Origin of the sequence: Kitasatospora sp. NPDC058046 (assembly GCF_042885595.1) — a bacterium.
Taxonomy (GTDB): domain Bacteria; phylum Actinomycetota; class Actinomycetes; order Streptomycetales; family Streptomycetaceae; genus Kitasatospora.
The window spans coordinates 56,110-111,192 of record NZ_JBHVRS010000007.1 but is presented as its reverse complement, the minus strand read 5'-3'; the positions used below and the strand labels follow the sequence as shown (position 1 = coordinate 111,192).

The window sequence follows — 55,083 nt, the reverse complement described above, 5'->3', positions numbered from 1 at the left end:
GGCCGGCCACGCGCCCAGCTCGAAAAGGGCATCAACCCCATGGCCAAGGTCAAGACGGTGGCCGGGCTGCGGCGACCGGCTGTGATGATCCGGTCGAGCCCTTGGAAGGCGGGCTCGGAACAGACTCCGTGGCACGACGTGTTCGACGTGGACAACGGACATGTCCGCTACTTCGGTGACCACAAGCCCGAAACGATGAAGCCGGTCGGTGGCACCACGGGTAACGCGGCGCTCCTGGAGGCCTTCGACAGCCACCAGGCACCCACGCCCGAGGGAAGGGCTGCTGCCGCGCCGCTGCTGCTCTTCCGTTCCGTCCCGCACAACGGCAGGGACAAGGGCCAGGTCCAGTTCTGCGGCGCGGCCTTGATCGAACGGGCAGAACGTGTCGTCCAGTGGGGAGGCGCGACGAAGACGACGTTCACCAACTACGTGTTCGATCTCGCGGTCATCGACCTCACCGAGGAGGACGACAAACTGTCCTGGGACTGGATCACCGCCCGTCGGGACCCTGGCCGGTCCGATGCCGAGATCCTGAAGCTGGCACCCGCAGCATGGCGAGGTTGGGTCAAGCACGGTCACTCGGTCCTGCCGAAGGTGCGTCGGCGGGTGGCCCGCAGCCAGGTGGTCAAGGTGCGTGACCAGCGCCCGACGGCCGGCAGTTCCATCGAGGCGGACCTTCAGGCGGTCTACCAGCGGTTCGACGACGACAAGCACGCCTTCGAGATTCTGGCAGCGGTCGTCGCCGAGAAGGTGATGCGCGGCTCCGGTCACAGCTACAAGGAGGGTTGGCTCACCCGTCGTTCCGGCGACGGTGGTGCCGACTTCGTCGGGCGGCTCGATCTTGGCAGCGGCCTGGCCGGCACGAAGCTGGTCGTCCTCGGGCAGGCCAAGTGCATCAAGCCGGACAGCCTCGTATCGGCCGAACAGATCGCACGCGTGGTGGCCCGTCTCAAGCGGGGCTGGATCGGCGTGTACGTCACCACCGGCTCCTACTCCGAGCCGGCGCAGTTGGAGATGGTCGAGGACCAGTACCCGGTGGTTCTGATCAACGGGCAGGACCTGGTCAGGGAACTGCGCGAGATTGCCGTCCAGGATCATGGCGGGGATCTCATGACGTGCGTCGACGCCCTGTTGAGCAGCCGATCCCCGGAGGTGCTCAACCGCAGGCCCGAGGAGATCCTTCTCGCCTGAACACCCAGGAGGAGGAGCCCGTGGAGTCGGCGGGACGGCGACGGCGGGGCAGGAGCGGTGGCCGCTGTTCATCGGAATCCGGATTAGGGTCGTGGGCGGGCCGAGGGCGGTCGTGGGCTCTGAGGGACTGAAGCGGATGCAGCGGATGAAGATGACGTTCGGGCTGTTGGGGCCCCTGGCGGTCGCCGTGGACTCCGTGCCGCAGGCGTTGCCGCGGGCCGCTGTGTTGCGGGGGCTGTTGGGGGTCCTGCTGCTGGCGGAGGGGGAGCGGCTGTCGGTGGGGCGGCTGCTGGAGCTGGTGTGGGCGGGGCAGGCGGACCGGGTGGGCCGGGGTGCGGTGCACACCGGGATGTCGCGGCTGCGCGGCTGGCTCGGCGGGTTCGGGGACGAGTCGGTGGTGCTGGAGTCGGACGCGCAGGGGTACCGGCTGGTGACCGGGCCGGGGGCGGTGGACCTCGGGCGGTTCCGCGGGTTCGCCGCCGACGGGGCTATGGCCGGGGCGATCGGGCTGCGGCGCGGGCCGGTGCTGGCCGGGCTGGAGCGGGTGAACCGGGAGGACCCGCTGGTGGCCGCCGTGGAGGACGAGGTGCGTGCCACGGTCCTGGCCCTGGCCCGGGCCGCGCAGGCCGACGGGGCGGCCCGGACGGCCGTTCCCGCGCTGACGGCGCTCGCCGAGGAGTACCCGTACGACGAGCCGGTGCAGGCCGCCCTGTTGGAGCTGCTGGCGGCGGACGGGCGGGCGGCGGAGGCGTTGCGCCGCTTCCAGGCGTTGCGCCGGCGGCTGTCCGAGGAGCTGGGGATCGAGCCGGGCGAGCAGGTGCAGGGCGTCTTCCTGGCGCTGCTGGCGCACGACCGGGAGGACGCCCGCGCCGTTCCGGGGCGGTCCCGGGTGCCTTCCCAACTCCCGCGCGACATCCCGGACTTCACCGGTCGTGACGAGCAGGTGCGGCTCGTCCTGGACGCCCTGGCGGCCGGTCGGGTGCCGGTGATCGCCGGGATGGGCGGCATCGGCAAGACGGCGCTGGCCGTCCACAGCGCCCACCGCGCCGCCGTCGACTACCCGGACGGCCGGCTGTACGCGGACCTGCGCGGGGCCGACGAGACGCCCGCCGACCCGGCCGGTGTCCTCGCCGCCTTCCTGCGCGCCCTGGGCGCGGACCCCCGGGAGATCCCGGCCTCCCTGGAGGAGCGTTCCGCGCTGTACCGCACGCTGCTGGCCGGCCGCCGTACGCTCGTCCTGCTCGACAACGCCGCCGGGGAGCAGCAGATCGGCCCGCTGCTCCCGGGCACGCCGGCGGACCCGGCCGGGCACGGGCCGGACCGCCCGGCCGTCCTGGTCACCAGCCGCGCCGCGCTCACGGCGCTGCCCGGCTCGCACCTCGTCGACCTGCACGAACTCGACGCGCCCCACGCCCGGACGCTGCTGCGCCGCATCCTCGGGGACCGCCGGGTCGCCGCCGAACCGGTGGCCGCCGCCCAGATCGTCGAGCTGTGCGGCGGCATGCCGCTGGCCGTCCGCATCGCCGGGGCCCGGCTGGCCGCCCGGCCGCGCTGGACCCTGGCCCGGCTCGCGCACCTGCTGCGCGACGAACGGCGCCGGCTCGACGAACTGGCCGCGGGGAACCTGGCCGTACGGGCCGGCTTCGCCGTCGGCTACGCCCGGCTGCCGGAGCCGACCCGCCGGACGTTCCGGTTGCTCGGACTGCTCGACGCGCCCGACTTCGCGCCGTGGGTCGCGGCGGCGGTGGCCGACATCCCGCCGGAGCGGGCCGAGCGCCAGCTGGAGGAGCTGATCGACGCCCAGCTCCTCCAGGAGACCGGCACGGAGCCGCACCTGCGCTACCGCTTCCACGACCTCGTCCGGCTGTACGCGCGCGAGCACGCCGAGGCCGCGGACGAGCCGGCCGCCCGCACCGCCGCGCTCGGACGGGCCTTCGGCGCCTGGCTCTGGCTGGCCGAGCAGGCGGCCGACCAGGTGCCCGGGCCGTGCTTCGCGCCGATCCACGGCACCGCGCCGCGCCACCCGATGCCGTCCGGCGTCGCGGCGGCGCTGCTGGACGACCCGATGGCCTGGTTCGACGCCGAGCAGCCGGCCCTGGACGCGAGCGCCCGGCAGGCCGCCGCGCTGCGCATGGTGCCGGTGGCCTGGGACCTCGCCGCCTGCCAGGAGAAGTACTGCGACGTGCGCGGCCTGTACGACGAGTGGCGCACCACCCACCTGGCCGTCCTCCAGGCCTGCCGGACGGCCGGTGACGGCCTGGGCACCGCCGTGCTCACCCGCGGCCTGATCGAGGTGACGACCTGGACCACCCCGGCCGACGGCTCCGGCACGGCCGTCGACCTGGCGGACGGCGCCCAGACGATGGTCGCCCTGGAGGAGCGGGCGCGGCACCTGCGGCGCCTGTTCGAGGAGGCCGGGGAGGTGCGCGGGGCCGCCGACGCCCTCGTCCTGACGGCCTGGAGCCTGGTCGCCCAGGGCCGCGCGCAGGAGGCCCTGGACGCCGGCCACCGTGCCCTGGACCTCGCCACCGCCCACGACCACCCGGGCGGCGAGGCCCGGGCGCACCAGATCATCGCCATCGCCCACGGGGAGACGGACCTCGACCGCACGATCGAGCACCTCACCGAGACGCTGCGGCTGGCGCGGCTGATCGGCAACACCCGCTTCGAGGCGACCGCGATCCAGTTCCTGGGAGCCGCCCACGGCCGGGCCGGCCAGGTGGAGCGGGGCGGCGAGCTGCTCCTGCGCTCGCTCGCCATGGCCCGCTCGCTCAAGGACCGCTACGTGGAGGCGTTCTCGCTGCTGTACCTGGCCACGCTGTACGCGGCCACCGGCGACGGCCGCGCCCGGGAGACGGCCGAGGCCGCGCTGGCCATCGCCCGCCGCTTCGACCTGGGGCACCACCTCGCCCAGGCCCTCGGCATCCTCGGGGAGCTGGACCTGGCGGCGGGGGACCACGCCTCGGCCGTCGCCCACCTGGAGGAGTCCGTGCTGGTGTGGCGCGCCCGCGGCTGGCGCTCCTTCCTCGCGGAGGCGCTCCGGGCGCTCGGCCGGGCCTACGAAGCGGCCGGGCTGCCGGAGTCGGCCGCGCGGGTGCTCACGGAGGCGCGGGAGCTGAGCGACGTCCGGTAGCGGCCGGGCCGGGGCCGTTGCCGGGGCCGTACCGGTCGAGGGCCGCAGCCGTCAGTGATTGGTAAGCGATCGGTAAGCGCCCCTGCCTAGGCTCGATCCCCACGGCACGGGACAGGCGTACGCGTCAGTCCCGTACGCGCCGCATGGGCTGCCGGTCGGGTCCGCGCAGGGGACGGACCCGGCCGGAGGTGCGGCCGTCGGGACCGCGGCATCCGCCGGTGCGCGACATCTGTCGGCCGACGGGATCCGTCGCCCGGGCCGGGGCTCAGGCGAGGGCGGCGTCGAGGAAGGCGTGCCAGGCGGCGTGGACGCGCCGGGCGTGGGACCCGTCGGAGCTGTCGGAGCTGTCGGACTCGTCGTCGACCCCGGCGAGCAGGTCCAGCAGCAGGCCGCGGAGGACGGCGAGCACCACGGTGGGGTTCGCCCGGGTGCCGTCGAGGACGCGTTCCAGCGGTGGCAGCCACTCCTCCAGCGAGGCGGTGCCGAAGTCCGGCCACGGCTCGCGCCGGCCGAAGGCGCGGACGTACCCCTCGAAGAACAGCCGCAGTGCCCCTCGGTGTTCGGGCTGCGTCAGCCACTCCCAGAGCAGGTCGAGGGTCTCGCGGGCGCTGCCGCCCTCGGCCTCGGACCGTTCCAGCAGCGCGAGTTGCTCGGCCCGTCCGACCGCCAGGACCTCCCGGACCAGTTGCTCCTTCGAGCCGAACAGGTACAGCAGCACGCGCGGGCTGGAGCCGATCCCGGCCGCCAGGGGGCGGAGGGAGAGGTCGGACACGCTGTGCTCGGCGACGTAGCGGACGGTCGCCGCGAGGAGGTCCTCGCGGCGCGGGGACGGCTGCCGGGCCGACGCGCGCCGAGGGGATGACGGATGAGGCGACGGGCGGGAGGGCGCGTTGGTGGGAGCGGACACGTGCTCTATCGTTTCACTGAAACGAGTGTTTCAGTGAAAGGGGACGCCGCATGGCCGCCACCGCACCCGGAGCCGCGACCATCCGCGAGGCCCTCCGGCCCGGAGACCTGGGCGCCGTCTCCGCCCTGCACGGCGTCCTCTACTCCCGCGAGTACGGCATGGACGCGACCATGGAGGCCTATGTCGCCGCCGGGATGGCCGAGTTGGTGCTGGCCCGGGCCCGTGAGGGCGGCGCGGCACCCGGCCGCCTGTGGGTCGCCGAGATCGACGGCCGGGTGGTCGGCGCCACCGGTCTCGTCCGGGCGGAGGAGCGCCCCGGCTGGGGCCAGCTGCGGTGGGTGATCCTCGACCCGGACGCCCGGGGCCGGGGGCTGGGCCGCCGGATGCTGGAGACGGCCCTGGACGAGGCCCGGGCCCGTGCGTACGAGGGCGTGCTGCTCTGGACGGTCGAGGGACTCGGCGCCGCCCACCACCTCTACGCGACGGCCGGGTTCGAGCTCACCGTCTCCCGCCCGGCCCGCAAGTTCGGCGTCGACGCGGTCGAGCAGCGGATGGACCTGCGGTTCTGAGGGGACGGCGGTCGGGCGGGCGCGCGGGTTCGCCCCCGTGCTCGGCGCGCGCCGTCGCCCACTGCTGTCCCGTCCTGCGGTTCCCGGTGCTCAGATCTTCACGGTGAGCCAGGCGCCGAGGCCGCTGCAGCCGCGCGCGTCGTAGGTGGTGCTGCGGTACCCGGCCGGGATCGGCGAGTACGGGCAGGTCCAGACGCCGTTGCGGACCAGCTCGTGGTACCAGGCGCCGACGCCGCTGCACCCCTGGGAGTCGTAGTTCGTCAGCACGTAGCCGGAGACGATCGGCGAGCCGGAGCAGGTCCAGAGGCGGTCCTGCGCGGGCCGCTGGTACCACGAGCCGTGGTTGTTGCAGCCGCCGGCGTTGTACATGGTGATGACGTAGCCGGCCGGGACGGGCGCCCCGGAGCAGCTCCAGCCGCCGGCTGCGGCGGCCGCCGGGGCTGAGGAGGCCGCGGAGGCCGTGCCGGCCGCCGTCGTGCCGGTGAGGGCGGCCGCGAGCACGGCGACCGTGGCGGCCGCCCTCCCCGTACGGGTCATCAGCTTGCGGAGGATCGTGGTCACGGCGACACCGTTCCGATCGGTCGTCTCCCCGCCGTCGGTGCGGCGCGGGGAGGGTGTAACAGCGGGGACGCGCCGCACCTTAGCGGCGGTGATCAGGTCGCTGATAGATCCAGATCGATACATCGACTGACCTGACCGAAAACGATCCCAACTGACCGTCATGGCGCGGCCCGGCCATGCTCCGGACGGCGGTCGCCGGATGCGTCCGGTTGGTCGTCCCACGCGCCGCCCGCCCCTGCCCGGACCTCCCGCAGGACCGTCCCGCTGACCAGGGCGTTCGGGCGGATCCGGCAGGAAATCCGTCACGCTCCGTAGTGCTTCCGATTGCCGCGCGCCTCCGGCCGGAGAAATCTTGTGGATGCTCGACCGCCCGATTTCTCCCGATTCTCCCAAGGAGCCCCACGTGTCATTCCCAGCCCGTCCTCGAACCCGCCCGTCCGCCTGGCCGGCGACCGTCGCCGCCTTTCTCTCCCTCTCCGGGATCTGGACCGGAGCCGTGACGGCCGAGGCCGTTCCGACGCCGTCCGCCCTGCCGGCGGCCGCCGGTATCACGGCCACCGGTCAGACGCCCGGCGCCTATTCGGACTGGACCTTCAACACCACCGACACCGTGACGGACGTCGACTTCCGCAACACCGTGGTCACCAGTCCGGGAGACGGCGACGTGTACTGGGCGCACCAGTTCAACTTCGACGGGAACCTCTCCTACACCGGCTTCCAGCTCGGCAAGCAGAACAGCGGACAGTTCCTCTGGTCGACCTGGGCCGACAAGGACCTCCAGTTCAAGGACGGGACCGAGGGCTCGCACTGCTGGAACAACGAGGGTGAGGGTCAGCACCTGCAGTGCTCCAACACCACCGTCAACCACGGCCGTCCCGTCACCGGGGACACCTACGCCTTCCACGTGGAGATCGACCCCGTGACCCACTGGGCGAAGGTCACCGTGAGCGACGAGACCGCCGGCACCAGCTTCGTCCTGGGCGAGGCCCTGCTGCCGAACTCCTCGAAGATCCAGCACAGTTGGAGCAGCTGGGTGGAGTACTTCGACTGGAACGACTCCCGGTACGTGTGCGACGACAACGCGTACGCCGAGAACCGGTGGGGCAAGATGACCGGCAACGGCGGCACCCTCACCGCCGAGAACACGGGAACGTCGACCAGCGGCACCTGTCAGGACATGGTCCGGCAGCAGAAGCAGGACGACGGGACGCTGATCACCGAGACCGGTCTCGGCCAGTCCGCCCGCTGGCCCCTGCGCTTCACCAACGGCGCCTGTCTGGACCGCGGCGGCGCCACCGGCGTGATCACCTACGGCTGCGCCGAATCGCCCAACGGCAACCAGCTGTTCGTCTTCGCCCGCGACGGCAGCATGCGCAGCGCCGAGGGCAACGAATGCCTGGCCGCGCCGTCCTCCGTCGGCGGTCAGATCACACCCGCCGCGTGTGACGGCTCGGCCGCCCAGCAGTGGACGTACGACGTGATGAACGAGGCCGTGGTGAACTCCACCGGCTGGGCCATGACTTCCAGCACCTCCGGGGGCAGCGGCGACCCGGTGACCGCGCAGGTCTTCGACGGGCGCGCCGAGCAGACGATCACGCCCTTCGAGGTGTGACGAGCCACCAGGTGCCAACGCCCCACGAGGTGTCATGAGGTACGAGCTGTCAACGCCCTACGGGGGGTGAACGAGCCGACCCGCCCACGGCCGCGCCGGAACACCCGGCGCGGCCGTTCGTACCCACCCTCTATGATCCCGCCCGGGGGGAAGGTCGCTGAGCTGGGGTACGACACCGCTGTGTCCGCTCTCCCCTCGGGGGCGCACACCCGCGTCGCCGATTCGACGACCGGGAGACGAACACTCGGTGATACTCACTCAACGCCTGGGCCGCGGGCTGCTCGCCGGCGCCTCGGCGCTCGCGCTGGCACTGCTGCCCGCGGGCCTCGCACCCACCACGGCGGCCGCCGCACCCGTCGGCTCAGCACCCAGCGGCTCAGCACCCGCCGGCTCAGCACCCGGCGCACCGGCCGGTGACGGGTCCGGCCCGGCCCCGGTGGACCTCACCACCACGCGCGCCTTCGCGGACACCTTCCGGCTGGACCCGGCCCAGGACACCGACCCGCTGTACGGGCTGAACGTCGGCCTCGACGCCCGGCAGTCGCCCCCGCCCGGGCAGCACGGGATCTCCTACACCCGGGTCTCCGGCCGCTGGGACACCTCGACCGCGCCCGACCAGTGGTTCGTCCAGACCAGTCATCCGGACCACCCCGACAGGCTGCTGTTCGCCAAGGGCGTCTCCGCGATCATGCTCGGCGCGCCCGCCGTCGCGGACGGCACCGGCCACTACACCGTCTCGACGGTGGTCGACCCGGTCGTCGGCGACACCGGCGGCGCCGACTGGGGCTCGATCGTGCTGAGCCGCAGCCACCGCGGCAACGGCTACGTGACCGGCGGCGACGTCGACCTCGGCCTGACCGTCACCTCGGGCGGCAAGCTCGCCCTCTTCCACGGTGGCGGCGGCGAGAACCCCTTCTGGACCGGCACGGTGGCGCCCACGGCGCAGTACGCCGTCTCGCTCACCGTCTCCACCGGCGCCGACCGCGCCGTCACCCTGACGGTGAACGGCACCCCGTTCACCGTCTCCGCGCCGGCCGGGGTGACCCGCTGGCCGGGCAGCGAGTTCCTCTACCTCGGCGCGTACCTCTCCGACCCGAACCGCGTCACCACCTTCGGTGACGGCGCCGGCCACGGCCTGAACGTCAGCCGGATCGACACCAGCGCCACCCGCAGCGCCAAGCCGTTCGTCGACACCTTCGACGGCGCGCCCAACGCCACCGCCGACCACGGCCTCAACCAGGACCTGGCTGCCCGCCAGCCGAGCCTGATCTCCGCCAACTACACCGCCGTGTCGGGCGTCAAGGGCCTGGCCCTCGACCCGCCGGCGGGCTCGGTGCAGGTCAACAGCCCGGCCCACCCGAACGTGCTCTCCTTCCCCAAGGGCACCTCGGCGGTCCGCCTCAACAAGCCGGCCACCTCGGACGTCCAGAGCGGCGCCTACACGGTGCACGCCGTCCTGACCCCCGTGGTCGGCAGCACCTCCGGCCAGGACTGGGCCTCCCTCGCCGTCGGCAACGCCTCGGGCGGCACGGGCGCCGTCGACGCCGAGGACATCGCGCTCGGCCTGCGCGTCCAGGCCGACGGCGGGCTGACGCTCTTCCAGGGCGGCACCCCGACCGCGCTGCCCGCCGTCCAGCCGGCCGGCTCCTACGAGGTGTCGGCCGCGCTGGCGACCGGCGACCGGCAGCAGGCGACCGTCAGGGTCAACGGCACGACGGTGTTCTCCGGCCGCACCGCCGCCAAGCTGCCCCGCGACGGCTACGTCTCGCTCGGCGCCCACCACTCGGCGGCCGGCCAGGTCACCACGGCGGACGACCTGCGGGTCTCCATGCTGGGCGGGCTCGGCTACTACGGGTTCTTCGACATCCGGGACCCGAACGAGCCGAACTTCAGCGCCAACCACGCGCCGGAGGTGGCGCAGTGGACCAACTTCAACAACTACCTGCGCGACCAGGACCCCCGCCTGGAGTTCCTGGACCAGTGCCGGCCGGCCGCCTGCGTGATCGACCTCAACCAGGAGACGGTGGTCCCGCGTTCGCCGGGTTCCTGGGCCGTCGACCCGAACCCGAACGCCGCGCGGAACCTCCTGAACCTGGTGCGGCGCATCGGGCCGAACATCGACAAGATCGGTGCCGTCGACGTGAGCGACGAGCCCTACTCGCACGGCCTGAGCCCCGCGCAGGTCCAGACGCAGGCGGAGCAGATCAGGGCCGCGTTCCCGGACAAGACGCTGATCATGAGCCTCGACCGCTGGAACGCCGAGCAGACCGCGCCGATCCCGTCCACGGTCGACATCGTCGGCTTCGACTACTACTGCGAGGGCCGCGGCGAGATCCAGCGGCTGCTGGCGAACCTGAAGACCTTCCTCTCCTCGCCGGACCAGCACCTGATGCTCTTCCCGGAGTCCACCAACGAGTACCGGGTCGCCGACGGCTGCTACTCCGGCAAGACCGACGCCGACATCGCGGCGTACAACGCCGAGTACCGCGCGATCGCCGCGCAGGACCCCCGGGTCGTCTACCTGCAGAACTTCCGCTGGCTCGGCCCGGACCAGCCGAACAAGGTGCCGCTGACCGTCGCGGCGCAGAAGAGGATCGGCAAGGCCGTGGTCGACGCCACGCCCACGCCGGCGCCCGCCTCGGTGGGCGTGTACCGGCCCTCGGACGGCAGCTTCGGCCAGGCCGCCCACAACGGCTGGTACACCGGCCAGGCCGTGTTCGGCGGCGGGGGTGGCGACGTCGTCCCGCTGACGGGCCACTGGAACGGGCCGGGCACCGACACCGTCGGCGTCTACCACCGCGACACCGCGACCTTCCAACTGTCCTACGACAACGCCACCGTGGCCGCCACCTTCCCGTTCGGGGCCCCCGGTGACGTCCCGCTGGTCGGCGACTGGAGCGGGCAGGGACGGAGCACGGTCGGCGTCTACCGGCCCAGCGACCAGTACTTCTACCTGTCCGACGACAACGCCACCGTCAGGTACCGGATCAAGCTGGGCAACGAGGGCTGGAAGCCGCTGGTCGGCGACTGGGACGGCAACGGCACCACCACCGTCGCCGTCTACGACCCGCAGACCCAGACCTTCTACCTGAACGACTCCAACGAGACGGAACACCCGCGCCCGGGCGTCAGGTTCGGCAACCCCGGCGACCGCCCGGTCAAGGGCGACTGGGACGGCAGCGGCAAGGAGACCATCGGCGTGTACCGGCCCGGCGACCAGACCTTCTACGGGGCCGCCGAGAACTCCGACCTGGTGGTCTACAGCAGGAAGTTCGGCAACCCGGGCGACATCCCGCTGGTGGGCAACTGGGGCTGACACCCCGTCCGCCCGCCCGGCACGGCGCCCTCCCGACCGCCGCGCGGCGGTCGGGAGGGCGCCTTCGGGCCGGCCGCACGGCGCGGGTCAGCAGCGCCCCTCGCCGAGCATGATCCGCGCGATCAGCTCCTGGCGGCTGCCCACCCCGGTCTTGGTGAACACCGACTTCAGGTGGTCCTGCACCGTGTACGGCGTCATCGCGAGGGCCCGGGACACGTCCCGGGTGTCGCCGCCGCGCACCAGCAGCAGCGCCACCTCCCGCTCGCGGGCGGTCAGCCCGTACGCGGCCAGGTACAGCGGCATCACCTCGGCCGGCGAGGCGGGCGAGGCCACCACCGTCACCGCGCCCGCCGCCCCGCCGTCGCGCAGGGCGGAACCGTGCAGCAGGTACCAGCGGTCGTCCCGGCTCCACACCCGCACCGGGGCCTGCGGGACGGGCAGCCCGTGAGCCGCCCGGCGGGCCTGCTCGGCGGCCATCGCCACGCCGGTCGGGACGGTCAACGAGGTCGGGGTGGGGTCGGCCAGCCGGGCGAGCAGCTCCTCGGCCGGTCCGGACAGCGCCTGCAGCCGGTTGCGCCGGTCCAGCACCAGCACCGCCGGCCCGGCATCCGCCTCCTCGGGCGGGCCGGCCGGTACGTGACAGGCCCTCAGCGCGTGGCCCAGGTGCCGGGCGGCGGCGTCGGCGAGCTGCCGCTGGCCCTCCAGGTACGGACCGCGGTCCGGAGCCCGCAGGAACGCCGCGCACCCCCACATGCCGCCGGCCGCGTCGAACACCGCCCGCAACTCGTCCCCGAACCCGGCCGGCCTGACCTGCTCCCGGAACCGCACGCTCTCCCGCAGCGACCCCCGGGTCGCCCGGCTCAGCGTCTCGGCCTGCACCCCGCTGCGCCGGATCTCGGGAAAGGTCGCCACGTCGTCCGCCCACACCTCCAGCCGCACGGCGTGCTCGAACGCGTCCAGGGTGAGGTCCTCGCTCTGCACCGAGTTCACCAACCCCGTCGCCGGATCCGCGGTGTGCCAGCACACGGCGTCGAACTCCAGCACCGGCCGCAGCAGTTCATCCGCCCGCCGGAAGACCTCGGGCGCCGTCAAGCCCGCCCCGGCAAGCTCCCGCACCCCCTCGATCGCCGCCCGCCCCGCCACCCCACGTCGCCCCATCCGGTGAAGCTAGCACGACAGTTCGCGCCCCACCCACGCACCGAACGGCAGCGCGGAGGCTCCCTCCCCGGGGGCGGAGAGGGCCAGGGGCGGTCCGAACCGCCGCCCTGGGCGCGGGCCGGGCGAAATCCGCATGACAGCGGTGGAAGGCTCCGGGATCATGGGCCGGTGGCCACGGAACCGGACATCCTCGACCTGAACATCCTCTGCCCGCCGCCCGGCGAGGGCTACCTGGAGGTCCGCCCGGTCGTCAGCGGCCGGGACCTCCTGGCCGAACTGACCCTCCGCAACAGGGAGTCGGGCGGCCCCCGGTTCATCGGGTCAGGTCCCCGGTACCTCCTGGGCCGGGGCGGGCGCTTGCACGCCACGGCCGTGCCCCGGGAGGTCCGGCTCGGTGTGTCCGGGTGCGGCCTGGAACAGTGCTGCAGCACCCTGTACGTGACGGTCGGTCGGGACGGGGAGCACGTCGTCTGGGCGGGCTGGCGCGACCCGGCCGAACGGGGCTTCGACCTGCCGGAGTTCCGGTTCGCCGCGGACCAGTACGAGGCCGAGGTGCTGCGAGCCGAAGCGGACCGCGGCTGGGAGTGGCCGGGGGCAGTGGTCGCGACGCTGCTGGAGGAAGGGCTGAGGGGACGCGAGGACTGGCTCGCCAGGTGGGAGTGCGAGGTGGAGGCCGTCTGGGCCTCCCGCCTGGAACCCGACCGGATCGACGTCATCCTGCGGCATCCCCCCGGCCGGGAGGAGACGGGTCTGCCCTGGGCCCAGTTCTCGATGATCCTCCCGATCTCCGCGGAGGACCCGTCGGACCAGGCCGAGCGCCTCGAAGCGCGGCTGACCGCGGGCGACCCCCGTGCCACCGCCGAGCTCTGCGGAGGCTACGAACCCGAACAGGTGGGCTACCCCTGGCCGTAGCGCCCTTAGCCCTGGCCCCCTGCCGGCGACGCTCCGCGGCTGCCCCGCGGCTGCCCCGCCCGGCGCTCGGGCGGCCTGGGCTTGCGGTCGTTGGTGTCGGTTTTCCGCCGGACAACGGTGGCGGCCGCTGGTTGCCTTGAGGGCATGATCAACGCCAGCAAGTCCGCGCTCTTCCGCTCCCTCCACACTCCCGCTCGCCCGCTCGCGCTCGCGAACGCCTGGGACGTGGCCAGTGCCCGCGTCATCGAGGCCGCGGGGGCGGCCGCGATCGCCACCACCAGTGCCGGGGTGGCCTGGTCGCTCGGTGCCCCGGACGGGGACCGCGTGCCCCGGGGCCCGGTGCTGGAGGCCATCGCCCGGATCGCGGCGGCGGTCGCCGTCCCGGTGACCGCTGACATCGAGGGCGGTTACGGACAGAGCCCGGCGGAGGTCGCGGAGACCGTCACGCGGGTGCTGGAGGCCGGCGTGGTGGGCGTCAACATCGAGGACGGCACCCGCCCGCCGGGCACCCTTGCCGACCGGATCGCGGCCGCCCGCGGTGCGGCGCGGCGGGCGGGCGTCGACCTGTTCGTCAACGCCCGTGTCGACACCTACCTGCTCGGGCTGGGCGACCCCGCCACCCGGCTGCGGGAGACGCTGGGACGGGCGCGCTCCTACGTGGACGCCGGCGCGGACGGGATCTTCGTCCCCGGTGTCACGGACCCTGGCGTCATCAGGGACCTGGCCGCGGGTCTGACGGTGCCCCTCAACATCATGGCGGGGCCGGGCACCGCGCCGGTGGACGAACTGGGGGCCCTGGGCGTGGCCCGGGTCAGCCTCGGCTCGGGGGTGGCCCAGGCCGCCTACGCCGCCGCACGGCAGGCGGCACTCGACCTGCACCGCGCCGGCGGCTACGACTCCCTCCGGCGGACCATCGACTACCCGGAGCTCAACGGCCTGTTCACCGCGAGCGGCTGACCGCGCCCCAGCCACGGCGGTCCGGCCGAAGACCCGGCGCCGGCGCACGGGCGCCGGGTCTCCGGTGGCGGTCCGCCGGGCTACTTGGCCAGGCGGGACCAGTCGGCCGGTTGGGCGGGGTCGAGTTGGCGGAGCTGGTCGAGGACCTTCGGGTCCTGGGCGTCGAGCCAGTCGGCGACCTGGCGGAAGGAGACGCAGCGGACGCCGTCGCGCTTGCAGACGCCCTTCATCACGTCCTCGACGGCCTGCATGTAGATGCCGCCGTTCCAGGACTCGAAGTGGTTCCCGATGAACAGCGGGGCGCGGCTGCCGTTGTAGACGCGTTCGAAGCCGGCGAGGTAGCTCTCGCGGGTCTCCTTCTCCCAGGTGTCGTACTTCTTGGGGTCGCCGTTGGTGGTGTTCCCGGACTGGTTCGCCAGGAAGTTGAAGTCCATCGAGAGGCTCTGGGTGGACTTGCCGGGGGTGGGGAGCAGCTGCAGCGGGAAGTTCCAGATGCCCTCCTTCTTCGTCGGCCAGACCTGGAACTCGCCCGGGGAGCTGGCGTCGTAGCGGAAGCCCGTCGCCTTCTCGGCCGGCAGCAGGTTCTTCTGGCCCTCCAGGCAGGGGGCGCGGCCGCCGACCAGTTCCTTGGTGTAGTCGAAGGGGAGCGGCGGGAGGTCCTTGAAGCCGGTGTTGGTCTTCCAGTTGGTGACGAAGGAGACGGCCTGGTCGAGTTCGCTCTTCCACTCCTCGGTGCTCCACTCGCCGCCGCCCTTGGCGTTGCAGAAGTGCCCGTTGAAGTGGGTGCCGATCTCGTTGCCGTCGAGCCAGGCGAGGCGCAGCTGTTCCAGGGTGTCCTTGATGTGGGGGTCGGTGGCGTAGTCGATGGAGGCGTCGCCGGGCTTGTGCTGCGGCGGCTTGTAGAGCGTGCTCTTGGACTTGGGGAGGGTGTAGAGGCCGCTCAGGAAGAAGGTCATCTGGGCGTTATTCTCGGCGCCGAGCTTGCGGAAGCGGGAGAACTGGCGGTCGTCGCCCTCCAGGGCCCCGTCCCAGGAGAAGACGACGAACTGCGGCGGCTTCTCCCCGGGCTTGAGCTTCTCCGGCACGGGCTGCTTGGGCTGCGGGCCGGTGTCGGAGGTGGAGCCGTCGCCGAGCACCTTGACCTGGCCGTCCCAGGTGGGGGTGGGAGCGGGCGGTGGCGGGGCGGGGGCCTCGGTGGTGGTGCTCGGGGCGGGGCTGGGCGGGGTGGTGCCGGTGGTGGCGGTGGGTCTGCTCGGTGTGCCGTCGCATCCCGTCGCCAGGGCGGAGGCCCCGAGGACCCCCATCGCCAGCAGGATGGCCGAGCCGCGAGCAGTCCGCACGGGACCCCATTTCTCTGATCTTCAATCAGAAGCTGTTCAGAAGATGATCGATGAATGTGATCATCAGAACACTTTTGATCGACCTCTGTCGAGGTCGGGAAGGTGTGGCTTTGGTGGGGGTGGGCCGGGTGAGCAACTCCCTTGTGGGGCGCGGGAGATGGCGCGCCGAGCGGGCTCCGGTGGAGGCCCCCGGAGGGTGTGGGGGTGAGGGGTGGTTCATCGTCGCCACCACCGCAACGGCCGCGGCCGCCGATGGGTTCAGCGACTGATCGGGCGTCACGCGGGTTTCGGCCAAGTTCGTGGCATGGGCATGGCGCTACGTGCCCGGCCGTTCCGGCCCCGGCTAGGGTCGCTCCAGCTCAGCGAACCTCCGGCGCCCCACGGCCCTCGTGCGGCGTCCCGTGGACCTTCCCGATTGGACTGGTGTGCCATGAACAGGACGTACTACCGCCCGCTGGACCGTCCCTCGACCACGAGCGTCCGCAGCCGGCTCGCCGCCGCGGCCGGGGCCGCCGCGGTGGCCGCCTGCGTGCTCACCGGCGTCGCGGTCGCCGCCGCCGGTGCCGCGACCGCCGCGCCCGCCTCGGTCCCCAAGCCCGCCGTCACCGTCTATGGCGTGGCCGGCGCCACCCAGCCCGCCGCACCCCGCTAGACCCGCCCCTTCGACGCGCCCGGGTGGCGGTTCGTCCGAACCGCCACCCGGGCGTCGCCGTTCCCGCCGGAGGGCCCCCGGCCGGGCTTCGGGGCATTGACAGGGGACATCCTCGGGCTGAATGCTAAGCAAGCGCTTAGTCAATGAGGATCCACCCCGAGGAGCCGCCCGATGGCCGAGACCCCCGTCGACCCGCCAGGCCTGGACCTGGCCCGTCTCCGGTCCCGGCTGGAGCGCGAGCTGCCCGGCCTCCTCCAGGGGCCGCTGCGGGCCGACCTCATCGAAGGGGGCCGCTCGAACCTGACGTACGTCCTGGGCGACGGCGCCTCCCGCTGGGTCCTGCGGCGCCCGCCGCTCGGGCACGTCCTCGCCACCGCCCACGACATGGGCCGCGAGTACCGGGTGATGACGGCGCTGCGCGACACCGGGGTGCCCGTGCCCCGGACGCTCCTGCTCGACCCGGACGACGAGACCCTCGGCGCCCCCTGGTACCTGATGGAGCACGTCCCCGGCACCGCCCACCGGAACGTCGCCCCGCTCGCCGCCCTCGGCGAACGGCGGGTGCACGCGCTCGGGCAGCGGCTGGTCGACACCCTCGCCACCCTGCACCGGATCGACCCAGCCGCCGTCGGCCTCGCCGACTTCGGCCGGCCCGAGGGCTACCTGGAGCGCCAGCTGCGCCGCTGGTCCAAGCAGTTGGCCGCCTCCCGCAGCCGCGACCTGCCCGAGCTCGACCGCCTGCACGCCAGGCTCGCCGAGCGCCTGCCGGCCTCGCCCGCGCCCGCGCTCGTGCACGGCGACTACCGCCTCGACAACGTCCTGGTCGACGACGCCGACACCATCACGGCCGTCCTGGACTGGGAGATGTCCACCCTCGGCGACCCGCTCACCGACATCGGTCTGCTGGTGATGTACACCGAACTCGCGGGCGTCGGCGGTGGCATCATCCCCTCCGCGATGACCGCCCCCGGCTTCCCGAAGGCCGACGAGATCGTCTCCCGCTACGCCGACGCGACCGGCCGCCGGGCCGAGGACCTCGACTGGTACGTCGCCTTCGCCTCGTTCAAGCTGGCCGCCGTCGCCGAGGGCATCCACTACCGCTTCCGGCAGGGCCGCACCCTGGGCGCCGGCTTCGAGCGCGCCGGCGAGATGGCCCCGATCCTCGCCCGGCACGGCCTGAGCACCCTCAAGGAGAGCTGAGAACCGATGGACTTCGCCTACGACGCCCGGACGGAAGAACTCCGCGAGCAGCTGCTCGCCTTCATGGACGAGCACGTGTACCCCGCCGAGCCCGTCCTCGCCGCCCAGCTCGCCGACCCGGCCCGCGACCGCTGGGCCGTGCCCCCCGTCGTCGCCGACCTCCAGGCCGCGGCCCGCAAGCAGAAGCTCTGGAACCTCTTCCTGCCTGGTGAGCTCGGGGCCGGCCTCACCAACCTCCAGTACGCCCCGCTCGCCGAAATCACCGGCCGCAGCATCCAGTTGGCCCCGCCCGCGCTCAACTGTGCGGCGCCCGACACCGGCAACATGGAGCTGCTCGCCCAGTTCGGCAGCGCCGAGCAGCGCGAGCGCTGGCTGCGCCCCCTCCTCGACGGCCGGATCCGCTCGGCCTTCGCGATGACCGAGCCCGAGGTCGCGTCCTCGGACGCCACCAACATCGCGACCCGGATCGAGCGGGACGGCGACGCGTACGTGGTCAACGGCCGCAAGTGGTACATCACCGGGGCGATGAACCCCGACTGCCGGATCCTCGTCGTGATGGGCAAGACCGATCCGGCCGCCGAGCCGCACCGCCGGCAGAGCATGCTGCTCGTCCCGCGCGACACCCCGGGCGTGACCGTCCGGCGCGGCATGACGGTGTTCGGCTACGACGACGCCGACCATGGCGGCCACGCCGAGGTGCTGTTCGAGGACGTCCGCGTCCCGGTGGGGAACCTGATCGGCGAGGAGGGTACGGGCTTCGCCATCGCCCAGGCCCGGCTCGGCCCCGGCCGGATCCACCACTGCATGCGGGCCATCGGCATCGCCGAGCGGGCGCTGGAGCTGATGTGCCGTCGGGCCAACGAGCGGGTGGCCTTCGGGAAGCCGCTGGCCGAGCAGGGCGTGGTGCAGGACTGGATCGCCGAGTCCCGGGTGCGGATCGAGCAGCTGCGGCTGCTGGTGCTGAAGACCGCCTGGCTGATGGACACCGTCGGCAACCGGGGGGCGCACACCGAGATCCAGGCGATCAAGATCGCCACCCCGCGCACCGTGGAGTGGATCCTGGACAAGGCCGTCCAGGCGCACGGCGCGGCGGGCGTCAGCCAGGACACCCCGCTCGCCCAGCTCTGGGCCGGCAACCGCACCCTGCGGCTGGCCGACGGCCCGGACGAGGTGCACAAGCGCTCGCTGGCCCGGAGGGAACTGCGGCAGTACCGGCGCTGACCCGTAGGGGTGTGACACCCGGGTATTCCGGGGCGGGTTGGCCCCCAGGTATGACGGCGGCGGCCCGTTCCCGACCGTAGTGTCCTGCGTGTTCGATCGATCGGAACACGGAGGGACACCATGGGAATTCCGGGACGGGCGGTGGCGGCGGTGGTGCTGGCGGCGGCAGCCGCGGTGGGCACGATCGGCACGGCCGCGGGAGCGGTCCTGCCGCCGCCGGGGGACACGAGCCCCGGGCGGCAGGCCCGGGCCTGGCTGCCGGAGCCCAGCGGGCCGTACCCGATCGGGACCACCGCCGTGCACCTCACCGACACCGCACGGGAGGACCCCTGGCACCCCGGGCAGCGGCGCGAGCTGATGATCAGCCTCTGGTACCCGACCTCCCGGCCGGCCGCCGGCGACGACCGGGCCCCGTACATGGAGCCCGCCGCCGGGCGGCACTTCGACGGCCCGGACGGCGTCGGCCTGCTCAACTACGGCACCACGCCCGGCCGCACCGACTGGTCGGCCATCCGCACCCACGCCCGCCGGGACGCCCCGGCGCTGCCCGGCGGCCCGCGCCCGGTGGTGCTGTACTCGCCCGGCCTCGGCGACCCGCGCACCTGGGGGACGGCGCTGGTCGAGGACCTCGCCTCGCGCGGCTACCTGGTGGTCACCGTCGACCACACCTACGAGGCCTCCGAAGTCGCCTTCCCCGGCGGCGACCTGGCCCCCTCGGTTCTCCCCGGCATGCTCGGGCAGCCCGGCCTGGACGTCGGCGCGGTGCTGCGCAAGGCGATGGACACCCGGGTGGCCGACACCCGCTTCGTGCTGGACCAGCTCGCCGCGCTCGGCGAGCGGACTGGCCTGCCCGCCGGGGTCGCCGGGGCCCTCGACCTCGGCCGGATCGGCATGGTCGGCCAGTCGGCGGGCGGCTTCACCGCGCTCCAGACCATGCACGACGACCCGCGGATCGCGGCCGGGATCAACATGGACGGCCAGCTGCACTTCCCCGGCCCCGACGGCCACACCGGCGTCTTCCTGTCCAGCGTCGCCGAGGACGGCCTCGACCGGCCGTTCCTGCTGATGGGCACCGGCAGCGAGGACTCCGGCGGCTACCGCGACCAGCCCGGCTGGAACGCCCTGTGGCGGCACAGCACCGGCTGGCACGCCGACGTCACCCTCACCGGCTCCCGGCACGGCTCGTACACCGACGCCCAGCCGCTGCTCCCGCAGCTCGCCAGGCAGGGCGTGCTCGGCGCCGACCAGCTGCGCAAGGACGTCGGCGACATCCGCCCCGGCCGGGCCGAACTCGCCACCCGCAGCTACGTCGCGTCCTTCTTCGACCGCTGGCTGCGCGGCCAGGACGACCACCTGCTGGACGGGCCCTCGGCGCGCTTCCCGGAGATGGCGTACGAGCGGTAGCCGGGCCCGGCGTGCCGGGGACACCGGACGGGGTCAGCGGATCCCGGAGCCCGGGTTGGCCCCGTCCCACCGCCGCCGGGAGTCGACGATCGCGTCGTGGTGGTCGTACGACCAGTCCGTCATCGCCCGCACCAGGTGGGTCAGGCTGTGGCCGAGCGGCGTCAGCTCGTACTCCACCTGCGGCGGGACGGTCGGGTGGACGGTCCGCGAGACCATGCCGTCCCGTTCCAGGCGGCGCACGGTCAGGGTGAGCATCCGCTGCGAGATGCCCGGCAGCGCGCGCTGCAGCTCGCGGAACCGCCGTACGCCCTGGGCGAGTTCGACGACGGTGAGGACGGACCACTTGTCGCCCAGGCGGTCCAGCAGGTCGCGGATCCCGCAGTCCACGCCCTCCTCGCACCAGACCACCGGGCGGGGGGTGGTTACCGCGGTGTGCCCTGCTGACATGGAAGTGCCTCCTTACGCCGGACGCCCAGGCTACCGAGGATGGTCGCGAAGCCGACGAACGATCATCTGCTCGACCGACCATCCCTGGAGGAACCCCATGCTGCTCGTCACCGGAGTCAACGGAGGCCTGGGCGCGCTCGTACTGGAGCGGCTCGCCGGGCGGGAGGGCGTCGTCGCGGGCTCGCGCACACCGCAGCGGGTGCCGGCGGGCGTCCCGGCCCGGCTGGTGGACTTCGACCGCCCGCGGACACTGGCGGAGGCCTTCACCGGCGTGCGGACCCTGCTGCTGATCTCGGCCGGCGCCGCCGAGGACGACGTGGTGATCGCCCGGCACGGCGCCGCGATCGGGGCGGCGGAGCGGGCGGGCGTCGATCACGTGGTCTACACCAGCCTCTCCGGCGACGGCGACCACCTGCCCTACGCCCTCGCCCACCGCTGGACCGAGCGGCGGCTGCGCGCGTCCGCCACCCTGCGCTGGACGGTGCTGCGCAACGGCCTGTACGCCGAGTTCCTGGGCGCGATCACCGCCCCCGGCCCGGACGGGGTGATCAGCGCCCCGCTCGGCGACGGGCGGCTCGCGGCGGTGGCCCGGGCGGACCTGGCCGAGGCGGCGGTGAACGTCGCCCTGGCGCCCGCCGGGCACGCGGGCCGGACGTACGAGCTGGTGGGGGAACGGGCGGTGGGCGGCGCGGAGGTGGCCGAGGCCCTCGGCGCCGCGTACCGGCCGGGACGGCTGACGGACGCCCGGGCGGCGGTGGCGGCCTCGGACGCGCGGGACTTCCAGGTGCCGATGGTGGTGGGCACCTACTCGGCGATCGCCCACGGCTTCCTCGCCGGCCCGGGCGGGCCGGGCGACCTCGCGGCCCTGCTCGGCCGCGCGCCCCGCCCGGCCCTGGAGGTCATCGCCGAGGGGCGGTGACCTCCAGGTCACATGCCGCCGCCCAGGGTGACCCCGCCGTCGACGACCAGGGTCTGGCCGGTGATCCAGCCGGCGTCGGGGGAGAGCAGGAAGGCGACGGCGCCGGCGATGTCCTCGGGGACGCCGAGGCGGCCGAGCGGGTAGGCCTTGGCGACCTTCTCCTCGCGGCCCTCGTACAGGGCCTCGGCGAACCTGGTCTTGACCACGGCGGGGGCGACGGCGTTGACCCGGATGCCCTGGGGGCCCAGCTCGGCGGCGAGTTCGGTGGTGAGCCGGATCAGCGCGGCCTTGCTGACGCCGTACATGCCGATCCCGAGCGAGGAGCGGATGCCCGCGATGGAGGCGACGTTGACGACCGAGCCGCCGTGCTCGCCCAGCCACGCGGCGTGCGCGCGGCGGGTCCAGGCCAGCGGGGCCAGCACGTTGACGGCGAGGATCTTGGCGGCGGCGGCCTCGTCGGTGTCGAGGACCGGCCCGTAGACCGGGTTGATGCCGGTGTTGTTGACCAGGTGGTCGAGCCGGCCGAAGGCCTCCAGGGTGCGGGCGACGGTCTCCTCCTGGTGCGCCGGGTCGTCGGCCTTGCCCGCGACGGCGATCGCGTTCTCCGGGCCGCCCAGGTCGCGGACGGCCGCGGCCAGCGGCTCCGGGTTGCGGGCGGTGAGGCAGACCCTGGCCCCGCGGTCGACCAGCTCGCGGGCGATGCCGAGGCCGATGCCCCGGCTCGATCCGGTGACGACGGCCACCCGGCCCTTGAAGGAGTGCACCACGGAGCGTCCTGCCTTTCGTGCGGGGGATCCCTGCTGTCAGCTGACTAAGCGCTTGCTCAGCATGCTGTCGGTGCGGGAGGCTGTCAACAGTCCGCCGACCGCTTGCCCGTCGCACGCCGGCCCGGGCCGGAGGTCGGGCCGAGGGGTGGCCGGCGCGAAAGCCTGTACGAGTTTCTCTGGGAGGATGACGCCATGACCAGCACCCCGCTCGCCGACCTCTGGCCGACCCTGCCCGGCGCCGACGCCCGCCCCGAAGCGGCGTACCGGCTGCTCCAGGCCGCCGTCGAGTCGTTCGCGGAGCGCGGCTTCCACGCCACCACCACCCGGGACATCGCCACGGCGGCGGGGATGAGTCCGGCCGCGCTGTACATCCACTACCAGTCGAAGGCCGCGCTGCTGGCCGAGATCAGCCGGGCCGGGCACGCCGCCACGCTGACCCTGGTCCGGGGCGCGGTGGCCGGCGGGGGCGGACCGGCCGAGCGGATGCGGGAGCTGGTCGAGCAGTTCACCGCCTGGCACGCCCGGGCCCGGACGGTCGGCCGGGTGGTCAACTACGAGCTGCACGCGCTGCCCGAGGACGCCTACGCGGTGGTCGCGGCGCTGCGGCTGGACATCGAGCGCGAGGTCAGCGCGCTGATCGAGGCGGGCGTGGCGGCGGGGGAGTTCCAGGTGGCGGAGGTGCGGACGGCGGCCCGCGCGGTCACCTCGCTGGGCATCGACGTCTCCCGCTGGTACACCGACAACTCCTCCGAGGCGCCGGAGGAGCTCGGGCGCCGCTACGGGGAGCTGGTCCTGCGGATGCTCGGCGCCCGGGTCTGAGCCGGCGCCCCCGTGCCGCCCGTGCCGCTCCGGGCCCCTTGACCTGCTGCGACGAGGCGAGCAGACTCGTATACGCAGTACGTGTCCCTCGTACGTGTGCCTCGTAGACGTACGGCGCCGACGACGTTCGGTGCCACCCGGCCCCGAGAGACGGCCCCCCGCGCGGCCCCGCGCCGCGCCCCCAGCAGCACCCTCCCGCGGCGGCCACGCCCCCGACCGGCGGCGCCGACGGGAGCAGACCCCGACCCGGGCCGGTCCGGCCGGCCGTGTCGCGGGGCCCGTGCGGCCCGGCGGCACCGGGACGGCGCGCGTGGCGCGCCGGGCGCGGCCCGGGTGGAGGGAGAGGGGAGGCGCGGCAATGCCTTCCCAACAAGCCCCCGCCCATCGACGACCGAGCCCGGTGCGCCCGCGATTCTGGCTGGAGACGGCCCTCGGCGCGCTGTCCGGGCTCCTGTTCCTGCTCACCCTGGTGTGGCCGCAGTGGATCGAGACGCTGCTCGGCCTCGACCCGGACGCCGGCAGCGGCGCCGCGGAGTGGCTGGTGGTCGCGCTCGCGGCCGCCGTCACCGCCGGGTGCGCGCTCGGCGCGCGGACCGAGTGGCGCCGGGCGCACCCGGCCCCGGTCCGCGCCGCGCGGTGAGCGGATCGGAGGACCGTCATGACCGACACCGCACCCGCCGCCGCACCCCGGCTGACCGACCTCGTCCGGAGTGCGCCGCTGAGCTTCCTCGGCACCGTCACCAGGGTCGGCGGCACCTCGCTCGCCGCCCTGCCGGCCGAGGCCAGGAACGAACGGACCGCCGTGGTCCGGGTGGACCAGGTGCTGCACGCACCCGCGGCCTTCCGGCAGCTCGGCGGCAGCGAGATCACCGTCCAACTGGCCACCGACGCCGAGCTGTTGAAGGTCGGCGACACGGCGGCCTTCTTCACCAGGGGGATGGTCTACGGGGAGGGCCTGGGCGTGGCCGAGGTCGGCCGGCTGCCGGCCGACGCCGTCCAGCAGCACGTCTCGCTGGCCGCCACCACGGCCGACGAACTCCCCTTCTCCTCGGTGCAGCGGGAGATCCGCGACCAGGACCTGGCCGCGCACGCCGCCGAGGCGGACGCCGTCGTGGTCGCCACCGTGGTCGGCCTGGAGGACCTCGGCCTGGCCGAGTACTCCGAGCACGACCCGCACTGGTGGCGCGCCACGCTCGACGTCTCGCTCGTCGAGTCCGGCGGCGCCGCCCCCGGACCGACCACCGTGCTCTACCCGGCCAGCGGGGACATCCGCTGGCGCGCGGTGCCCAAACCGGCGCCCGGGCAGCTGGGCCTGTGGCTGCTGCACGCCACCGGGGGCGAGCTCGCCGCGCGGGCGCCGTACCGGCTGCTCCATCCCGAGGACTACCAGCCGGCGCAGAAGCTCGCCGTGCTGCGGGAACGGAGGTGAGCCGACATGCCCACCATCAAGGTCGTCAACATCACCCCGAAGGCGCTGAGCGGCGACACCAACCTGGACAGTGAGCCCAACCTCGCGGTCGACCCGGAGAACCCGCTGGAGATGGTCGCGACCGCCTTCACCCCCGACCCGATGAACGGGCCGCTCGCCCCCGTCTACGTTTCGACGGACGGCGGGGACACCTGGGTGCTGAACAGCGTCGTCCCGGGCAACGGGGCACTCGGCACCGGGGACATCAGCGTCGGCTTCGGCGGGGCGGGGGGCCGGCTCTACACCGGCATCCTCAACGGCCAGAGCGGCGACCTGCAGATCCTGCGCGCACCGGACATCACCGCGAGCACGCCGATGGCCGTGCTCGTCGACCGGAGCGGGGAGGACCAGCCCTGGGTCGTCGCCACCACGGTCACGGCGAACGGTGGCAGCGGCGACCGGGTGTACATCGGCAGCAACGACGTCGCCCAGCCCGGCGGCACCGCCACCGTGGACGTCTCGAACGACGCCGGCACCGGGCCCGCTCCGGCCGGTTTCGCGCCCGTCAAGCTCGACCGGCACACCGGCACGCTCTTCGACGGGCCGCCGGTGCGGATCGCCGCGCACCCGGACGGCACGATCTACGTCGCCTTCCTGAGCGTGACCGCCACCGGCGCGGGGGCCCTGATCACCTTCGACGTCGTGATGACCCGTGACGACAAGGGCGGCGTCGGACCGAACCCCTTCGAGGACCTCCTCGACTCGGCCGTCGGCGACGTCGGCCAGCGCGTGGTCACCGGCCGCAAGGCCCGGTTCAACCCGCACCAGCGGTCGCTGGGCCAGGAGCGCACCGGTGCGGACCTGGCCGTCGCCGTGGACCCCACGGACTCCAACAGCGTCTGGATCGCCTACTGCGACAACCTCGGCGGAACCGCCCCCACCGACTACGTGCTGCACAGCCGTCACTCGGCGGACCGGGGCCAGACCTGGGCCGCGGCCCGCCCGGACGTGGTCAACGGCAAGAACCCGTCGCTGGCGGTCAACTCCGACGGCCTGGTCGGGCTGGTCTACCAGCAGCTGGTCCACAACCAGTGGTCGACGGTGCTGGAACTGACCGCCGACGGCTTCGGGACCACGGAGAGCCATGTGCTGCACCAGGCCCCGGGCGACGTGCCGCCGGCCGGGACGCAGCTGCCGTACCTGGGGGACTACCTCCGGATGGTCACGGTCGGAAGGGACTTCTACGGCGTCTTCGCCGGAAACAACACCCCCGACCGGGCCAACTTCCCGGTGGGCGTGACCTACCAGCGCAACGCCAACTTCACCACCCACCAGCTGCTCAGCTCGGACGGGGTCACCCGGGTGCCGCCGTCCATCGACCCGTTCTTCTTCCACCGGGCCGCCTGAGCACCCGCGCACCCCCGCATCCCAAGGCGCCCGCCACGACCGGTCGTGGCGGGCGCCCTGCTGTCGGGCACTGTGGCTTTCGGGGCAGGGGTTCAGGCGGTGGCCAGGCAGAACCGCACGAGCCCGGCGTCCACGTCGAGGACGATCCGCTGCATCTCGGCCCACGGCGGGTGGAACTGCGTGCCCCACTCGACGGTGAAGCCGAGCACCTTCCCCTGCTCGGGGTCGACGAAGTGGCGGGCGAAGACGTAGTCGTCGCTGGTGCCGCTGGTCGGGTACAGGTGGAAGCCGCTCAGCGGCTTGTACGCCAGGCCGCGCACGCCGTGCAGGCCCTGGCAGAAGGCCTCGGCGAGCAGCACGGCGGTGTCGGCGTCGGTCTTGGGGATGTACTCCGCGTACGCGACGTCGCCGGGCAGGCCGCGCTTGCCGTCGTACTGGCTGTTGCGGAAGTTCATGGCGGGGGTGACCGACTGGTTCTCGTCGTCGCCCCAGTTGTAGAGCATGTCCTGGGAGTAGCTGTGCACGTCGACGAACCACCCGGTCCGCGGGAACTGGTCCAGCAGCCAGCGGACGTTGCGGGTCTCGGGCTCGGAGAAGGCGCTCGGGCCCTCGTAGACCTGCTGGTCGCACGGGTCGGCCGACACCTGCGGGGTGGCGGTCGGGGCGAAGGCGGTGGCGAAGTCGAAGAGGAAGTCGTAGTTGCGGTTGAGGTCGACGCCGACGCAGTCGGGGTTCGTGCTGCCGCCGGCGTTGGCCGGGTCGCGGTTCTTGCGCCACATCGGGTCGGCGGTCTGGCTGAACAGTCGGCCGTCCGGGTTGACCAGCGGGAAGAACACCAGGTCCAGCCGCTGGAGCAGGTTGCGGACCTGGTCGGCGGTGAAGACGGTGCCGCCGTAGCCGAGGCCGGTGCCGTCGCGTTGGGCCTCCAGCAGGTCGGCGGCGAGGTGGACGAGGATCTCGCAGCTGCCCCATTCACGGGCGTGCACACCGCCGATCATCATCACGCAGCTCTTGGGCACCGGGGCCGGTGCACCGATCCTGAGGGCGTGGGCGGTGCGGCCCTCGATGGAGGGCTCGGGCAGGGTGAGCAGTTCGGACGTGCCGGGGTAGGCGGTGGCCAGGCTGGCCACGGCGGACTCGACCTCGGTGATGTTCAGGTACGGCATGACGACCTCCCGGCTCAGCCGGCGGGCTTGGCGGCGAGGCCGTGCGGGACGGCGTCGGCGGCGGCGAACCGGTCGCCGGTGCCGACCTCGGCCTGGGCGGCGCGGCCGGCCTCGCTGGCGTTGCCGATCCGGGTGACGGTGACGCCCTCGCGTTCGAGGGCGGCGATCCGGTCCTCCGGGGCGTAGACGTCGATGCCGACGCTGCCGTCCGGTTCGACGTGCGGGCGGCCACCGGTGTCGGGGCGGGCCTCGCGCAGCAGGGCGCGCAGGACCTCCGGGTCCCTGGCGGTGACGCGGAGTCGCAGGATGTCGGGTCGGGGCGGTCGGGTGGGAACGGCGGACATGGCGACCTCTTCTCGGGCGCCGGGGGAGCGCGGCCCACGGTCGGCTCAGCGGTGCCGGATTCGAGCGGATATGTCCGACGTGTACCTCGTATCCTCAGGATGCGTCGCCGCCGTAGAAGCCGTCAAGGGGCGGCTCGGGCATCCCGTCGAGCAGGCTGTCCAGGCCGCTCAGCATCTCGGCCTCGTCGTCGAAGTCGGAGAACCGGGGCACCAGGGCGCGCAGCCTGGGGTAGTCGGTGGCGGGCAGCCGGTGCAGGCCGAGCCGCAGGGCCGGGTCCGGCTCGTTCGGGTTGTCGACCACCTGGCGCTTGTCCACCAGCAGGCAGCCGAGGTTCCAGGCGACGAAGGTGCGGTAGACGGTCAGCGCGCCGGCGTCGTCGAAGCCGGCCCGGCCGAGCACGGCCAGGATGTGCTCGGTGAGCTCCAGCACCGAGGCCGGGCGGCGGGCCACCGGGACGGCCAGCGGGCGGGTCGCGACCAGCGGCAGGATCTCGGGGTGGGCGTGCGCGGTGGCGGCGAACGCCCGGGCGATCCGGCGCAGTTCGGCGCGCCAGCCGTCCTCGTGGGGGCCGCGGGCGGCGCCGGCCCGCAGCCGGGCGTTGATCTCGTCGAAGTAGGCCTCGACCAGGCCGTCGATCAGCGCCTCCTTGCCCGGGGTGTAGCGGTACAGGGCCATCGACTCCACGCCGAGATCGGCGGCCAGCCTGCGCATGGTCAGCGCGGCCAGGCCCTCGCGGTCGACCAGGGCCACGGCGGCGCCCAGTACCAGCGGGCGGCTCAGTCGGCCCCGCCTCTCGGGGGCGTCCTGCTCGGCCATCTCCGCACTCCTCCGGGTCGGTGGCAGCGTCGTCGGGCGGTCGGCTCGGCTTGGGCGCGGGGCCCGCTGCCGGGCTGGGTCTTCGGCGGATGTCACTCAGCGGATACAGAACCAGGATACAAGGGAGGAATAGGACGTAAACGGGCGCGCGGCCGCGCGGCGGCGGTGCTGCCGATCCCGCTGGTCAGATGACCGGGGGAGGGGTGGTGGGGGCGGCGACCGGGGTGGCGGGGCCGGTCGCGGTGTGTGACGCCACTCCGCACCCGCTCGCCAACCTCCTTCCGGCGCCCGGCCGCTGAGCGCGTCCGACCCGGCGGCGCCGGTCACCACGCCCGGCGCCGGCCTCAGTCGAGCAGCAGCCGGACGGCGAGGGCGGCGACCAGGGCGGCGGAGCCGAGGGCGGTGAGCAGCCGGCCGCGCGGGCCGGTGAGGGCCCGGCCGAGCAGGGCGCCGCCGGAGGCCAGCAGCAGTTGCCAGCAGGCGGAGGCGGCGAAGGCGCCGAGGGTGAAGGCCGCCCGGGCGGGGACGCCGTCCTGGCTGCCGCCGCCGAGCACCAGGGCGGCGAAGTAGAGCACGGTGAGCGGGTTCAGCAGGGTGATGCCCAGCAGGGTGAGGAAGGCCCGGGCGGGGGTGGGCGGCGACGGCCGCGCTCCGGCGGCGGGGCCGGAGCGGCCGCGCAGCGCGGTGGCGGCCGTCCGGGCGGCCAGGGCGAGCAGCACCAGGGCGGAGGCGATCCGCAGCGGCCGGGCGACCGGTTCGAGCAGCGGTGCGAGGCCGGTGCCGCCGGCCGCCGCGAGCAGGGCGTACAGCCCGTCCGCGGTGGCCACGCCGAGGGCGGCGCAGGCGCCGGTGCGCAGCGAGGTGCGTGCGGTGAGCGACACCAGGTAGGCCCCGACGGCCCCCACCGGGACGGCCACGCCGAGCCCGGCGAGCAGCCCCGCGGCCAGCGCCGCCCTCACGCGCGGGGGGCGTCGGGCCTCCGGGGGCGGCCGGGCTGCTGCTGGACCGGGGCCGGGCGGGTGGCGGCGGGTACGGGCAGCGGGCGGGTGGCGGAGACGGTCATGGGTCGATGGTGACGGCCCGGGGCGGGGGTGGCAAACGGCTTTCCGCGGGCCCGGGATAGCGTGGGGCGATCCCGTGATCACCGTCCCGAGGAGAGCCGATGAACAGTCAGAACGATCCCGTGCGCGTGCTGTTGGCGGAGGCCTGGACCTCCTGGGCGGAGCGGGGCGCGGCCCTGGCCGCCGAGGACTGGGACCGTCCCACCCGGCTGCCCGAGTGGACCGTACGGGAGCTGTTCGCGCACGTGGCGCCGGTGCCGGAGATGTTCACCGGGCTGCGCGCGGCCGTCCTGGACACGCCGGCCGAGGTGGCCGACGGGGCCGGCATCCTGCGTGCCTACAACCGGCCGGGCGGCATCGCCCACACCGCCGCCGGGCAGGTCGCCGAGGCGGCGAAGCGGACCGCCGAGGTGGCCGAACCCGCCGTGCTGATCGCCCGGTTCGGTGTCGAGGGCCCGGCGGCGCTGGCGGGCCTCGCGGACCTGCCGCCGGGGACCACGGTGGCGCACCCGCTGCTCGGCAGCGTGACGGTCGGCGCGCTCGGCGAGGTGGCGCTGATGGAGGCGACCGTCCACCTGCTCGACCTGATCGCGGCCGTCGGCGGCCCGCCGCCCGCCGAGGGGGCGCTGCACTTCACCCGCGCCCTGCTGGCGGAGGTGGCCGACCCGGTGGCCTTCATCGAGGCGGCGACCGGCCGCAGCGCCGAGGCGGTGCTCCCGGTGCTGCGGTAGGGCTTCCGTCGGGTGGGGTGAGGCGTATGCGTCTCATGTCATGAGCCTTTCAAAGGTGCGGGTTTGCTGTCACGCTGCTGCTCCCGGCCCGCTCCCCACGAGAGGCTCCGATGAGAAGACTCCTGCCTGCCCTGACCGGCGCCGCCCTGTTCGCGGCGACCGGCCTCGCGGCGCTCGCCACCCCCAATGTGGCGAGCGCCGCGGACTGCACACCCGCCCAGGTGGTGGCCAACGGCGGTTTCGAGTCCGGTGGTTCGTCCTGGTCGGCGCCGAGCGGCGCGATCACCGCCGACACCGGCCAGAGCGCCCACTCCGGCAGCTCCTACGCCTGGCTCGACGGCTACGGCTCCAGCCACACCGACACGCTCTCGCAGTCCGTCACCCTCCCCGCCGGGTGCGGCACCGCGACGCTCGGGTTCTGGCTGCACGTCGACACCGCCGAGACGACCGGCAGCACCGCGTACGACAAGCTGACCGTCAAACTCGGCTCCACCACCCTGGCCACCTACTCCAACCTGGACGCGAAGGCCGGGTACGTGCACAGGACGCTCGACGTCTCCGCCTTCGCCGGCCAGTCCGTGACGCTCGCCTTCACCGGCGTCGAGGACGCCAGCCTGCAGACCAGCTTCGTGCTGGACGACGTCACCCTGGACGTCTCCGGCGGCGGCACGTCGCCCCAGCCCGGCGACCCGACCCGCACCCCGGTCGCGCCGACGTACACCGTCGGCCTCACCAGCGACTCCTCCGGCGGCAGTTGGACCGGGCACGAGAGCGTGACGTTCACCAACGCCTCGCCCGACCCGCTGAACGAGGTGTACCTGCGGCTGTGGGACAACGCCCACGGCAGCTGCCCCAGCACCCCGATCACGGTGACCAACGTGACCGGCGGCACGCCCTCACCGCTCACGGTGAACTGCACCGCGCTCAAGATCACCCTGCCGGCCCCGCTCGCCCAGGGCCAGAGCGGCACCGTCGCCTTCGACCTCGGCATCACCGTGCCGAGCGGCGCGGACCGCTTCGGCCACGACGGCGCGTACAACTTCCTCGGCAACGCCCTGCCCGTCCTGGCGATACGGGACGCGGCCGGCTGGCACCTCGACCCGTACACCAACAACGGCGAGTCCTTCTACTCGGTGGCCGCGGACTTCGCCGTCACCCTGGATCACCCGAGCGGTCTGCTGGTGCCCGCGACCGGCACCTCGGTGGACACCCCCGGCACGGCCGGGCGGACCGTCACCAAGGCGACCGCGAGCAAGGTGCGCGACTTCGCCTGGGGCGCCGGGCCGTTCACGAAGATCTCCGGCACCTCCGCCGCCGGGGTGAAGGTCAACGTCTACTCGGTGGCGGGGATCAGCGCGGCCGACTCCCAGTCGATGCTCTCCACCGCGACCTCGGCGGTCGACGCCCACGCCCAGCGCTTCGGCGCCTACCCGTACGGCGAGTTGGACGCGGTGCTCGACAACAACTTCTGGTTCGGCGGCATGGAGTACCCGGGCTTCGTCCTCGACCTGGTCAGCACCACGGCGCTCACCCACGAGATCGGCCACCAGTGGTGGTACGGCATCGTCGGCGACGACGAGTACAACGGCCCCTGGCTGGACGAGGCCTTCACCGACTACGCCACCGACCTCGCCCTCGGCAAGACCGGCAACGGCTGCTGGAACAGCGTCTCCTGGGCGTCCTCGGCGGAGCGGATCACCAACTCGATGGCGTACTGGGACGCCAACTCCTCGCGCTACTCGACGGTCGTCTACGGCTACGGCAAGTGCGCCCTGCACGACCTGCGCCGGACGATCGGCGACAGCGCGATGACCACGCTGCTGCGGAACTACGCGCAGGCGCACTGGTACGGCGTCTCCACCACCGCGGAGTTCAAGGCCGCGGCCCAGGCCGCCACCACGGTGGACCTGAGCTCCTTCTGGAGCCAGCACCGCATCGACGGCTGAGCCCGGACATCCGTACCTCCCGGACGTCGCCCCCGGTCCAGGCCGGGGGCGACGCCCTTTCCGCGGGGTCAGCCCAGGGCGAGGGCGCGGAGGCGGTCGGCCGCGCCGTTGAAGTAGTTCTGGTCACCGGGGAAGGTGCCGGAGTCGGCGAACTGCCAGAAGGTCTGGTAGCCCCAGCCGTTCGGCAGGGTGCCGACGGAGGAGGCGTAGCGGGCTATCCAGAGCGGGTTGGTGGTGCCGAAGCCGCCGTTGTCGCCGGTGCACTGGCTCCACCAGTTGGTAGTGGTGTAGATGGTGGGGTAGCGGCCGGTGCGGGAGTGCACGGTGTTGCTGAAGTCGCGGATCCAGCTGACCATGGCGCTCTGGCTGAGGCCGTAGCAGGTGGCGCCGTAGGGGTTGTACTCGATGTCCAGCGCGGGCGGCAGGGTCTTGCCGTCGGCGGACCAGCCGCCGCCGTGGCTGACGAAGTAGTTGGCCTGGGTGGCGCCGGAGGAGGCGTTCGGCAGCGCGAAGTGGTAGGCGCCGCGGACCAGGCCGGCGTTGTACGAGCCGTTGTACTGCTGGGCGAAGGACGGGTTGGTGTAGCCGGTGCCCTCGGTCGCCTTGACGTAGGCGAACTTGGCGCCGTTGGCCGCTACCGAGGACCAGTTGACGTTGCCCTGGTAGCCGGAGACGTCCAGCCCCGGGGTCTGGGTGGCGGCGAGGGAGGCGAACGGGGCGGCGGTGCTTCGCCCCTCGCGGGCGGCGACCGTGGAGCCGGCGAAGTCCTGCTCGGGGTGGAAGCCGGGACGGCCCTCGGCGACGGGGGCGACCGGGGCGGGGTCGGCCGCGTACGCGGGGGCGGCGGCGCCGGCGACCAGCGCGGTCGCGGCGGCGAGGGCGGCCAGCGCGGGTAGGCATCGGTGGGCCGGTCTGGCGGCCGCGGCGGTGCTCGCGATGGTGGCCGTGGTGCGGGCGGAGCGGGAAGAGCGGGGCATGAGCACTCCTCTGGTCCGAGCGTGGGGAAGGTCGAAATGACCCGGTTCGGCCGGGGTCTGACCGGCCGTACCGCAGAGTAGCCATGTACCTGGCACCGCCACCAGGCATCTTTTTTCACATGGTGAACGCACGTCACCTCGGTCGGAACGCCATGACCGGCAACCGGCGTTGCCGGTTCTGCCGGTGCGGCCGGCCCCGGGGAGGGGTCGGCGGCGGGGGCGACGGAGGGGCCGGGAGAGGGGTCGGGGGAGGGGCGGCGAGCGGAGGCGGCGCCGGGTGCGGCGGGGGCGCTGTGGCACGATGCCCGCGGGCCGGCCACCACGGGCGGCCCCCTGCACGTGAGGAGAGACCAGCCATGATCGAGACCGCCACCGACTCCGCCCGGCCCGCCGGGGAGCCCGTGTTCCGGCCCGCCACGCCCGCCGACGTCCCGGCGCTGGTCGCGCTGGTCGAGTCCGCCTACCGGGGCGACTCCAGCCGGGCCGGGTGGACCACGGAGGCGGACCTGCTGGGCGGCCGGCGCACCAATCCGGAGGCCGTCGCCGAGGCCGTGGGCCACCCCGACGGCGTGGTGCTGCTCGCCGAGCGGGACGGCGAGCTGGTCGCCTGCTGCCAGCTGGAGCGGCGCGGCGGGCTGGCCTACTTCGGCATGTTCTCGGTGCGTCCGGGCCTGCAGGGCGGCGGCATCGGCCGGGCCGTGCTGGCCGAGGCGGAGCGGGTGGCGGGCGAGGAGTGGGGCGTCGGCGCGATGGAGATGACGGTGATCGAGCAGCGGGCCGAGCTGATCGCCTGGTACGAGCGGCGCGGCTTCCGGCGCACCGGCGAGTTCAGCCCGTTCCCGTACGGCGACGAGCGCTTCGGCATCCCGCGGCGGCCGGACCTCCGGTTCGCGCACCTCGTCAAGGAGTTGAAGGCGGAGTCTGCGGGGAATTGACGTCCGTGTACGGAAGTTGACGGCTGTGCGGAGGCCGGGGCCGGGTCGTCCGGGCGGTCGTACCAGTAGTCGTACCGGTGGTTGACGGCCTCGGAAACGGCCCGTCCTCGGGGTTCGGTTCAGTTCCGCTGGACCGGGTTTCCGCAGGTGATCCGCCGTCAACTCGCTGAGCTGGGGCGATGCGGAGATGTCATACCTCGTTCATTATTGGTCTAGGCCAATGTGAGAGGCTGAGTGCGAACGGCCACGTTCCGTCCGCTGCCCAGGGGGGCCATTTCCGCATGCCCGTTCTCCATGGCACCGCCATGCCCGCACCCGACACCGGTCCGCGCCGGACACCCGCGGACCCCGACGACCACCGGCTGCCCAGTCCGCCCGACGACGAGGAGCTCTACTGGTACTTCGGCCCGCAGCGCCGCTGGGTGCTGCTCTGCGCCACCCTCTCCTACGCGGGAGCCACCGCCACGCTCGGCCTGTTCGCCCTCAGCAAGCCGCTGCTCTGGCCCTTCCTGGTGCTCACCGTGCTCAACGCGGCCACCTGGCTGCTCTCGCTCACCGACGGCCAGCGCGCCCGGCGCTTCACCCGCGACTCGCACGACCTGCTGCTGCGCGCCTGGAGCCCCGCCCGCGCCCCGAGCGTGGACCTGCTGCTGCCGACCGCCGGCGAACCGCTGGCCGTCCTGGACAATGCCTACCGGTACACCGCGGCCGTCCAGTGGCCCGGTGAGCTGACCGTCCTGGTCCTCGACGACGCCGGCCGCCCCGAGGTGCGCGAACTCGCCGAGTCCTACGGCTTCCGCTACCACGCCCGCCCCGACCGGGGCCGGTTCAAGAAGGCCGGCAACCTCAACCACGGCCTGGCCGAGGGCACCGGCGAGATCGTCGCCGTCCTGGACGCCGACTTCTGCCCCCGCCCCGACTTCCTCCACCACCTGGTGCCCTACCTCGACAACCCCGGGGTCGGCATCGTGCAGAGCCCGCAGTGCTTCGACACGGACGCCGACATGTCCTGGCTCGAACGCGCCGCGGGAGCCACCCAGGAGATCTTCTACCGCTGGATCCAGCCCTCCCGGGACGCGCAGGACGGCACCGTCTGCTGCGGCACCAACGCCCTGTACCGCCGCGCCGCGCTGCAGCGGATCGGCGGCTTCGCCGAGATCGACCACAGCGAGGACCTCTACACCGGCCTGGCCCTCGCCCGCGCCGGATGGTCCACCCGCTACGTCCCCGCGCTGGTCGCCAAGGGCATGTCGCCCACCGGCCTGCCCGCCTTCATCAGCCAGCAGTACCGCTGGTGCCTCGGCTCCCTGGCACTCGTCCGCGACCCGGACTTCCGCCGCGGCCCGCTGCCGAAGTCCGCCCGGCTCTGCTTCTGGAACGGCATCCTCGGCTACGTCACCAGCGCGGTGAACGTCTTCGCCGTACCGCTGCCCGCCCTGATCATGCTGTTCTTCCGGCCCGAGGAGATCCAGCCCTGGCAGGTGCTGCCGTTCCTGCCGCCGATCTGGGTCGCCCTGGTGCTGCTGCCCGCGATGTCCCGCACCCGCTGGCGCTTCGAGGTCACCCGGGTCCAACTCCTCGGCGGGCTCTGCCACGTGGTCGCCATCGCGCACGCGCTGCGCCGCCGCTCCGCCGACTGGGTGCCCACCGGCGCCGTCTCCGGCGGCAGCACACTCGCCCGCACCGTCGCCCGGATCGGGGTCGCCTGGCTCGGGCTCGTCGTCCTCGCGGGCGCCGCCGGGCTGGTCCGGGCCGCGCTGCTGTACGGCTGGCGGCCGTACTGGGCGCTCGCCGGACTGCTCGCGCTCACCACCTACACCATGGTCCCGCTGATCCGGGAGCTGTGGCCGCTGCTGAACGGGACCAACGGGGGCAAGGGCGCCGCCGTCGGTGAGGTCGCCGCGCCCGCACCGGGCCGCTCCGACCTCGGGTTCGGACGGGCCGAGGCCGTCGCCGTCACCGCCGCGCTGCTGCTGTGCGGGCTGCTGGCCTCCGGCTGGGCCGACCCACTGATCTTCTGACGGATCGTCACTTCCACTGCAACGCCTGCCTGTTGCGTTTCCTTGCGCGTCGCCCCACCGGCGCGGACACCGCCCGGCCGCCCCATCGGCCCGGCGGGCCCGACAAACCGCTGCCAGCCCTGCAAGGAGCACCGCCGTGTCAACGGCCGTACCACCACCGTCGTCGTCCTCCTCTTCCGCTGATGTCCAGCCCTCCGCTCCGACCTCCGCCGCGTCCGGCCCAGGCGTCGACCTGCTGCCCGGCGTCGTCCGGGTCGACCGGGAACTCGCCGCCCCGCAGCGCGCCACCGTCGCCGAGAGCGGGCAGGCCCGCCGGCGCACCGCCTTCCGCCCCGACATCGAGGGGCTGCGCGGCGTCGCCGTGCTCTCCGTCCTCGCCTTCCACTCCGCCGTCCCCGGCCTGACCGGCGGCTTCGTCGGCGTCGACGTCTTCTTCGTCATCTCCGGCTTCCTGATCACCGGCCTGCTCGTCGGCCGCCCGCTCGGCCTGTGGGACTTCGCCGCCCGGCGCGCCCGGCGGATCCTGCCCGCCGCCGCCACCGTGCTCGTCGCCACCGCCGTCGCCGGCGGCGCCCTGCTCGACCCGCTGCGCGGCACCGACCTCGCCCGCGACCTGATCGCCTCCGCCGGGCAGTTCGCCAACTGGCGCTTCGTCGGCCAGCAGACCGACTACCTGGCCGCCGAACACGACCCCAGCCCGCTGCAGCACTTCTGGTCGCTGGGCGTGGAGAACCAGTTCTACCTGCTCTGGGGCGTGCTGCTGCTCGGCCTCGCCCGCTACCTGCACGGGCGCCGCCGCACCCTCGCGATCACCCTCGCCACGGTGGCCGTCGGCGGCGTCTCCCTGGCGCTCTGCCTGCGCTGGACGGCCACCTCCGCGCCGCTCGCCTACTTCTCCACCGGCAGCCGGCTCTGGGAGTTCGCGGCCGGCGCCTGCGCGGCGCTGGCCGGCCCGGCCCTGCTCTCCCGCGCCGAGCGGCGCCCGGTGGTGTGGTCGCTGCGGGTGGTCGGCTGGCTCGGCCTCGCGGCCGTGCTCGCACCGGTGGTCCTGTACGACCGCGACACCCCCTTCCCCGGCACCGCCGCGCTGCTGCCCGTCCTCGGCACCGCCGCCGTCCTGCTCGCCGGACACGGCGCCGGGCACGGCGGCCCCGGCGCCGCCGACGCCGGACGGCTGCTCGCCACCCGCCCGCTGCGCGCCGCCGGACGGCTCTCGTACGCCTGGTACCTGTGGCACTGGCCGGTGCTGACCATCGCCCAGGCCCGGTACGGCGCCCTGCCCTGGACCACCCTGCTCGCGCTCACCGCCGCCAGCGCGCTGCCCGCCTGGCTCACCCTGCGGCTGGTCGAACAGCCGCTGCGGTACGGCAGCAGCCCGGCACCCCGGCGCGGGCTCGCCGTCGGCGCCAGCGCCCTGGTCATCCCGCTGATCGCCGCGCTCACCCTCGGCGGCGGCACCGTACGCGCCCTCGGCGACCCCTCCTCCGGGCCCGTCGCGGCGCCCGCCGGAGCCGCCGACGGCCCGGGCCTGCTCGCCCCCGGCACCCGGGTGCTCACCCTGACGCCCTCGCTCGCCCGGGCCCGGGAGGACTTCCCGCCCGGCAAGGGCTGCGAGATCCCGCTCAACGCCGACAGCAGCCCGCGCTGCCTCTTCGGCGCCGAGGACAGCCCCGACCGGATCGTGCTGCTCGGCGACTCCCACGCCGGGCAGTGGATCTCCGCCGGCCTCGCCCTCGCCGAGCAGCGGCACTGGGCCCTGGAGGTGCTGGTCAAGCCCGGCTGCCCGCTGGCCACCCTCACCGTGCGCAACAACGTGCTCGGCCGGACCTTCGAGGAGTGCGACCGCTGGCGCGAGAACACCCTCACCCGGCTGGCCTCCGGGCCCAAGCCGCGGCTGGTCCTGATGGCGGGCCTCAACCGCTACGGCAGCCCGGAGGAGCGCACCGAGGGCTGGACCCGCACCCTGGACCGGCTCACCGCGCTCGGCGCCCCGCTCGCCTACCTCGGCGACACCCCGATGCCCGGCAAGGACATCCCGACCTGCCTGGCCGCCTCCGACGGGCGCTCCGACGCCTGCTTCTTCCCGCGCGACACCGCCTTCGAGCCCGACCCCGTACTGGACGGCGGGCTCGCCGCCCGGTACGGGGTACGGACCCTCGACCTCGGCCCGCTGCTCTGCCCCGGCACCGGGCCCTCCTGCCCGGCTGTGCTGGAGGGCGTGGTGCTGTACCGGGACACCGGTCACATCACCGACACCCTGGCGCGGGTGCTGGCGCCGCGGCTGGACAGGGGGCTGCTGGGCGCCCCGGGGGCGTCCGCGGCTCCGGCGGGTCCGGGCGCTCCGGCCGCGTCTGCGGCTCCCGGGTCGACGTCGGACCGGCCGGTGCAGCCGGACCAGCAGATTCAGCCGGTGCTGCCGGGCCAGCCGGTTCAGCCGTAGAGGCTGTGGCAGACCCGGGCCTGGTCCGAGCCGGGCGGCCAGTGGCCCGCCCGCTCGGCCTGGTCGCAGATGGTGTTCTGGCCGCCGCCCGCCCCGGTACTCGCCGGGGCGGGCGCGCCCGACGGGCCACGGGCCGGCGTGCTGGTGTGCGGGCTGTGCCCCGGCTTGGGGCGCGCACTCGCCGAGGCGTGCTGGGCGTCGGGCGTCGCGCTGCCCCCGGCACCGGACGCGGCCGTCGCCGTGCCCGGCCCGGTCACCGGGACCGCCGCGCCCGGGGTGGGCGGCGGCAGCGGGGACGGCGCCGGCGTGACCGGCGACGGGGAGACCGGCAGCAGCCGCGCCGCCGTCGAGTCCGAGGCGGTGGGTGAGGCGTCCGGCAGCGCCGCCACGCTGAGCTCGTCACCCGACCCCGGCCCGCACATCGCCAGGACGGACGCCAGCACGGCACCCGTGCCGACCATCGCGGCCGTCCAGGCCTTGCGCGACAGGCGCCTCGGCGGTGTGGCGGTGGACCACGGCGGTAGCGGATCTGTCGGAACCGGCGGCGGCTGCCAAGCGTTCTGCGGCCACTGCCACTGCCCTCCGGTGGGCTGCCCAGTCATGTGCTCGTCCTTCCAGCGGCCCCCCTAGAACCTTGCCGTGCTCAACGAGCGCGCCGACGCCGGGACATGACCCGGAAGAGGGGTCTGGACGGGCGTTGATTGCCACCGCGCCACATGCTGGGGGGCATGGAGACCAACAGCACGGCCACCCCCCTGGTCGAGGTGGCCGAGTTCCGCACCGACAGCCGCTACCGCCTCGTCCGCTTCGAGGGCCACGGCTGGGAGCCGCTCGCACCGGAGGAGTTCGAGCCGCGCGTCCACCAGCTCTTCCCCGACCTCGACCCGCGCGACCCCCAACGGGTCCACTGGGCCGACCGCCCCTGGGAATGGCCCGCCTGGCACGCCGGCGAGGCCTGAACGCGGTCCGACTGGGCCCGAACGCGGCCTGACGGGGCCCGAACCCCGGTTTGACGAGGTCTGAACGGCTCGGCGCGGGATCGGCACCCCGCGACTTCGTTACGCTGGGCGGGTGAGTGTGGATCACTTCTGGCGCCGCCTGCCGGGTCAGGCCGTGGACACCTGCTCGCCGGAGGAACTCGGCGAACTCGTGCCCCGCGACCGCGACCTCCGGTACGACCGGCTGGCCGCCGCCGGGCTCGCCCTCGGTGTGCGGCGCACCGCCGTCCTGATGGAACTCGCGCTCACCGAGAACGGGCTGCACCCCGACCCGGCCGCCCGACTGCCCGTCTACGGCGGCAGGCGGCACGAACCGGACGGGGCACTGCCGTGCGGCGCCATGCCGGTGCTGCGCCCCGAACAGGTCGTGGCGGCCTCCGCCTTCCTGCGCGGCTCGGCGCTCGGCGAACTCGTCCGCCAGCAGAACAGCGTGCTCGCCCGCACGGCCGCGCACCTCGGGTACCCGACGCCCTGGTCCGAGACCTGGGCGGCGCTCGTCGTCCACGACCTGCGCGAGCTGCGGGACTTCTTCGCGAGCGCGGCCGCCGCCGGGGACGCGGTGGTCGTCCGGGAGGCCGAGGAGACCGGCCGGCCGGACGCGGCGCCGCAGCGGGTCAACTCGCCGTCCAGCACGGGGGCGTGAGCCTCGGTCCTGCCCGCACGGGGTCGGGCCTCAGCCCGTAGCGGCGGCGAGGAGCGTCAGCCCGGCCGCGGTGGCGGTGTGGATCGCCGTGTTGCGGTCCCGCAGGGTGGTGACCAGCCCGGCCGCCCGCAGCACCGTCGCGTGCTCGCTGGCGCTCGCCGCGGAGATGCGGACGGCGGCGGCGAGGTCCCCGGTCGTACAGCCCTCCCGCTGCGCGACGGTCCGCAGCACGGCGGCGCGGGTGCGGCCCAGCAGTGCGTCCAGAGCCGGTGACGACCCGTGCGGCGCCGCCAACAGCCCTGCTCCGGTGGGCTGGTGCGCGGGATGGACCAGCATCGGCTGCGGCTCGGTGTCGTAGATCACGACGGGTGCGCCCGTGACGAAGACGGACGGGACCAGCAGCAGCCCCCGGCCGTCGAGGTGGATGTCCCGGTCCAGCCCGGAGGCCAGCTCGACGTGCAGGACCGGGGCCTCCCAGCGGATCCGGCCCGGCAGCAGCCGCTCGAAGAGCCGCTCCACGCCGCCGTGCAGCAGATCGCGTCCGCGGACCGCGCGGTCCGCGGCCAACGCGTCCTCGGCGGACGCCTGGTACGGGGCGAGCAGGACGTCGTGGACGTGGCCGAGGGCCTCCACCAGGCGGCGCATGAGGTCACGGTCCTCGCCGAGCGTACGGGCCCAGCCGGGTAGCGGACGGGTGGCCGCCGCGTCGGCGAGGTCCGCGCGGATCCGCCCGGCCGGCGTGGCGGCGACGCCCTCCAGCAGCTCCGCGACGCTCCGGGCCCCCGGCGGACTCAGGAAGCCGGGTGACACCCCGTGCATCGGCACCAGGTCGAGGACCATCCGGGCCTGCGGCCCCAGCCGCCCGCGCGCCGTCCGCCGCCAGGCCCCGAACCGCGCCTCGTGGTTGCGGTCCCGCAGGACGCGCACCGCCACGTTCAGCTCCACCATCGCCGCCATCGCCCCCGCGACCCTGGTGCGCGCCAGATCCTCGCCGGTGAAGTGGAACCGGAACGCCATCCCGCCTCCCGTGATAGGGAACTGACGGAGAGTCAGTTTCCGTTTATGATGCCAGGGGAAGCCGCGGACGGGAGGGGCAAGCGCAGCTGCGACGACCGGGGTGCGATCGGATGGATGCGAAGCGCCCGCGCCACGCGGTGATCCCGGTCCGCGCCGTCGCGGCCTTTTCGCCGCGCTGCTGTCGAGCAGGACCCCGCCGCCCGGGCCACGCGACCGGGTCAACGAGGGGTGCGGATCCGGGGGGCCCGACCTACGGTGAGGATCGGGACGCCGGGCGGCCGTACGCCGCCGGTGGCGCCCCCCACCGTTGGCGATGGCCCGCTCGCCGGGTGCCCGCACCGTGCGGGTCCGGTCCCGTACGGAATCGCCGAATCCGGTCATTCGGAAACCAGACACTCGTCGTCATGACGAGTGGGAGGCATCATGAGAAAGCTCCCGGTCGCACTGGCCCTGATCCCCGCCGCCGCGCTGATCACGTCGTGCTCCGACAACGGGGGAGCGGCGTCCGGCGGCACCGCCGCGCAGAAGCCCGCTGTCGTCACCGCCGAGCCCGTGCAGTCCCAGGCACCCCAGTCCCAGGCCGCCCAGGCGCCGCAGACGCAGGTGAAGGTGGTGGCGGACGGGCTGGGAGACCCGTTCGAGCTCGCCTACGCCCCCGACGGCCGGCTCTGGGTCAGCGAGAAGTCCGGGCTCAAGATCACCCGGGTCGACCCGCAGAGCGGCGCCAAGAGCACCGCCCTCGACCTCACGGGAAAGGCCTTCCACAGTCAGGACGGGCAGGACGGCGTCCTGGGCTTCGCGTTGCACCCGGACTTCGGCAAGGGCAAGGGCAGCGACTACCTCTACCTCGCCTACACCTACAAGAACGGCAACGACTCGGCCACGAAGATCGTCCGCTATACCGCGAAGGACGGCCTGCTCTCCGACGAACAGCCCATCCTGACGGGGCTGCCGGGGCACAACCAGCACCAGTCGGCCCGGATCCGGTACGGACAGGACGGCAAGCTCTACTACTCGATCGGCGACCAGGGCCACAACTACATGGCCGACTACTGTCTGCCGAACCACGCGCAGGACCTTCCGACCGCCGCCCAGGTCGCCGCGTCGGACTGGTCGCTGTACCAGGGCAAGGTGCTCCGCATCAACCCGGACGGCTCCGTCCCCGACGACAACCCCGAGCTGAACGGCGCCCGCAGCCACATCTACGCCTACGGCATGCGCAACCCGGACGGCATGGACTTCGGCGGCAAGGACCTCTACACGGCCGAGAACGGCCCGCTCACCGACGACGAGTTCAACCTCATCACGAAGGGCGGCAACTACGGCTGGCCCAACGTCGCCGGGTGGAAGGACGACAAGGCGTACGTCTACTCCAACTGGTCGCAGGCCAAGGGCGGTTGTGAGAAGCTCACCTACAATCCGGACCCGAACACGCCGCCGGCCGAGGTGCCGACGACGAAGGAGACGGACTTCACCAAGGACATGGTCTCCCCGCTCAGCACGTACGGGACGACCGTCGAGAGCGGGCACAACTTCGGCACCACGCCGGTCTGCCCCGACGCCGCCTCCGCCTACATGTGCTGGCCGACCATGGCGCCCGGCAGCCTCAAGGTGTACGGGGACGACGTCCTCGTCACCTCGCTGAAGAACGGCACCGTCTTCCGGCTCTCCAAGGACGGCAAGAAGTACGAGGAGCTCTTCCGGACCGTCAACCGCTACCGCGACGTCGCCCTCAGCCCGGACGGCAAGACGCTGTACATCGCCACCGACAGCGAAGGCCAGCACATGGTCCGCGGTGACGGCGGTACCCCGACCACCCACCTGGCGAATCCGGGCGCGATCCTCGCCGTCCCCTACGACCACACCACGACGCAGTGAAGCCCCGACACGGAGGTGAGACAGTCATGACCCGTCACGAGGAACAGCCCAGGCGTGCCCGGCAGTCCCGGGAGCGCACCACCGACCGGCCGAACACCCCGACGGAAGGCGCCCGTTGGCGCAAGCCGAGCTACCAGGTGGTGGAGGCGTCTCTGGAGGTCTCGGCGTACTACCTCGCCAAGCGGTAGCGGCCACCGCACCGCACCGGTAGGACCACCACTCGAAGAGGGAGGAAGCGCTGTGCGACTGCACGTACTCGGTACGGCAGCCGGCGGCGGTGTCCCGCAGTGGAACTGTGCGTGCCCCGGCTGTGCCGGGGCACGCGCGGTTCCGTCGCGCCGACGGCTGCACGCGTCCGTCGCCGTGGAGACCGAGCCCGGCCGGGTGTACCTCGTGAACGCCACACCGGACATCGCCGAACAGATCGAGCGCTGCCCCTGGCTGCACCCCGAGGGCCGGCGCACCCGGCTGTCCGGCGTGATCCTCACGGACGCCGAACTCGACCACACGCTCGGCCTGGCGCGGCTGCGCGAGGCCGACGAACTGGAGGTCATGGCGACCGACGCGGTCCGGGACGCCGTGCACAAGGGACTCGGCCTCGGCGAGGTCCTCGCGCCCTACACCCGCCTGCGCTGGCGGGACTTCGACGGCGTCGCGCTCGAACCGCTCTCCGGCAAGCGCCCCCGCTACGCCCGGGACGCCTGCGACGGGGACTGGGTGAGCGCCCTGCGGGTGGGCGGACTGCTCTACGCGCCGTCGACCGGCGTCTGGACCGACGGGTTCGGCGAGGACGCCGACCTGGTCCTGGTCGACGGCACCTTCTGGGACGACGAGGAGCCGCGCACCGCCGGGTTCTCCACGAAGTCCGCCACCGGGATGGGCCACCTGCCCGTGCTCGCCACCCGCGACCGGCTCGCCGCCCTGTCCGCCCGGTGCCTCTACACCCACCTGAACAACACCAACCCGCTCGTCGACCCGGACTCCCCCCTCCACGCGGAGCTGGCGGACCGGGGCCTCGGGGTGGCCGCGGAAGGAGCGGTCCTCACATGGTGACGACCTTCGAGAGCGAGCTCAGGGCCGTGCCCGAGCGCCGCTACCACCACCGGCACCCCTTCAACCTGAGGATGCACCAGGGGCTCCTGCTGCCGGAGGAGCTGCGCACCTGGATCCTCAACCGGTTCCACTACCAGCGGCACATCCCGGTCAAGGACGCGCTGATCCTCGCCAAGCTGGAGGACCCCGCCCTGCGCCGGCTGTGGATCCGCCGGATCACCGACCACGACGGCGGCGACGGCGACGAAGGCGGCATCGAGCGCTGGCTGCGGCTCGGCGAGGCGGCCGGGCTCGACCGCGCCGACCTGCTCTCGGGCCGCGGGGTGCTGCCCGGAGTGCGGCTCGCCGTCGACGGCTACGTCAACCTCTGCCGCCACGGCACGCCCCTGGAGGCCGTGGCCGCCTCGTTGACCGAACTGTTCGCGCCGGACCTGATGGCCACCCGGATCGCCGCCTTCGAGCGCCACTACACCTGGATCGAGCCCGTGGGCCTCGCCTACTTCAGGACCCGCGTCGGCCAGGGCCGTCGGGACAGCGACGAGGCGCTGTCCCTGGTGCTGTCCTGGGCCCGCACCCGGGCCGAGCAGGAGGCCGCCATCGCGGCGCTCTCCTACAAGTGCGAGCTGCTGTGGACCCTCCTCGACGCCGTCGAACGGGCCCCGGCGTGACCTGGCGACCGGCCCTGAGCGGCTACGCGCGGCTGCGCCACTGCCCGGTGCGGAACAGCACGCTGCTGGTCGTCCCGGAGCGCATCGTCGTCCTCAGTGCCGAGGCGGCCGCGATCGTCGGACTGTGCGACGGCACCCGGACCGTACCGGAGATCACCACCGAGTTCCCGGTCGAGGGGGCCGACGACGTCGTGGTCTTCCTCGACGACCTGAAGGAGCGGGGATGGCTGCGGTGAACCCGCCCTGGGCCATGCTGGCCGAACTCACCCACGGCTGCCCCCTGCGCTGCCCGTACTGCTCCAACCCGATCGAACTCACATCCCGTGAAGCAGAACTGACGACAAGTCAATGGCTGGACGTGCTGACGCAGGCCGGTGAACTCGGGGTCGCGCACGTCCACCTGTCGGGCGGCGAACCGCTGTTGCGGCGCGACCTGACCGAGATCGTCGCAGGGGCCGACCGCGCCGGGATCTACGCCCAGCTCGTCACCAGCGGACTCGGCCTGACCCGGGAGCGGCTGGCCGCGCTGACCGCGGCCGGGCTGCCCAGCGTCCAGCTCTCCGTCCAGGGCGCCGACGCCGCCTCCTCCGAGCTGATCGCCGGACGCCGGTCGTTCGCGGCGAAGGAGCGGGCCGCCGCGCTGGTCCGCGAGGCCGGACTGCCGCTGGGCCTCAACGTCGTCCTGCACCGCCTGAACCTCGACGACATCGACGCGATCGTGGACCTCGGCATCGCCTGGGGCGCGGTGCGCGTCGAACTCGCCAACACGCAGTTCTACGGCTGGGGACTGGCCAACCGGGCCGCCCTCATGCCCACCCGGGACCAGCTGGACCGCGCCCGGGAGGCGGTCGAGCGCCGACGGCGGCGGACCGGCGTCGAACTCGTCTGGGTCGTCCCCGACTACTTCGACGGCGTCGCCAAGCCCTGCATGGGCGGCTGGGGCGCGGTCTCCCTGACCGTCGCCCCCGACGGCCGGGTCCTGCCCTGCCCCGCCGCCTACGACCTCCCACTGGACCTGCCGAACGTCCGCGACCACGCCCTCGCCTGGATCTGGTCCGAGTCGTCGGCCTTCCGGGCCTACCGCGGCACCGACTGGCTGCCCGAGCCCTGCGCCTCCTGCGCCCTCCGGGAGGTCGACTTCGGCGGCTGCCGCTGCCAGGCCTTCGCCCTCACCGGCGACCCGGGGCGGACCGATCCCGCGTGCGCGCTGTCGCCCGACCACGGCCTGATCACGGAGCTCGCCGCCCGGCAGGACGGGGACCTCGTCTACCGGGATCCGGCCGGCCGCTGAGGCTCCGCTCCGCAGGCCGTTCTCCCCGGTCCGGCCGGCCCGTCGCCCGTCCGGTGTTCGGGTTCAGGTGGTGCCTGCGTGGTCCTGCGTGGCGCCGAGCAGCCGCCGGACGGCCTGCCGGGCGTGGTCCAGCGGTTCGGGGCCGCGCCGGACGGAGGCGAGCAGGACGGCGCCCTCCACCAGGGCGAGGGTCTGCCCGGCGGCGACCCGGGCCTCCGCCGGGCCGAAGCCCTCGCCCTCCAGTCGGTCGGCCAGGATCCGCTGCCAGCCCGCGTACAGCTCGGCGCAGAGCGCCCGCAGCGCCTCGTTGGTGCCGGACACCTCCAGGGCGACGGTGGCGATCGGGCAGCCGCTGGTGTACCGGGAGCGCTCCAGCCGTTCGGCGAAGGCGTCGATCAGCCGCCCGGCGAGGGTGACGGTGCCGGCGCCCTCGCCGGCCAGGGAGGCGAGCAGCGCCTCGACCTCCTGGCCGGCCTGGGTGAGCGCGGCGGCCACCAACTGGTCCTTGCCGCCGGGGAAGTGGAAGTAGAGCGAGCCGCGCGGGGCGCCGGTGGCGGCGACGATCCGGTTGAGTCCCGTCCCGAAGTAGCCCTGCGCCTCGATCAGTTCCCTGGTGCCGGCGATCAGCCGGGCCCGGGTCTCCTCACCCTTGACTCCCATGCGGCGATAGTAGACCGGTCTGCATATTCCTGTCGACGGGCCTTCGAGCCTCTCTTGAGCGATGGTTGACTGATCGTCAGAAACGGTACTGGGGCGGGTAGCCGGTCCAGTGCAGCTCCTCCGGCAGGTGGCCCTGGTCGTTCAGCAGCAGGACGGCGGGCGGCCGTCCGGGCGTGTAGCGCAGGACGGTCAGCGCCGCGTTGGCGGCGTTGACGCCGAGCCACCGCCAGGCCGGGGCGTCCAGGGCCTGCCGGACCAGCCAGCCGACCAGGAAGGCGTGGGTGACGACCAGTTCGTGCCGCTCCTCGCGGCCCGGCACCGGCCCGGTGAACCGTTCGACGGCCCGCCGCGCCAGCACCGCGCCCTCCTCCCGCTCCGCCGCTGTGGTTCCCCCGAGGAAGTCCAGCAGGAACCGCGCGCTGTCGTCGGGCAGTTCGTCCCGCGCGGGCACGTACGGAACGAAGTCCCCGGCCTCCTCGCACGGTTCCGGCCGCACGCCGGTCAGCTGCTCCGCGACCAGCCGCGCGGTCTCGGCCGCCCGGGGCAGCGGGCCGTGATGCAGCGCCGAGACCGGGCGGCCGGCCAGCCGCCGGCCCAGCAGTGCGGCCTGCCGGCGCCCGGCGGCGGTGAGTCCGCTGTCGTCGCCGTGGGACTCGGCCTCGCCGTGGCGGGCCAGGTAGAGGTAGCGGGTGGCGGTGTCGGTCATGCCGTGGGACTCCTCGGGAGGGACGAAGATCATGTCGTCCCGAGTGACACACCGGGGGCCGCGCCCGGTTCCGGCTCAGCCCGTGGAGGCCACGTCCGCGTGGGCCCGGCCCGCGTGGGCCTCGTCCAGCAGCGCCAGCTCCTCCGCCGACAGCCGCAGCGCCCCGGCGGCGATGTTCTCCTCCAGGTGCGCCACGTCGCCGGTGCCCGGGATGGCCAGCACGTGCGGGCCGCGGTGCAGCGTCCAGGCCAGCCGGACCTGGGCGGTGCTCGCCCCGCGTGCCTCGGCCACCGCCCGGACCTGGGCGGGCTCGGCCTCCCCGGCGCCGTCCTGCCGCCCGGCCCCGGCGATCGCGTAGAAGGGGACGAAGGCGATGCCCTGCTCCCCGCAGATCCGCAGCAGCTCGTCCTGCTCCGGCGTGGCGCCGATGCCGTACGGGTTCTGCACGCAGACCACCGGCGCGATGGCCTGAGCCTCGGCGAGCTGGTGCGGGTGGACGTTGGACAGGCCCAGCTGCCGGATCAGCCCGGCCTCGCGCAACTCGGCCAGCGCGCCGAAGCGTTCGGCGACCGAGTCGGTGCCGAGGATGCGCAGGTTCACCAGGTCGAGGTGGTCGCGGCCGAGCTGGCGCAGGTTCTGCTCGACCTGGGCGCGCAGGCGCGCGGGAGTGCGGGCGTGCTCGACCCACTCGCCGTCGATGCCGCGGCCGGGGCCGACCTTGGTGGCGATCACCAGGTCGTCGGCGTACGGCGAGAGCGCCCGGTTGATCAGCTCGTTGGCGGAGCGCAGCGGGGAGAAGTAGAAGGCCGCCGTGTCGATGTGGTTGACGCCCAGCTCGACCGCGCGGCGCAGCACCCGCAGCGCCTGTTCACGGTCGCGCGGGACGGCGTGCGGGACGAGTGCCGGGCCGGTCTGCGGCAGGCGCATCGTGCCGAAGCCGATCCGGTGGACGGTGCGGTCGCCGAGCTTCCAGGTGCCGGCGGCGGCCGCAGTGGCGGCGGGGGTGGTGGCGGTGCTGTCGGACGTCATGCCGGTCATGATCGCTACTGAACCGGTCTGACCGCCAGTGATTCGAACATGTCCATGAGGGTGGGGGCGGGGGCCGCGTTGGGGGAGGGGTGGCCGGGCGTTCCGCCGTCCGTCGTCATGTCGGCCGGGCACACCGGTGTCGGCGGCGAGGGCGCGTCCCGCCGACCGTAGCGTGCGGGACATGACACCCCAACGGCACCCCCGGCACCCCTACACCCGACGGGCCGTCCTCGTCGCCGCGCTGCTCGGGGCCGCCCTCGGCGCCGTCGCGCTCACCGGGGCACCGGCGCGACCGTCCGCCGCCCCGATGCGCCCGACCGGTGCGCCGCCGACCGTGTACGCGCACCGCGGCGCCTCCTCCGCCGCGCCCGAGAACACCCTGGTCTCCGACGAGGTGGCCCGCCGGGCCGGCGCCGAGTGGATCGAGGACGACGTCCAGCCCAGCAGGGACGGCGTCCCGTACGTGCTGCACGACGACACGGTGGACCGCACCACCGACGGCACCGGCCGGATCCGCGAGCTGACCGCCGCCCAGCTGGACGCGCTGGACGCCGGCTCCTGGTTCGCCCCCGCGTACGCGGGCACCCGGCTGCCGACCCTGGCCGCCCAGCTGGAGGACCTGCGCACCCGCGGCGGCAGGCTGCTGCTGGAGATCAAGGGCCCGCACAGCCGCGACGAGGTCGCCCGGATCGTCAAGGAGGTGCGCGACCACGGCATGGCCGACCGGGTCCTCGTCCAGAGCTTCGAGGTCGACGCCCTGCGGTACGCCCGCGAGCTGGCTCCCGAGCTGCCGCTCGGCCTGCTGCGCTCCACCCCGGACGCCGACCCGGTGGCGGTCGCCCGCGACCTCGGCCTGTCCGCCTACAACCTCGCGGACGACGCGCTGTCCGCCCGCCCCGGCGTGGTCGGGGAACTGCACGCCGCCGGGGTGGCGGTGAACGTCTGGACGGTCGACCGGCCCGCCCGCTGGCAGGTGCTCGCGGCGGCGGGCGTGGACGGGATCATCACCAACCGACCGGCAGAGCTGGCCGGTTGGAGCGCGGCCTGGTCGGCGCGGGGCGCCGCCGGTTAGGCTGCCGGGCGTGGAGCAGGAGAACGCGGCGGGCGCCCGGCCGGTGGACGAACAGGCCGGGGCGGACTGGATCCGCCGGCATCTCGGCGTGGTCCTGGAGCCGCAGGGCTCGCTGACCGCCTTCGACGGGCGCCTCGTCATCGACCTGGACACCCGGGTCGTCACCGTGGACGGCCGTGAGGTCCGGCTCCACCGCTCGGACGTCAAGCTGCTGCGCGGCCTGATCGAGCTGGGCGAGGGCGTGCACGCGCCGGACACGATCCTGTGGAAGGTCTACGACGCGTCGCTCCACCCCCATGAGCTGAGGTACCCGATGGCGCTGCTGCGGGCGAAGCTCGGCGAGCCCGACTGGATCGTGCGGACCGAGGAGGGCCGCTACGGCCTGCGGCCCCCGGAGCTGACGTAGCCGCATACTGACGGCATGACGGGTGGAGACGGCGGCCGGGGTCCGGACCGGCGCGGGGTGCTGCGGGCGGGTGCGGCGGCGGCGCTGGCGCTGGGCGCGGCGGGGTGTACGGGCGGGAGCACGTCACGGGCGGCCGGGCCGAGTCCGAGCGCGACGACGCCGGGAACACCGACCGCAACACCCGCGCCCGAAACGCCCACGCCCACGGTCACCCCGCTGCCCCGCCCGCCCCTCTGGCAGCCCGGCCCCGGCGAGATCCAGCCCGACGTCAAGCGCCGCGCCGTCGAGCTGGTCGCCGCGCTCGGCGACTGGCCGCCCGGCGGGCAGGGGGTGGAGGCGGCCCGGGCCCGGGTGGCGGCGCTCGGCCTGCCGCCCGCGCTGGCCGATGCCGCCGGTCCGTTGGCCCCGGCGGCGTCGGAAGCGAGCCTGGAGGTGGTGGTCGCCCAGTACGGCGGCATCCTCGACGACTCGGCGAGCGTGCTGGTGGTGTGCCGCCAGTGGACCCGCGGCCCGGACGGCTCGGTGGCCGAGGGCGGCACCACGGTGGACGTCCGGCTGGGCCGGGCCGAGCCGCGCTGGACCGTCACCGACCTGCGTCCGGGTGTCGCGGGCCCGGCGGCCGCCGCGCCGTCGCCCGCGGTGGCCCGGGTGCTGGCCGAGCCCCGGATCGAGCTGCCGCCGGAGGCCGCCGCCGACCTGCGCGGCGGCACGGTCCACGACAGCGTGCTGGAGGCGATGCTGCGGCTGGCCGGCCCGTACACGCTCTCGGTGAGCGTGGTGCGGACCGGCCACCCGCTGGACGTCTTCGGGACGACCCGGCCCAGCGACCATCCGCTGGGCCGGGCCTTCGACGTCTGGCGGATCGACGGCCTGGCGGTGGTGGACCCGGGTACGTCCCGGCAGCTGGTCGAGTCCTTCATGCGGGACGCGGCCGCCGCCGGTTCGTACAACGTGGGTGGTCCGGTGGCGGTCCCGGGCGGCGTCGGCAACCAGTTCTTCACCGACGACACCCACCACGACCACTGCCACGTGGGCTTCAACCACTAGGCACCGTACGTCAGTTGACGTTGACGCCGCTCCAGGCCGCCGCGACCGCGTTGTACTCGGCGCTGCCGGCGCCGTACAGGTCGCGGGCCGCGTTCAGCGAGGCGGAGCGGGCGCCCTTGTAGGTGGTGGTGGAGGTCATGTAGACGGTCAGCGCGCGGTACCAGATCTTGGCGACCTTGGCGTTGCCGATGCCGGCCAGCGTGGAGTTGTTGCAGGTCGGGCTGGTGTAGGTGACGCCGTTGACGGTCTTGGTGCCGCTGCCCTCGCTGGCCAGGTAGAACCAGTGGTTGCCGACGCCCGAGGAGTAGTGGACGTCGAGCTTGCCGACGCCGCTGCTCCAGCAGTCGGCCGAACGGCCGTCCAGCGAGGGCTTGTCGAAGCGGCGCAGCCACGGCGGGGTGGACTGGTCGCTGAACAGGTAGTCGCCCTTGTCGACGCTGTTGTTGGCGTACCACTCGACCATGGTGCCGAAGATGTCGCTGGTGGACTCGTTGAGGCCGCCGGACTCGCCGCTGTAGCGCAGGTTGGCGGTGGCGCTGGTGACGCCGTGGGTCATCTCGTGGCCCATGGTGTCGAGGTCCACCTGCTCCGGGTCGGTGGTGCCGTCGCCGTCGCCGGTCATCATGCAGAAGCAGGTGTCGGACCACTGGGCGTTGTCCCAGTTGGTGCCGACGTGGACGAAGACGGTGGCGCCCTTGCCGTCGTTCTTGATGCCGCTGCGGCCGTGGACGTTCTTGTAGTAGTCGTACGTCCAGGCGGTGTTGGCGTGGGCGTCGACGGCGGCGGTGGTGCGGTTGGAGGAGAACTTCTTTCCGTCGCCCCAGACGTTGGTGGTGCTGGTGATCGCGGTGCCGGAGGAGGCCTTGAGCGAGCTCGCGGCGACGTTGTTGGCGTCCTTGGTGACGTGGCCGCGGACCGGGTCGGTCAGGGTGTAGCCGCCGTTCGCGGCGGTGGTGTCGATGGTGACCGTGCCGGTGTACTCGGAGTTCCCGGTGCCGGCGGCCTGGTGCTCGGCGTCGTAGGACTCGATCTGCTCGCCCGTGGTGGCGTCGGTGACGACCACCTTGCCGGCCGGCTGGCCGTGCTCGCCGGTGCCCTCGACGGTGGTGCGCCAGGCCAGCCGGGGGGTGCCGTCGGCGGCCCAGACGACCAGCTCGGGGCTGCTGACGGCGTCCTTGACGCCCGGGGCGGCGGCCAGCGCGCCGGCCGCGCCGGACTGCGCGGTCACCTTGGGGACGGTCGACTTCACGGCGGCGTCGTGGGCGGCCGCGCGGGAGGAGTCCTTGAGCCGGCCCTTGGCGTCCTGGTGGACGACCAGGTCGCCGCCGACCACCGGCAGGCCCTGGAAGGTCCGGTCGAAGCGGACGTGGGTGGCACCGTCGGCGTCGACCACGACGTCCTTGAGCACGAGGTCCTGGCCGGCGCCGAAGCCGAACACCCCCGCGTTGTGGGCGACGTTGGCGCGGGCCTGGGATATCGCGGCCTCGCGCATGCCGGGGGCGGCGGAGGCGGTGGCGGCCGGGACGGTGGCGCCGGCGAGGGCGGCGACGACCACGAAGGCCGCGGCCACGCGGGCACGGCGGGAGGAGGACGTGGGGATCACTCGGACTCCAGTGGGGGTAGCTGTGCAGGGAAAGGAGCTGCGACCGAGATTGACGGGGGTCAGTCAGATTGAGCTAGAGGAAAGGTCATAACTTTGCCAAGTCGTGTCCTTGGTCGATAAAAAATGATCGGAAGTTAACAAGGGCTCTACAGTGCCGTCGTGACGATCGACTACCTGTGGCGCGGCCCGCTCACCGATCCCGAACTCGACGCCCTGCACGCCGAGGCCTTCGGCCACCCCGTGGAACCCGGCGGCCGGCTCGCCCGGCTGGAACGGCACAGCCTCGGCTGGGTCACCGCCCGCCGAGCCGCCGACGGCGCCCTGCTCGGCTTCGTCAACCTCGCCTGGGACGGCGGCGTCCACGCCTTCCTGCTCGACACCGCGGTCTCCCCGGACGCCCGGCGGCAGGGCGTCGCCACCCGGCTGGTCGCGGAGGCCGCCGACGGCGCCCGCGCGGCCGGCTGCGCCTGGCTGCACGTCGACTTCGAGCCGCACCTGCGCCCCTTCTACCTCGACGCCTGCGGCCTGCGCCCCACCGACGCCGGGCTGTTGGCGCTCTGACACCTTGCCGCCGGCCTCCGATGCTCCGACACTGGGCGGCCGGCCCTCCCAGGCTCTACGCTTCCGCCCCATGGACGGATGGGTGGGGGCCTGGACCGGCGGCCGGGCGGCGGTCCACGTGGGCGACGTCGCGGACTTCAACGCGCAGTTCCTCGCCCCCGGCATGGACCCGGCGCAGCGCCTGCGACGGCTGCGGCACGCCCACCACTACGCCTGCCTGGCCGCCTGCTACAGCCCCGAACCGGCGCTGCTGGTGCTGCCGGCCGAGGTCGCCCCGGAGTGGACCGACTGGCTGGCCCGGGAGTTGGTCTGGGGCCCGGTCGAGGTGCACAGCGGCGTGGCACCGGACCGCACGGTGGCCGAGGCCCTCGCTGACCGTCCCGCCCTGGCGGCCCGGATCGCCGACTCCGGCCGTCCGGTGGTGGGGTGGGGCCGGACGGCCGCGCAGGGCGAGGGGCCCGAGCTGGCCGCCGTCCGCCGCTACGAGTCCAAGGCCGCCGCGCACGACCTGTTCACCGCCCTCGCCCCCGGGCATCCCGGCATCCGGGTGCCGCACCAGGAGCGCCCGGGCGGCCGGCGCCGGGCGGCCCGCCGACTGACCGCCCGCGCCCTCCGGGGCCTGACCACGGTGCTGAAGAGCCCGTACGGCGTCGGCGGCTACGGCACCGTCGTGGTGGAGCCCGCCGAACTGTTCGCCGCGGGCGGCGGCCGGGCCCTGCTGCGGCGCCTGGTCCGCACCGAACTCCTGCCCACCGACGGGGAGTTGCTGCTGGAGGAGTACGTCGACGCCGGCCCGTCCGCCCGGCTCCGCGACCTCACCCAGGACGCCCTGGTCGGCCCGGACGGCACCGTCCACCCGGTCGGCGCGGGCGCCATGGAGGTGGCCGGCACCCGCTACCAGGGCGTCACCGTCGGCCCCGGCGCGGTGCCGAGGGACGCCGCCGACACCGCCCGCCGGTTCGCCGTGGCGGTGGGGGAGCGGCTGGCCGCCGAGGGCTACCGGGGCTGGTACGACGTCGACTTCGTCACCGACCGGGAGCGCCGGCTCGCCCCCACCGAGATCAACCTGCGGCTCACCGGCCCGGCCGTCGCCCTCGTGCTGCGCGCCCGCCTCGACGCGGTGCGCGGCCCCGGCCACCTGGTCCGCACCCTGGACGCGATGCCGCTCGGCGCCCGGCTCGACCAGGCCGCGCTGCACGACCACCTGGAACGGCTGCGGCCGCGCTGCGCCCGGATCGGCGTCACCCTGCTGCCGCTGATCCCGACCGCCTCCCGCGAGCCGGAGCCCTTCGTCGGCCTCGCCCTGGCCGGGCCGGACACCGAGTCGCTGGACGCGGCCGAGGCGCTGGTCGCCGCCGCGAACCACGGGCTGGCCCGGATGTTCGAGGCGCTGCGCTGAGCCGCCGGCGACGTCGGGCGCGCCTGGGCAGCCGCCGCCGAGGTCCCGTCACTCCTTCCCGGCCGGCGGCCGCCAGAGCACGAAGCGCACCAGCACCAGCGCCGCGAGCATCAGCGGGACGTTGAACGCGAACACCATCGCCGTCTCGCGCGGCCAGTCGGTGGCCCTGGTGAGCCGGTAGAGGTTGTCCTGCGGCCACCAGTTGACCAGCAGCCAGGCGATCGCCAGATGGGTCAGCACCGACAGCCCGAACGGCCTGCCCAGCCGCAGGACGGCCTCGAAACCGATGGTGAGGTAGACGATCCCGGCCCCGAAGGCCAGGTTCTCGCAGAGGTACAGCAGCTGGAAGAAGCCGCGGTACGGGGAGGGGACGCCCGTGAGGTCGGTCGAGCCGGGGAAGAGCGCGAAGGTCATCGCCCAGGCCGCGAAGGCGAACACCAGGACGCAGACCACCGCCGCGCAGCCGCCGGTGAAGCCCGCGTCCCCGGAACGCCGGCCCCCGGCCTTGCCGCCGCCCTTGCCGCCGCTCCGCCCGCCCGCCTTGGCGGAGCGCGGGGCGGCGTGCTCCGGCGGGGCCGGCAGCGGCAGTGCCGCGCGGTCCAGCTTGCCCGCCCGGGTGCGCGGCAGCTCGCGCAGCGTGACGACGGCGGCGGGCACCGGGCGGCCCCTGAGCTTCCTCTCCAGGTACTGGGAGAGCGACCAGCCGTCCGCCCC

Annotated in this window: 52 protein-coding genes (2 of these 52 cut by a window edge); 34 read left to right on the top strand and 18 right to left on the bottom strand. The window is 74.0% G+C overall.

The genetic code is table 11. The annotated features are described in order from the left end of the window. Both ACFVU7_RS16870 and ACFVU7_RS16865 read left to right on the top strand, forming a co-directional pair. Positions 1-1,191: the 3' portion of a restriction endonuclease gene (locus ACFVU7_RS16870; protein ID WP_388045689.1), read on the top strand. The gene continues 93 nt to the left of window position 1, outside the view; the window shows 1,191 of its 1,284 coding nt (coding positions 94-1,284); its start codon lies beyond the left edge, outside the window; its stop codon occupies positions 1,189-1,191. Positions 1,192-1,336: 145 nt separating this feature from the next. Further along, on the top strand, positions 1,337-4,324 hold the full coding sequence (locus ACFVU7_RS16865; protein WP_388045687.1) for an ATP-binding protein: 2,988 nt from the start codon (positions 1,337-1,339) through the stop codon (positions 4,322-4,324). A 265-nt stretch (positions 4,325-4,589) separates the two neighbouring features. On the opposite strand, the gene ACFVU7_RS16860 is transcribed toward ACFVU7_RS16865, so the two are convergent. After that, entirely contained in the window at positions 4,590-5,231 is a 642-nt protein-coding gene (locus tag ACFVU7_RS16860) for a TetR/AcrR family transcriptional regulator (RefSeq protein WP_388045685.1), read from the bottom strand. Positions 5,232-5,281: 50 nt separating this feature from the next. Here ACFVU7_RS16860 and ACFVU7_RS16855 point away from each other — a divergent pair, with 50 nt between their 5' ends. Next, complete coding sequence (locus ACFVU7_RS16855) at positions 5,282-5,800, top strand: GNAT family N-acetyltransferase (protein WP_388045684.1); 519 nt, start codon at positions 5,282-5,284, stop codon at positions 5,798-5,800. Between the two features lie 90 nt (positions 5,801-5,890). Here ACFVU7_RS16855 and ACFVU7_RS16850 read toward each other — a convergent pair whose 3' ends face one another. Further along, positions 5,891-6,361 (bottom strand): hypothetical protein, encoded by a 471-nt coding sequence (locus ACFVU7_RS16850; protein ID WP_388045682.1) that lies wholly within the window; start codon positions 6,359-6,361, stop codon positions 5,891-5,893. Between the two features lie 403 nt (positions 6,362-6,764). Here ACFVU7_RS16850 and ACFVU7_RS16845 point away from each other — a divergent pair, with 403 nt between their 5' ends. Together ACFVU7_RS16845 and ACFVU7_RS16840 are read left to right on the top strand one after the other, a co-directional pair. Further along, complete coding sequence (locus ACFVU7_RS16845; protein WP_388045680.1) at positions 6,765-7,973, top strand: RICIN domain-containing protein; 1,209 nt, start codon at positions 6,765-6,767, stop codon at positions 7,971-7,973. A 247-nt stretch (positions 7,974-8,220) separates the two neighbouring features. Next, positions 8,221-11,289, top strand: a complete 3,069-nt coding sequence (locus ACFVU7_RS16840) for a hypothetical protein (protein ID WP_388045677.1) — start codon at positions 8,221-8,223, stop codon at positions 11,287-11,289. Between the two features lie 87 nt (positions 11,290-11,376). Here ACFVU7_RS16840 and ACFVU7_RS16835 read toward each other — a convergent pair whose 3' ends face one another. After that, positions 11,377-12,447, bottom strand: a complete 1,071-nt coding sequence (locus ACFVU7_RS16835; protein ID WP_387824114.1) for a LuxR C-terminal-related transcriptional regulator — start codon at positions 12,445-12,447, stop codon at positions 11,377-11,379. A 168-nt stretch (positions 12,448-12,615) separates the two neighbouring features. Here ACFVU7_RS16835 and ACFVU7_RS16830 point away from each other — a divergent pair, with 168 nt between their 5' ends. Both ACFVU7_RS16830 and ACFVU7_RS16825 read left to right on the top strand, forming a co-directional pair. Continuing rightward, positions 12,616-13,359, top strand: a complete 744-nt coding sequence (locus ACFVU7_RS16830; protein WP_388045675.1) for a hypothetical protein — start codon at positions 12,616-12,618, stop codon at positions 13,357-13,359. A gap of 144 nt (positions 13,360-13,503) precedes the next feature. Then, on the top strand, positions 13,504-14,316 hold the full coding sequence (locus tag ACFVU7_RS16825) for an isocitrate lyase/phosphoenolpyruvate mutase family protein (RefSeq protein WP_388045673.1): 813 nt from the start codon (positions 13,504-13,506) through the stop codon (positions 14,314-14,316). A gap of 80 nt (positions 14,317-14,396) precedes the next feature. Here the strand turns inward: ACFVU7_RS16825 and ACFVU7_RS16820 are convergent, their stop codons facing one another. Next, entirely contained in the window at positions 14,397-15,620 is a 1,224-nt protein-coding gene (locus tag ACFVU7_RS16820; RefSeq protein WP_380739473.1) for a hypothetical protein, read from the bottom strand. Between the two features lie 466 nt (positions 15,621-16,086). Between ACFVU7_RS16820 and ACFVU7_RS16815 the strand changes: the two genes are divergently transcribed. The 4 genes from ACFVU7_RS16815 to ACFVU7_RS16800 all read left to right on the top strand — a co-directional run bounded on the left by ACFVU7_RS16815 (position 16,087) and on the right by ACFVU7_RS16800 (position 20,133). Then, on the top strand, positions 16,087-16,308 hold the full coding sequence (locus ACFVU7_RS16815; protein WP_387824120.1) for a hypothetical protein: 222 nt from the start codon (positions 16,087-16,089) through the stop codon (positions 16,306-16,308). Positions 16,309-16,479: 171 nt separating this feature from the next. Next, positions 16,480-17,508, top strand: a complete 1,029-nt coding sequence (locus ACFVU7_RS16810; protein ID WP_388045671.1) for a phosphotransferase family protein — start codon at positions 16,480-16,482, stop codon at positions 17,506-17,508. A 6-nt stretch (positions 17,509-17,514) separates the two neighbouring features. Further along, entirely contained in the window at positions 17,515-18,729 is a 1,215-nt protein-coding gene (locus tag ACFVU7_RS16805) for an acyl-CoA dehydrogenase family protein (RefSeq protein ID WP_380744657.1), read from the top strand. Between the two features lie 120 nt (positions 18,730-18,849). Then, on the top strand, positions 18,850-20,133 hold the full coding sequence (locus ACFVU7_RS16800) for an alpha/beta hydrolase family protein (protein WP_388045669.1): 1,284 nt from the start codon (positions 18,850-18,852) through the stop codon (positions 20,131-20,133). Between the two features lie 33 nt (positions 20,134-20,166). Here ACFVU7_RS16800 and ACFVU7_RS16795 read toward each other — a convergent pair whose 3' ends face one another. After that, complete coding sequence (locus tag ACFVU7_RS16795) at positions 20,167-20,580, bottom strand: helix-turn-helix domain-containing protein (protein WP_049651883.1); 414 nt, start codon at positions 20,578-20,580, stop codon at positions 20,167-20,169. A 97-nt stretch (positions 20,581-20,677) separates the two neighbouring features. Between ACFVU7_RS16795 and ACFVU7_RS16790 the strand changes: the two genes are divergently transcribed. Beyond that, on the top strand, positions 20,678-21,499 hold the full coding sequence (locus tag ACFVU7_RS16790; RefSeq protein WP_388045667.1) for an NAD(P)H-binding protein: 822 nt from the start codon (positions 20,678-20,680) through the stop codon (positions 21,497-21,499). Between the two features lie 8 nt (positions 21,500-21,507). On the opposite strand, the gene ACFVU7_RS16785 is transcribed toward ACFVU7_RS16790, so the two are convergent. Next, positions 21,508-22,266: an SDR family oxidoreductase gene (locus ACFVU7_RS16785; RefSeq protein ID WP_388045665.1), complete on the bottom strand. Its 759-nt coding sequence runs from the start codon at positions 22,264-22,266 to the stop codon at positions 21,508-21,510. Between the two features lie 192 nt (positions 22,267-22,458). Between ACFVU7_RS16785 and ACFVU7_RS16780 the strand changes: the two genes are divergently transcribed. The 4 genes from ACFVU7_RS16780 (at position 22,459) to ACFVU7_RS16765 (ending at position 25,900) form a co-directional block, all read left to right on the top strand. After that, on the top strand, positions 22,459-23,085 hold the full coding sequence (locus tag ACFVU7_RS16780; RefSeq protein WP_049660629.1) for a TetR/AcrR family transcriptional regulator: 627 nt from the start codon (positions 22,459-22,461) through the stop codon (positions 23,083-23,085). A 400-nt stretch (positions 23,086-23,485) separates the two neighbouring features. Continuing rightward, positions 23,486-23,725, top strand: a complete 240-nt coding sequence (locus tag ACFVU7_RS16775) for an ABC transporter permease (RefSeq protein ID WP_234348641.1) — start codon at positions 23,486-23,488, stop codon at positions 23,723-23,725. An 18-nt stretch (positions 23,726-23,743) separates the two neighbouring features. Next, positions 23,744-24,514, top strand: a complete 771-nt coding sequence (locus ACFVU7_RS16770) for a hypothetical protein (RefSeq protein WP_388045663.1) — start codon at positions 23,744-23,746, stop codon at positions 24,512-24,514. Between the two features lie 6 nt (positions 24,515-24,520). After that, positions 24,521-25,900, top strand: a complete 1,380-nt coding sequence (locus ACFVU7_RS16765) for a hypothetical protein (RefSeq protein WP_388045661.1) — start codon at positions 24,521-24,523, stop codon at positions 25,898-25,900. Between the two features lie 92 nt (positions 25,901-25,992). Here ACFVU7_RS16765 and ACFVU7_RS16760 read toward each other — a convergent pair whose 3' ends face one another. From ACFVU7_RS16760 to ACFVU7_RS16745, 4 genes are all read right to left on the bottom strand, one after another. Next, the gene (locus ACFVU7_RS16760) at positions 25,993-27,066 is read right to left on the bottom strand and encodes a M14 family metallopeptidase (RefSeq protein WP_380782492.1); all 1,074 of its coding nucleotides are present in this window, start codon (positions 27,064-27,066) and stop codon (positions 25,993-25,995) included. 14 nt (positions 27,067-27,080) lie between these two features. After that, a complete protein-coding gene (locus tag ACFVU7_RS16755; protein WP_049658719.1) occupies positions 27,081-27,410 on the bottom strand; it encodes a hypothetical protein in 330 nt (109 codons plus the stop codon). Positions 27,411-27,504: 94 nt separating this feature from the next. Next, entirely contained in the window at positions 27,505-28,227 is a 723-nt protein-coding gene (locus ACFVU7_RS16750; protein WP_380782494.1) for a TetR/AcrR family transcriptional regulator, read from the bottom strand. Between the two features lie 344 nt (positions 28,228-28,571). Next, complete coding sequence (locus tag ACFVU7_RS16745; RefSeq protein WP_388045660.1) at positions 28,572-29,186, bottom strand: LysE family transporter; 615 nt, start codon at positions 29,184-29,186, stop codon at positions 28,572-28,574. Between the two features lie 203 nt (positions 29,187-29,389). On the opposite strand from ACFVU7_RS16745, the gene ACFVU7_RS16740 reads away from it, so the two are divergent. Beyond that, positions 29,390-30,019 (top strand): maleylpyruvate isomerase N-terminal domain-containing protein, encoded by a 630-nt coding sequence (locus tag ACFVU7_RS16740; protein ID WP_388045658.1) that lies wholly within the window; start codon positions 29,390-29,392, stop codon positions 30,017-30,019. Positions 30,020-30,129: 110 nt separating this feature from the next. Continuing rightward, the gene (locus tag ACFVU7_RS16735) at positions 30,130-31,965 is read left to right on the top strand and encodes a M1 family aminopeptidase (RefSeq protein ID WP_388045657.1); all 1,836 of its coding nucleotides are present in this window, start codon (positions 30,130-30,132) and stop codon (positions 31,963-31,965) included. Between the two features lie 68 nt (positions 31,966-32,033). Here ACFVU7_RS16735 and ACFVU7_RS16730 read toward each other — a convergent pair whose 3' ends face one another. After that, positions 32,034-32,942, bottom strand: coding sequence for a lysozyme (locus ACFVU7_RS16730; protein WP_388045655.1), 909 nt, complete (start codon positions 32,940-32,942; stop codon positions 32,034-32,036). Positions 32,943-33,298: 356 nt separating this feature from the next. On the opposite strand from ACFVU7_RS16730, the gene ACFVU7_RS16725 reads away from it, so the two are divergent. The 3 genes from ACFVU7_RS16725 (at position 33,299) to ACFVU7_RS16715 (ending at position 38,338) form a co-directional block, all read left to right on the top strand. Then, the gene (locus ACFVU7_RS16725; protein ID WP_049657166.1) at positions 33,299-33,877 is read left to right on the top strand and encodes a GNAT family N-acetyltransferase; all 579 of its coding nucleotides are present in this window, start codon (positions 33,299-33,301) and stop codon (positions 33,875-33,877) included. 281 nt (positions 33,878-34,158) lie between these two features. Then, a complete protein-coding gene (locus ACFVU7_RS16720) occupies positions 34,159-35,898 on the top strand; it encodes a cellulose synthase catalytic subunit (protein ID WP_338016312.1) in 1,740 nt (579 codons plus the stop codon). A gap of 136 nt (positions 35,899-36,034) precedes the next feature. Beyond that, positions 36,035-38,338, top strand: a complete 2,304-nt coding sequence (locus ACFVU7_RS16715) for an acyltransferase family protein (protein WP_388045653.1) — start codon at positions 36,035-36,037, stop codon at positions 38,336-38,338. On the opposite strand, the gene ACFVU7_RS16710 is transcribed toward ACFVU7_RS16715, so the two are convergent. After that, a complete protein-coding gene (locus tag ACFVU7_RS16710; RefSeq protein WP_388045651.1) occupies positions 38,329-38,940 on the bottom strand; it encodes a hypothetical protein in 612 nt (203 codons plus the stop codon). The two genes, ACFVU7_RS16715 and ACFVU7_RS16710, sit on opposite strands and share 10 nt — an antisense overlap. Positions 38,941-39,066: 126 nt before the next feature. Between ACFVU7_RS16710 and ACFVU7_RS16705 the strand changes: the two genes are divergently transcribed. Both ACFVU7_RS16705 and ACFVU7_RS16700 read left to right on the top strand, forming a co-directional pair. After that, the gene (locus ACFVU7_RS16705; RefSeq protein ID WP_049654693.1) at positions 39,067-39,297 is read left to right on the top strand and encodes a hypothetical protein; all 231 of its coding nucleotides are present in this window, start codon (positions 39,067-39,069) and stop codon (positions 39,295-39,297) included. Positions 39,298-39,409: 112 nt separating this feature from the next. Continuing rightward, entirely contained in the window at positions 39,410-39,979 is a 570-nt protein-coding gene (locus ACFVU7_RS16700) for a hypothetical protein (protein ID WP_388045649.1), read from the top strand. A gap of 30 nt (positions 39,980-40,009) precedes the next feature. Here ACFVU7_RS16700 and ACFVU7_RS16695 read toward each other — a convergent pair whose 3' ends face one another. After that, positions 40,010-40,996, bottom strand: a complete 987-nt coding sequence (locus ACFVU7_RS16695) for a winged helix-turn-helix domain-containing protein (protein ID WP_388045648.1) — start codon at positions 40,994-40,996, stop codon at positions 40,010-40,012. A gap of 423 nt (positions 40,997-41,419) precedes the next feature. Here ACFVU7_RS16695 and ACFVU7_RS16690 point away from each other — a divergent pair, with 423 nt between their 5' ends. Genes ACFVU7_RS16690 through pqqE form a run of 6 tightly spaced genes read left to right on the top strand, consistent with a single transcriptional unit; the run spans position 41,420 to position 45,886 of the window. Then, the gene (locus ACFVU7_RS16690) at positions 41,420-42,874 is read left to right on the top strand and encodes a glucose/sorbosone family PQQ-dependent dehydrogenase (protein WP_388045646.1); all 1,455 of its coding nucleotides are present in this window, start codon (positions 41,420-41,422) and stop codon (positions 42,872-42,874) included. Between the two features lie 26 nt (positions 42,875-42,900). Next, on the top strand, positions 42,901-43,062 hold the full coding sequence (locus ACFVU7_RS16685; RefSeq protein ID WP_107418802.1) for a pyrroloquinoline quinone precursor peptide PqqA: 162 nt from the start codon (positions 42,901-42,903) through the stop codon (positions 43,060-43,062). 52 nt (positions 43,063-43,114) lie between these two features. Further along, the gene (gene pqqB, locus ACFVU7_RS16680; RefSeq protein ID WP_049654682.1) at positions 43,115-43,927 is read left to right on the top strand and encodes a pyrroloquinoline quinone biosynthesis protein PqqB; all 813 of its coding nucleotides are present in this window, start codon (positions 43,115-43,117) and stop codon (positions 43,925-43,927) included. Further along, complete coding sequence (gene pqqC, locus ACFVU7_RS16675; RefSeq protein WP_049654684.1) at positions 43,921-44,595, top strand: pyrroloquinoline-quinone synthase PqqC; 675 nt, start codon at positions 43,921-43,923, stop codon at positions 44,593-44,595. The genes pqqB and pqqC overlap by 7 nt, the downstream gene beginning before the upstream one ends. Then, on the top strand, positions 44,592-44,831 hold the full coding sequence (gene pqqD / locus ACFVU7_RS16670) for a pyrroloquinoline quinone biosynthesis peptide chaperone PqqD (protein WP_074003662.1): 240 nt from the start codon (positions 44,592-44,594) through the stop codon (positions 44,829-44,831). The genes pqqC and pqqD overlap by 4 nt, the downstream gene beginning before the upstream one ends. After that, the gene (gene pqqE, locus ACFVU7_RS16665) at positions 44,819-45,886 is read left to right on the top strand and encodes a pyrroloquinoline quinone biosynthesis protein PqqE (RefSeq protein WP_388045645.1); all 1,068 of its coding nucleotides are present in this window, start codon (positions 44,819-44,821) and stop codon (positions 45,884-45,886) included. Before pqqD ends, pqqE begins: the two co-directional genes overlap by 13 nt. A gap of 63 nt (positions 45,887-45,949) precedes the next feature. Here pqqE and ACFVU7_RS16660 read toward each other — a convergent pair whose 3' ends face one another. The 3 genes from ACFVU7_RS16660 to ACFVU7_RS16650 all read right to left on the bottom strand — a co-directional run bounded on the left by ACFVU7_RS16660 (position 45,950) and on the right by ACFVU7_RS16650 (position 48,281). Further along, positions 45,950-46,546, bottom strand: coding sequence for a TetR/AcrR family transcriptional regulator (locus tag ACFVU7_RS16660; protein WP_388045643.1), 597 nt, complete (start codon positions 46,544-46,546; stop codon positions 45,950-45,952). Positions 46,547-46,622: 76 nt separating this feature from the next. Next, complete coding sequence (locus tag ACFVU7_RS16655) at positions 46,623-47,252, bottom strand: histidine phosphatase family protein (protein WP_388045641.1); 630 nt, start codon at positions 47,250-47,252, stop codon at positions 46,623-46,625. 75 nt (positions 47,253-47,327) lie between these two features. Continuing rightward, positions 47,328-48,281, bottom strand: a complete 954-nt coding sequence (locus ACFVU7_RS16650) for an oxidoreductase (protein ID WP_388045639.1) — start codon at positions 48,279-48,281, stop codon at positions 47,328-47,330. A 181-nt stretch (positions 48,282-48,462) separates the two neighbouring features. Between ACFVU7_RS16650 and ACFVU7_RS16645 the strand changes: the two genes are divergently transcribed. From ACFVU7_RS16645 to ACFVU7_RS16635, 3 genes are read left to right on the top strand one after another with little or no spacing between them, the layout of a single operon-like run. After that, positions 48,463-49,353: a glycerophosphodiester phosphodiesterase gene (locus ACFVU7_RS16645; protein WP_388045637.1), complete on the top strand. Its 891-nt coding sequence runs from the start codon at positions 48,463-48,465 to the stop codon at positions 49,351-49,353. Between the two features lie 10 nt (positions 49,354-49,363). After that, a complete protein-coding gene (locus tag ACFVU7_RS16640) occupies positions 49,364-49,759 on the top strand; it encodes a hypothetical protein (protein WP_388045635.1) in 396 nt (131 codons plus the stop codon). 15 nt (positions 49,760-49,774) lie between these two features. Next, on the top strand, positions 49,775-50,806 hold the full coding sequence (locus tag ACFVU7_RS16635) for a hypothetical protein (RefSeq protein WP_380776699.1): 1,032 nt from the start codon (positions 49,775-49,777) through the stop codon (positions 50,804-50,806). A gap of 10 nt (positions 50,807-50,816) precedes the next feature. Here the strand turns inward: ACFVU7_RS16635 and ACFVU7_RS16630 are convergent, their stop codons facing one another. Beyond that, positions 50,817-52,409, bottom strand: coding sequence for a M4 family metallopeptidase (locus ACFVU7_RS16630; protein WP_074003656.1), 1,593 nt, complete (start codon positions 52,407-52,409; stop codon positions 50,817-50,819). 159 nt (positions 52,410-52,568) lie between these two features. On the opposite strand from ACFVU7_RS16630, the gene ACFVU7_RS16625 reads away from it, so the two are divergent. Both ACFVU7_RS16625 and ACFVU7_RS16620 read left to right on the top strand, forming a co-directional pair. Then, positions 52,569-52,970: a GNAT family N-acetyltransferase gene (locus tag ACFVU7_RS16625; protein ID WP_388045633.1), complete on the top strand. Its 402-nt coding sequence runs from the start codon at positions 52,569-52,571 to the stop codon at positions 52,968-52,970. Positions 52,971-53,040: 70 nt separating this feature from the next. Continuing rightward, complete coding sequence (locus ACFVU7_RS16620) at positions 53,041-54,369, top strand: hypothetical protein (RefSeq protein WP_388045631.1); 1,329 nt, start codon at positions 53,041-53,043, stop codon at positions 54,367-54,369. 48 nt (positions 54,370-54,417) lie between these two features. Here the strand turns inward: ACFVU7_RS16620 and ACFVU7_RS16615 are convergent, their stop codons facing one another. Further along, positions 54,418-55,083 carry the 3' portion of an AMP-binding protein gene (locus tag ACFVU7_RS16615; protein ID WP_388045629.1) on the bottom strand. Its footprint extends 1,434 nt past the window's final position, so 666 of the gene's 2,100 nt are visible here — the last part of the coding sequence; its start codon lies off the right edge, out of view; its stop codon occupies positions 54,418-54,420.

What these genes read in the sequence shown, in the direction of transcription:
- ACFVU7_RS16865 (WP_388045687.1), top strand. Translation starts at nt 1,337, where the DNA reads ATGAAGATGACGTTCGGGCTGTTGGGGCCCCTGGCGGTCGCCGTGGAC.
- ACFVU7_RS16855 (WP_388045684.1), top strand. Translation starts at nt 5,282, where the DNA reads ATGGCCGCCACCGCACCCGGAGCCGCGACCATCCGCGAGGCCCTCCGG.
- ACFVU7_RS16835 (WP_387824114.1), bottom strand. Translation starts at nt 12,447, where the DNA reads ATGGGGCGACGTGGGGTGGCGGGGCGGGCGGCGATCGAGGGGGTGCGG.
- ACFVU7_RS16825 (WP_388045673.1), top strand. Translation starts at nt 13,504, where the DNA reads ATGATCAACGCCAGCAAGTCCGCGCTCTTCCGCTCCCTCCACACTCCC.
- ACFVU7_RS16820 (WP_380739473.1), bottom strand. Translation starts at nt 15,620, where the DNA reads ATGGGGGTCCTCGGGGCCTCCGCCCTGGCGACGGGATGCGACGGCACA.
- ACFVU7_RS16815 (WP_387824120.1), top strand. Translation starts at nt 16,087, where the DNA reads ATGAACAGGACGTACTACCGCCCGCTGGACCGTCCCTCGACCACGAGC.
- ACFVU7_RS16810 (WP_388045671.1), top strand. Translation starts at nt 16,480, where the DNA reads ATGGCCGAGACCCCCGTCGACCCGCCAGGCCTGGACCTGGCCCGTCTC.
- ACFVU7_RS16805 (WP_380744657.1), top strand. Translation starts at nt 17,515, where the DNA reads ATGGACTTCGCCTACGACGCCCGGACGGAAGAACTCCGCGAGCAGCTG.
- ACFVU7_RS16800 (WP_388045669.1), top strand. Translation starts at nt 18,850, where the DNA reads ATGGGAATTCCGGGACGGGCGGTGGCGGCGGTGGTGCTGGCGGCGGCA.
- ACFVU7_RS16795 (WP_049651883.1), bottom strand. Translation starts at nt 20,580, where the DNA reads ATGTCAGCAGGGCACACCGCGGTAACCACCCCCCGCCCGGTGGTCTGG.
- ACFVU7_RS16790 (WP_388045667.1), top strand. Translation starts at nt 20,678, where the DNA reads ATGCTGCTCGTCACCGGAGTCAACGGAGGCCTGGGCGCGCTCGTACTG.
- ACFVU7_RS16780 (WP_049660629.1), top strand. Translation starts at nt 22,459, where the DNA reads ATGACCAGCACCCCGCTCGCCGACCTCTGGCCGACCCTGCCCGGCGCC.
- ACFVU7_RS16770 (WP_388045663.1), top strand. Translation starts at nt 23,744, where the DNA reads ATGACCGACACCGCACCCGCCGCCGCACCCCGGCTGACCGACCTCGTC.
- ACFVU7_RS16765 (WP_388045661.1), top strand. Translation starts at nt 24,521, where the DNA reads ATGCCCACCATCAAGGTCGTCAACATCACCCCGAAGGCGCTGAGCGGC.
- ACFVU7_RS16760 (WP_380782492.1), bottom strand. Translation starts at nt 27,066, where the DNA reads ATGCCGTACCTGAACATCACCGAGGTCGAGTCCGCCGTGGCCAGCCTG.
- ACFVU7_RS16755 (WP_049658719.1), bottom strand. Translation starts at nt 27,410, where the DNA reads ATGTCCGCCGTTCCCACCCGACCGCCCCGACCCGACATCCTGCGACTC.
- ACFVU7_RS16750 (WP_380782494.1), bottom strand. Translation starts at nt 28,227, where the DNA reads ATGGCCGAGCAGGACGCCCCCGAGAGGCGGGGCCGACTGAGCCGCCCG.
- ACFVU7_RS16740 (WP_388045658.1), top strand. Translation starts at nt 29,390, where the DNA reads ATGAACAGTCAGAACGATCCCGTGCGCGTGCTGTTGGCGGAGGCCTGG.
- ACFVU7_RS16735 (WP_388045657.1), top strand. Translation starts at nt 30,130, where the DNA reads ATGAGAAGACTCCTGCCTGCCCTGACCGGCGCCGCCCTGTTCGCGGCG.
- ACFVU7_RS16730 (WP_388045655.1), bottom strand. Translation starts at nt 32,942, where the DNA reads ATGCCCCGCTCTTCCCGCTCCGCCCGCACCACGGCCACCATCGCGAGC.
- ACFVU7_RS16725 (WP_049657166.1), top strand. Translation starts at nt 33,299, where the DNA reads ATGATCGAGACCGCCACCGACTCCGCCCGGCCCGCCGGGGAGCCCGTG.
- ACFVU7_RS16720 (WP_338016312.1), top strand. Translation starts at nt 34,159, where the DNA reads ATGCCCGTTCTCCATGGCACCGCCATGCCCGCACCCGACACCGGTCCG.
- ACFVU7_RS16710 (WP_388045651.1), bottom strand. Translation starts at nt 38,940, where the DNA reads ATGACTGGGCAGCCCACCGGAGGGCAGTGGCAGTGGCCGCAGAACGCT.
- ACFVU7_RS16705 (WP_049654693.1), top strand. Translation starts at nt 39,067, where the DNA reads ATGGAGACCAACAGCACGGCCACCCCCCTGGTCGAGGTGGCCGAGTTC.
- ACFVU7_RS16695 (WP_388045648.1), bottom strand. Translation starts at nt 40,996, where the DNA reads ATGGCGTTCCGGTTCCACTTCACCGGCGAGGATCTGGCGCGCACCAGG.
- ACFVU7_RS16690 (WP_388045646.1), top strand. Translation starts at nt 41,420, where the DNA reads ATGAGAAAGCTCCCGGTCGCACTGGCCCTGATCCCCGCCGCCGCGCTG.
- ACFVU7_RS16685 (WP_107418802.1), top strand. Translation starts at nt 42,901, where the DNA reads ATGACCCGTCACGAGGAACAGCCCAGGCGTGCCCGGCAGTCCCGGGAG.
- pqqC (WP_049654684.1), top strand. Translation starts at nt 43,921, where the DNA reads ATGGTGACGACCTTCGAGAGCGAGCTCAGGGCCGTGCCCGAGCGCCGC.
- pqqE (WP_388045645.1), top strand. Translation starts at nt 44,819, where the DNA reads ATGGCTGCGGTGAACCCGCCCTGGGCCATGCTGGCCGAACTCACCCAC.
- ACFVU7_RS16660 (WP_388045643.1), bottom strand. Translation starts at nt 46,546, where the DNA reads ATGGGAGTCAAGGGTGAGGAGACCCGGGCCCGGCTGATCGCCGGCACC.
- ACFVU7_RS16655 (WP_388045641.1), bottom strand. Translation starts at nt 47,252, where the DNA reads ATGACCGACACCGCCACCCGCTACCTCTACCTGGCCCGCCACGGCGAG.
- ACFVU7_RS16650 (WP_388045639.1), bottom strand. Translation starts at nt 48,281, where the DNA reads ATGACGTCCGACAGCACCGCCACCACCCCCGCCGCCACTGCGGCCGCC.
- ACFVU7_RS16645 (WP_388045637.1), top strand. Translation starts at nt 48,463, where the DNA reads ATGACACCCCAACGGCACCCCCGGCACCCCTACACCCGACGGGCCGTC.
- ACFVU7_RS16635 (WP_380776699.1), top strand. Translation starts at nt 49,775, where the DNA reads ATGACGGGTGGAGACGGCGGCCGGGGTCCGGACCGGCGCGGGGTGCTG.
- ACFVU7_RS16620 (WP_388045631.1), top strand. Translation starts at nt 53,041, where the DNA reads ATGGACGGATGGGTGGGGGCCTGGACCGGCGGCCGGGCGGCGGTCCAC.